Raw genomic sequence first — 56,511 nt, 5'->3', positions numbered from 1 at the left:
CAGCTTGTCCTCCAGTTCGAACACCACCGAATCCGCCGCCTGCTGCGGCGTCATACCCTGTGCCATGCGGCGGACAATTTCGTAGCTGGTGCAGCCTTTCATCAGATCTTCACCGACGCCCGTTGCGGTGGCCGCGCCGGTTTCACTGTCGCAGTAAAAGCCGGAACCAATAATGGGCGAATCCCCGAGTCGACCGCGCTTTTTCATGAACAGGCCGCTGGTGGAGGTGGCGACGCTCATCGAGCCCTGCTTATCGAGGCCGATAATGCCGACGGTGTCATGTCCGTCGTAAGGGCTTAAGCCCTTATCCAGCGTTTCGCGGCAGCGCTTGCGGTAGTGCTGCATGGCGCGGTCAGTGAGCATGGTTTTGTCGGCAAAGCCCTGGCTCAGCGCCCATTCCCGCGCGCCCTGGCCGACCAGCAGGCTGTTGTAGCGCTGACGGCTTAACGCATGCGCCACCCGCACCGGGTTGGCGATATCCACCAGGTTGCCCACGGCACCAAACGCCAGCGTGTCGCCGTCCATGTAGGCGGCGTCCAGCTCCACCTCGCCATTTTCGGTGGGCAGCCCGCCGTAGCCGACGGATTTATAAAACGGAAAGTCTTCAACGGCGGCGACGGCATCCACCACCGCAGCGGAGACCGGTTTACCCGCAGCCAGCGCGGACGCAGACTCCGTGACGCCTTCAAGCGCCATTCTCCAGGTCGCGATAATTCCCCACATGCTTTACTCCTGTTTTGCAAGGGTGGTGTCGGTTTGCGTAACGGTGGCCATTTCCGCCGCGCGGTACTGTTTGTCCACGATACGCATGAAAGGCAGATACAGCATCGCGCCAATCAGCAGGTTGATAAGCTGCATCACGCTGCCGCTCAGGTGCCCGGTGACGATAAAACCGCTGATGACCGGCGGCAGCGTCCAGGGAATAAACACCCCGGTGGTGACGGCAACCGCGCCAATCTTCATCGCCGCATACTGCACGGTGACCAGCACCAGCGGCACCAGGTTGAACGGGATGAGCATGATCGGGTTCATGATCACCGGCAGGCCAAACAGGATCGGTTCGTTGATGTTAAACACCGACGCCCCGGCGCCGAGTCGCGCCACTTCACGCATGTTTTTGCTGCGGGCGAAAATCAGCATCGCAATCACCAGCGACAGCGTGGCCCCCGCGCCGCCCATCCAGATCATGTCAAAAAACTGTTCGGTGATAATGTGAGGCGGCGTCGTGCCTGCCTGAATCGCGGCGATGTTGTCGGTCTGGTTCTCCATCCACAGCGGGCGAATGATGCCGTTGATCATCGAGCCGGAGTTAATGCCGACTGACCACAGAATGGTGATGCTGAACACCGTCATCAGCGCGCCAAAGTAAGAGGTGCCGTAGTGGCGCACCGGCGTGGCAACCACTTCGTAAATAAACTGGTGGATGGTGTTGTAGTGGGTGTTTTCAAACACGATGCGGATACCCAGCACCAGAATCATCACCAGCAGGGCCGGGATCAGCGCGGCGAACGACTCCTGCACCGCCGGAGGCACGCCGTCCGGCATTTTGATCACCAGTTTTTTGCGCTTGAGCCAGCAGAACAGCTCCGTCCACAGCAGGGAACCAATCATCGCCACGAACAGCCCTTTGCTGCCAATCCACTCCACCGGAATGACGGTAATTCCGCCGTTTTCCGCCACTTTGATAAAGGGCGTCAGGATGAGAAAGGCGACCAGCGCCAGGATGCCGCTGGAGATGCGATCCTCACCGTAGTGTTCCGCCAGGCGGAAGGCGACCAGGAAGCTGATGAACAGCGACATGGTGGAGAACACCGCGTTGAACGGGATTTCAATAATGGCGCTCCAGCTCTCACCAAAGGCCTGAGACATAAACTGCTGATAGGCTTGATTAGGGAACGACGAGATCACCAGCAGAATAGAGCCGACGATGATAAACGGCATGAATGACACGTAGGCGCCGCGAATGGCCCCGAGATGACGCTGCTGGGCCGTTTTGGCCGCCAGCGGCATCAGTTTTGCTTCAAGAAATCCCAGAACATTGTTCATTGTGAACTCCGTACAAGATTGAGGGGTGTTGTTTGTGTTATGTCTGGGGATTATCAGTGAAGCGCGGTGAGCGAAAGGTGAAATCGGTCACAAAGCAATCGCTGGTGTAGTATAAATCTCATAAGATTGGTTCTGAGGATCCTGCGATGGAAATTAAACTGCATGCTAATGCCACCACGACGCCGCGCATCCGTCGCTATCTTCAGCAGTCAGATAAAAGCGACAGGGAGCTGGCCACGGAGCTGGGTATTTCGGTCACTACCGTCAGGCGCTGGCGCAACCGCGAGCAGGTTTCGGATAACCACACGACGCCAAAAGTGATACACAAAGCATTGAGACAGGAGCAGGTTGCGCTGGTCAATGCCCTGCGGGATATCACGGGCGCCCCGCTGGACGAACTGCTGCAGATGGTCAATAGCGGACTCGGAATTGCCGTCTCCCGCGCGACCCTGAACCGCTACCTTAAACCGGCTTCGGTAAAGCAGAAGGGCGCGACGTTGCAGGGGAAAAAGGCGCTGAAGGCAGGCATCGTGCCGCAAAAACTGCTGTTACATCATCAGCCTCTGTCTCTGCATATGGACGATGGCGGGGAACAGCATCTGCTCTGGGCGCGTGAACCCGTGAGCGGCTGGTGCTACGCCCGGCTGTACGCGGGCATTTCTCCGCAGCTGCTGGCCCACTGGGTGAACGACGCGCTGGAAGCCTGTCCGGCGGATATTCAATCTGTTGAGACTTTTGGTTTAGAGGTGAAGCTAAAGGAGCGCAATACCACCGTAACTGCGCATCCACGGCAATGCCGTGCCGTTCAGGTTGCTCTGCCGCTATGTGAAATCATCCCACGTCTGAACAGTGAGTCGGCAGGCGAGCTGTTGATTAAGCTGTGCGAATTTTACAACCGGGGAAAAACGCAGAAAAAGCTGGGAGAGAGTACGCCGCAGGCCTTTCTGGAAGCGCTGCGGCATCAGGACTAGAGGATCTCGAGCACGTCTTCCGGCGGGCGTCCAATGCGCGCCTGGCCGTTCGCCACCACAATCGGGCGCTCAATCAGCTTTGGATTTTCAACCATCGCCTGGATCAGCTCGGCCTCGGTGAGGCGGCTGTCATCCAGGTTAAGCGACTTATACAGATCTTCTTTCTGGCGCATCAGCTCTCTTGCACTGCCCATTCCCAGCATGTGCAGCAGCTGGCGGAGGGTTTGCGCGTCAGGTGGGGTGTCGAGGTACAGCACCACTTCCGGCTCCACGCCGTTAGACTTTAGCAGGCTCAGGGTATCGCGGCTCTTGGAGCAGCGAGGGTTGTGATAGATTTTTACGGCGTCTGTCATGACGTGAATTCTCCTTTATTACATCTTCTCGTACGGCTTAAAGCGCTGCTGCAGGCCGCGAAGCTGATCGATACGCGCGTCGTAACGGGCCTGCTGGAGGCTGCCTAGCTTGACCTGCGAGCTGGCGCTGCTGAGCGCGGAAATCGCCTGATCGAGGCGGCCCACCAGGGCAAAACCTTCGGCACGCGCCGCCAGCTCCTGATCGCGGTTGCCGAGCTGGGCTTCCGCCTGAGCGAGCAGATCCCAGCCGTTTTGATCGTCTTTATTGTTAAAGGTATAGCGGTTCAGAATGGTTGCCGCTTCGCCAGGCTGACCGGCCTGTAAGTAAGCGTTCGCCAGGTTAAGCTGCAGCACCGGGTTGGTTCGGACGTCTTTCGCCCCTTTCAGACGGTTAATCGCATCGGCCGTTTTCTTCTGGCCCAGATCGATATCCGTCGACAGATCGAGGTACCACGGGTTGTTCGGGTCGGCCGCCAGAAGCGGCTGCAGCGCTTTACGCGCCTCGTCGTATTTGCTGGCTTCCATCGCCTGGAGCGCCTGACCATACTGCGCGGCGTTTTTCTCACGCACGTTGCCCTTCGCCAGGGTATCCAGCAGATCGCTGGTGAGCTGGTTACGCCCGGAGTTGTACATCCCCAGGGTTCTCACCTTCGCCATGTAGAAATCCTGTGATGACTGGACCACGACCGGACGCATCTGATTGGCACGGTTACGCGCGTCCGACAAACGGCTTTCAGGTAATGGGTGCGTCAGCAGGATTTCCGGCGGACGGGAAGAGTAACGCGCCTGATCGAGCAGTTTTTCGAGGAAGCTCGGCATGGCCTGCGGGTCAAAGCCCGAACGCTGCAGCACCTGAATCCCGATGCGATCCGCTTCCTGTTCGTTTTGCTGGGTAAAGCTGATCATTCCCTGACGCGTTCCCGCCAGCGTACCGGTCAGGGCTGCCATCCCGGCCTGCGGGCTGGCCATCGCCAGCAGAATAGATCCCAGCGCGCCCACCCAGGTGAGGGGGGCGTTACGTTTCTGGTCTTCCATGGCGCGCGCCAGGTGACGCTGGGTGACGTGCGAAATTTCGTGCGCCATTACCGAGGCCAGCTGGCTTTCGTTGTCGGAATAACGGAATAACGCCGAATGCAGCACCACGTTACCGCCAAAGAAGGCGAAGGCGTTGATTTCGTCATTATTGATTAAATAGAAATGGAAGGGCGTTTTTACCGAGTCGGCGTGTGAAACCAGACGCATCCCCAGCCCGTTAATGTACTGTACCAGCAAAGGGTCGTTAATCAGCGGGGCACTGCCGCGCAGCTGGCGAACATAGTAATCCCCCATTTGCATCTCTTGCCCAATAGAGAGCGTGCTTCCTGCTGTGGTGCCCATGTCCGGCAATGAATCGGACGAGTCAGCAAAAGCGGGCAACACCTGACCGACCGTCACCGCGGCAATCAGTGTTGCAACCAGTGTTTTTCTCAACTGCCTGAACATAACCACTGTCCTGTATGTTGGATGTGCTAATTTGACCGATGAACCGGCATAACGTTCATCTCTGCTGCTCTGCGAGTGTAGCCGTGTTACAGCATGAAGAAAATCCCATTCATCAGGCTTTTGCGGATTGCGATCGGGATACAAAAAGCGAAAGTCTTTTTTGTGACAGTTAGATACAATTCACCGTCTCACTCCCGCCATTCGATTCAGGGAAGGGTTGTATGCTCGAAATGTTAATGCAGTGGTACCGGCGTCGGTTCAGCGACCCGGAAGCCATTGCTTTGTTGGTTATTCTGGTAGCCGGGTTCGGTATTCTGTTCTTCTTCAGCGGCCTGCTCGCGCCCCTGCTGGTGGCGATCGTGCTGGCGTACCTGCTGGAGTGGCCAACGGTTCGCCTGGAACACATCGGCTGTTCCCGTCGCTGGGCGACCAGCATCGTACTGGTGCTGTTTGTCGGCATCCTGCTGCTAATGGCCTTTGTGGTGATGCCGGTTGCCTGGCAGCAGGGAATTAACCTGATCCGCGACATGCCCGGCATGCTGAACAAGCTCTCTGATTTCGCCGCCACGCTGCCGCGCCGTTACCCGGCCCTGATGGATGCGGGAATTATCGACGCGATGGCCGAAAATATGCGCGCCCGCATCATGACGATGGGCGATTCGGTGGTGAAGTACTCTCTGGCCTCGCTGGTCGGGCTGCTGACGCTGGCAGTTTACCTTGTGCTCGTGCCTTTGATGGTCTTCTTCCTGGTGAAAGATAAAGATCAGATGCTCAACGCCGTGCGCCGTATTCTGCCGCGCAACCGCGGGCTGGCAGGGCAGGTCTGGGAAGAGATGAACCAGCAGATCACCAACTATATTCGCGGCAAGGTGCTGGAGATGATTGTCGTGGGGGTCGCCACCTGGATTGGCTTCCTGATTTTCGGCCTGAACTACTCGCTGCTGCTGGCGGTGCTGGTGGGGCTGTCGGTCCTGATTCCGTACATCGGCGCGTTTGTGGTGACCATTCCGGTTGTTGGGGTCGCGCTGTTCCAGTTTGGGCTGGGGACAGAGTTCTGGAGCTGCTTTGCAGTGTACCTGATTATTCAGGGGCTGGACGGTAACCTGCTGGTGCCGGTGCTGTTCTCCGAAGCGGTGAACCTGCATCCGCTGGTGATTATCTTATCCGTGGTGATTTTCGGCGGGCTGTGGGGATTCTGGGGCGTGTTCTTTGCGATTCCGCTGGCGACGCTGATTAAAGCCGTGGTCCACGCGTGGCCGGATGTACCTGCGGTGGAAGAGAAGTAGTTTTTGTGCAGGCTGATGCCCTCACCCCGGACCGTACACCCACGGGGAGAGGGGAAAACACTAAAAACGGCAACCAGGTTGCCGTTTTGCATTTATCTTGTAGGTCGGGTAAGGCGAAGCCGCCACCCGACACTCACTTTCAGGCGCTTGCTTTCAGCCAGTTCAACACCACGTCGTGGTGGTTGCTGGTTTTGAAGTCGTCAAACACATGCTCAACTTTACCGTCAGCGTCAATCAGGAAGCTGATGCGGTGAATGCCGTCGTAGGTTTTACCCATAAACGTCTTCTCGCCCCAGACGCCGAACTGCTCGCATACCTGATGATCTTCATCAGAAAGCAGCGTGAAGTTCAGCAGCTCTTTTTCAGCAAATCGTGACAGCTTTTCTGGTTTATCCGTGCTGATACCCAGCACTTCCACGCCGACTTTTTTCAACTCGTCCATGTTGTCGCGTAAGCCGCAGGCCTGTACGGTGCAGCCGGGGGTCATGGCTTTCGGGTAGAAATAGACCAGAACACGCTGTCCCTGGAAGTCGGTCAAATTTACTTGCTCGCCGTCTTGATCCGGTAAGCTAAATTTCGGTGCGATGTCACCGGCTTTCAGTGGGTTCATTACTCAACTCCATCCTGTTCGTGCTGCGAATAATTGACGACGCTTATACTGCCCTGCGCGTTTAATTCTGTACAGAGGGCTTTGAACGCTTGCTCGATATTTGACGCATCCTGCGAGGCAGGGCTGTGCGCGGTAATTTGAATAAACAGCACCGGAAGACCCTGGTCATCGCTTGTCTGCGTGCGGGAAACCAGTTCGGCAATATTCATCTGGTGTCTGTCAAAAAGCGCGGTGAAACGCTCAATCAGATGCGGTGAATCAGGCACTTCAACCTGCACCCAGACGGTAGAAGGCAGTGCCGGACGCGGACGCGCGGTGGTGCGCTTCATGACAATCAGCAAATCCAGTTCGGCCCCTTTAAGCGGCAGGGTCGATTCAATCAACGTAATGGCGTTCCATGTCCCGGAAAGCAACATAATAAATGTGAACTCTTCGCCAAGCATCGCCAGACGGCTGTCTTCGATATTACAGCCGCAGCTGCTTACGTGACGGGTGATGGTGTTCACGATACCCGGCCTGTCGGCACCCAGCGCAGTGATAACCAGGTAATGTTGTGATGAGGTTGTCAAACCTGTTCTTCCTTTGCATGGTTAAGTCTTCCTAAGGAAAGCATAAAAAAAACATGCATACAACCGCCTGAGAGCCTCAGGTCGCTTGCTTTTATTACAGTTCCAAACGTAACATTGAGGCTCTTGTTCGCACAGAGGATGGCTCATGTTCACGGGAAGTATTGTCGCGCTTGTTACACCGATGGATGAAAAAGGTAATGTCTGCCGGTCAAGCATGAAGAAGCTCATTGATTACCATGTCGCCAGCGGAACCTCGGCGATCGTTTCGGTAGGGACTACCGGTGAATCCGCAACGCTGAGCCACGACGAGCACGGCGATGTGGTGATGCTGACCCTGGAACTGGCGGACGGACGTATTCCGGTCATCGCGGGGACAGGGGCTAATGCAACCGCAGAAGCTATCAGCCTGACCAAGCGTTTTAACGACAGCGGCATCGTTGGCTGTCTGACGGTGACCCCTTATTACAACCGTCCTACTCAGGAAGGTTTGTTCCAGCACTTCAAAGCCATCGCTGAACATACTGACTTGCCACAAATTCTGTATAATGTGCCGTCCCGTACCGGTTGCGATATGCTGCCGGAAACCGTTGGTCGTCTCTCGGAAGTAAAAAATATTATCGGTATTAAAGAGGCGACAGGGAACTTAAGCCGCGTTCATCAGATCAAAGAGCTGGTTTCAGACGACTTTATCCTGTTGAGCGGTGATGATGCGACCGCGCTGGACTTTATGCAGCTCGGTGGTCATGGCGTGATCTCCGTAACGGCAAACGTTGCGGCGCGCGATATGGCAGAAATGTGCAAACTGGCCGCAGCCGGTCACTTTGATGAAGCGCGCGTCATTAATCAGCGTCTGATGCCGCTGCACAATAAATTATTTGTCGAACCCAATCCGATCCCAGTGAAATGGGCATGTAAGGAGTTGGGACTTGTAGCATCCGACACGCTGCGTCTGCCAATGACACCGATTACCGACCACGGTCGTGATATCGTCAGGGCGGCGCTGAAGCATGCCGGTTTGCTGTAGAGTTTAGGGAGATTTGATGGCTTATTCAGTACAGAAGTCGCGCCTGGCGAAGGTTGCGAGTGTTTCGCTTGTTATGCTGCTCGCTGCCTGTAGTTCAGATTCGCGCTACAAGCGCCAGGTGAGCGGTGATGAATCCTATCTGGATGCGACCCCGCTTGCTGAACTTCACGCACCGGCTGGCATGATCCTGCCGATTCAGAACGGCGATTATAATATTCCCGTGACCAACGGCAGCGGCCTGGTCGGTAAAGCGCTTGATATTCGTCCGCCAGCACAGCCTCTGGCGCTGGTCAGCGGGGCGCGTACCCAGTTCACCGGTGATACGGCGTCTCTGATGGTTGAGAGCGCGCGCGGTAGCACGCTGTGGCCGCAGGTTGTCAGCGTCATTCAGTCGAAGAACTACACCATCGATAAACGCGATGACGCCAGCCAGACGTTAACCACCGACTGGGTCGAATGGAACCGTCTGGATGAAGACCAGCAGTACCGCGGTCGCTATCAAGTCTCCGTAAAACCACAGGGTTACCAGCAGGCGGTTAACGTTAAGCTGTTGAACCTGGAGCAGGCGGGTAAACCGGTTGCGGATGCCGCGTCCCTGCAGCGTTACAGCACCGAAATGCTGAACGTGATTGCCGCGGGTCTGGATAAGACCGCTACCGATGCCGCCAACGCTGCGCAGAGCCGCAACGGCGCGACCTTCGATGTACAAAGCGGTGCGGATGATACCGGCCTGCCAATGCTGGTGGTGCGTGCACCGTTTAATCAGACCTGGCAGCGTCTGCCAGCGACGCTGGAAAAAGTGGGCATGAAAGTGACCGACAGCACGCGTTCGACCGGCAGCATGACGGCAACGTATAAGCCGCTCTCCGACAGCGCATGGCAGGAACTGGGCGCGAAAGATCCTCAGCTTGCCTCCGGTGACTACAAGATTCAGGTAGGCGACCTCGATAACCGCAGCAGTCTGCAGTTTATCGATCCAAAAGGTCACACGCTGACCCAGTCGCAGAACGATGCGCTGGTCGCTGTCTTCCAGGCAGCATTCAGCAAATAAATACGAGGGCTGGTGAATCCAGCCCTTTTTATTTTAGTGCTACGCAAACGTGTGCGTGGCATAATATCCCCAGTTTTGAACACAAATCATCACACCAGGAGTAATGAAGATGCAGAAGCAAGCTGAGTTGTATCGTGGCAAAGCGAAGACCGTATACAGCACGGAAAACCCGGATCTGTTGGTGCTCGAGTTCCGCAATGATACGTCAGCAGGGGATGGCGCACGCATTGAGCAGTTCGATCGTAAAGGCATGGTGAACAACAAGTTCAACCACTTCATTATGACCAAACTGGCCGAAGCGGGTATCCCGACCCAGATGGAAGCGTTGCTGTCCGATACGGAATGTCTGGTGAAAAAACTGGATATGGTTCCGGTTGAGTGCGTTATTCGTAACCGCGCGGCGGGCTCCCTGGTGAAGCGTCTCGGCATTGAAGAAGGTATCGAACTGAATCCACCGCTGTTCGACCTGTTCCTGAAAAACGATGCCATGCACGACCCGATGGTCAACGAATCCTACTGCGAAACTTTCGGCTGGGTGAACCAGGAGAACCTGGCGCGCATGAAAGAGCTGACCTACAAAGCCAACGACGTGCTGAAAAAGCTGTTTGATGACGCGGGCCTGATCCTCGTCGACTTCAAGCTGGAGTTCGGTCTGTTCAAAGGCGAAGTGGTGCTGGGCGATGAATTCTCACCGGACGGTAGCCGCCTGTGGGATAAAGAAACCCTGGATAAAATGGACAAAGACCGTTTCCGTCAGAGCCTGGGTGGCCTGATTGAAGCGTACGAAGCGGTTGCTCACCGTTTAGGCGTTAAGCTCGACTAACTCCCTCACTTGCCAAAGGATGTTCCCATCCTTTGGCGTCTTACCTTTGTTTCCTATGGTAATCTTGCCGTTAACCGCCTACGATCATAGCTATTATAAATGGAATAGTTCGAGGTGGTTATGCGCTGGCAAGGGCGTCGTGAAAGTGACAATGTAGAAGACAGACGCAGTGATGGCGGCGGCGGTCCTTCAATGGGTGGGCCAGGCTTCCGGTTACCCAGCGGCAAGGGCGGTATCATCCTGCTGATTGTGGTTTTAGTCGCGGGTTACTACGGCGTTGACCTCACCGGGTTGATGACCGGTCAGCCGCTGCAGCAGCAGGAGCATTCTCAGCGCTCCATCAGCCCGAATGAAGATGAAGCGGCCAAATTTACCTCCGTTATTCTCGCCACAACAGAAGACACATGGGGTCAGCTGTTCGAGAAGATGGGGCGTACCTACCAGCAGCCGAAGCTGGTGATGTACCGTGGGGCAACCCGCACCGGATGCGGTACCGGGCAATCCGTGATGGGGCCGTTCTACTGCCCGGCAGACGGCACCGTCTATATCGATCTCTCTTTTTACGATGACATGAAACGCAAGCTTGGCGCTGACGGTGATTTTGCCCAGGGCTACGTGATCGCGCATGAAGTCGGCCATCACGTGCAAAAGCTGCTGGGGATTGAGCCAAAAGTGCGCCAGCTTCAGCAAAATGCGTCTCAGGCTGAAGTGAACCGCCTTTCCGTTAAAATGGAGCTGCAGGCAGACTGCTTTGCGGGCGTCTGGGGCCACAGCATGCAGCAGCAGGGCGTGCTGGAATCCGGCGATCTTGAGGAGGCGTTAAATGCCGCTCAGGCTATCGGTGACGACCGTCTTCAGCAGCAGAGCCAGGGGCGCGTCGTGCCGGACAGCTTCACTCACGGTACCTCACAGCAGCGCTATAGCTGGTTTAAACGCGGCTTCGACAGCGGCGATCCGGCGCAGTGTAATACCTTCGGCAAAGCGATGTAATGCTGGAGTTTGAACAGCTGACAGGCGAGCTTGAGCGCACCGGCCATCGTCGGCTGGTGGTGCTCAGCGGCGAGGCGCAGTGGACGTTAACCCAGGCGGCTGCCCTGCGTGACGCCTTGCCCGGAGACTGGGTAAGGATTGACGAACATCCTTCAAAAGCCATCAGCGGCCTGCTGGGACGCGAGTTCCGGCATGCCGTTTTTGACGCCAGCGCCGGGTTTGATGTCGCCGCGTTCGCCGCCCTGAGCGGAACGCTGAGCGCCGGAAGCCTCCTGGTGCTGCGGGTTCCGCCGCTCGACGCGTGGGCCGAGTTGCCAGACAGCGATTCACTGCGCTGGAGCGACGGCGCCGAAGCGATAGCCACGCCGCATTTTGTACACCATTTTTGCCGGACGATTGCCGCCGATCCCGACGCGATTGTCTGGCTTCAGGGCCGTGCGTTATCTCTTCCGCCTTTCCCCGACGCGCCTGACTGGCAGCCTGCCAGCGGCGCACCGCAGCGCGAGCAGGCTGAGATCCTGGATGTGCTGCAGGGGATGGCGGAGGGCATCGTGGCCGTCACCGCCGCGCGCGGGCGCGGAAAATCAGCCCTGGCGGGCATGCTGCTGAACCGCATTGCGGGCAGCGCCGTGGTCACCGCGCCGTCGAAGGGGGCGACGGATATCATCGCCCGCTTTGCCGGAGAGCGTTTTCATTTTATGGCCCCGGACGCGCTGCTTGCCTCTTCACACCGGGCTGACTGGCTGATTGTCGATGAAGCCGCTGCGATCCCCGGGCCTCTGCTGGAAAAGTTAGCTGTCCGTTTCCCTCGCGTGCTGTTGACCACCACTGTGCAGGGATATGAAGGGACGGGCAGGGGATTCTTGCTAAAATTCTGCGGCCGGTTTGCCGGGCTGCAGCGCTACAGCTTATCTACACCGGTACGCTGGGCGGCGGGCTGCCCGCTTGAGCGGGTTGTCGCCAGCGCGCTGCTGTTTGACGATACGCTGATCGACCGCCGCCCGGAGGGAGAGGTGCGTCTAACGTCTCTGACGCCAACGGCATGGGAACGCCGCCCGGCGCTTGCAGCGAGCGTATACGAGCTCCTCTGCGCGGCACATTATCGCACCTCGCCGCTTGATTTACGCCGCATGATGGACGCGCCCGGGCAGCGGTTTGCCGTTGCCGAAACGAATTCGGTTATCGCCGGGGCGCTCTGGCTGGTGGAGGAGGGCGGGCTCTCCCCTGAACTTAGCCGCGCCGTGTGGGCAGGGTACCGGCGTCCGCGCGGTAACCTGGTGGCGCAGTCTCTGGCGGCGCACGGCGGCTCTCCGCTGGCGGCGACGCTCAGAGGACGACGGGTGACCCGCATTGCCGTACATCCTCATCGTCAGCGGGAAGGGATTGGCCAGGCGCTAGTTCGCAGCGCCAGCGGCGAAGATTATCTGTCGGTGAGCTTTGGCTATACCGATGAGCTTTGGCGTTTCTGGCAGCAGTGCGGGTTTGTGCTGGTGCGGATGGGCAGCCATCGTGAAGCCAGCAGCGGCTGCTACACGGCGATGGCGTTGCTGCCGCAGAGTGAGGCAGGGCGCCAGCTGTGCGAGCAGGCGCAGCGGCGTCTGAAGCGCGATGCGCGGGTGTTATCGGCCTGGAACGGTGAAAAGATCCCCGTGGAGGACGGCTGGGAAGCTACCCTTAATAATGACGACTGGCTGGAGCTGGCGGGGTTTGCTTTTGCGCATCGGGCGTTTACAACCTCGGTTGCCGCACTGACGCGGCTGTTGTTAACCGTGGACATGCCGCTTCCGGCCCTGCGTGGGAAAATGGACGGAAAAACGGATGACGTCGGGCGAAAAGCGTTGCTGGCAACGTTGCGGAGTGAAACCGCGCAAGCGATTGAAAGCCTTGACTATCCGCGCAGCCAGCAGCTGAAAGAAGATATTTTGCAATGGCAATTTTTTCAATGACTTCTTCAGTAAAGTGGCATGGTCATTCACGTCGTGAGGCGTAGAATCCAGGTCATCTATTAAGGAGACGACCATGAAACACGACCATTTTGTTGTTCAAAGCCCTGACAAACCGGCTAAACAGTTACTGCTTCTGTTTCATGGCGTTGGCGATAATGCCGTCAATATGGGTCAGATTGGCAGCTGGTTTGCGCCCGTTTTTCCGGAAGCATTGATTGTCAGCATCGGCGGCGTAGAGCCATGTGGTCCGAACGGACGCCAGTGGTTCTCTGTTCAGGGCGTGACGGAAGAGAACCGTCAGGCTCGCATAGACGCCATCATGCCCACCTTTATCGATATTGTCCGCTACTGGCAGCAGCAGAGCGGCGTGGGTGCCGACGCGACCGCGCTGATTGGCTTCTCGCAGGGGTCAATCATGTCGCTGGAAAGCGTAAAAGCGCAGCCGGGTCTGGCGTCACGCGTCATCGCGTTTAACGGCCGCTTTGCGACGTTACCGACCAGCGCGACCACGCAGACCACGATCCACCTGATCCACGGTGATGAAGACCGGGTGATTGAGCTCTCGCATGCGGTTGCCGCCCAGGAAGCGCTGATTCGCGAAGGTGGGGATGTGACGCTGGATATCGTTGACGATCTGGGCCACGCGATTGACGACCGTAGCATGCAGTTCGCGCTCGATCGTTTACGCTATACCGTACCGAAGCACTACTTTGATGAAGCGCTCAGCGGCGGTAAGCCGGATGATAGTGATATTGTAGAGTTTATGTGATTAGTTCCCCTCTCCCCTAAGGGGAGAGGGAACATGGCCACCCTCTCCCCTCTGGGGAGAGGGGCTGGGGGTGAGGGGATTACTTCTTCTGGTCCTTGTTCGGCCAGTCGTCGTCATCGTCCCACTTGTCGTTAAAATCACGGTGCGGGGGAAGATCCGGTTTGTTGGCGAGAAATTTTTTATGGTCAACGCGCTTAAGATCTTTAATCACGTTAAGCAATACGCCAACCAGAAAAACTAACACCAGAATCCACCAGTACTTTGAAAGCCAATCCATTCGCTATTCCTCTCAGAGCGTTCGTCAGGCGACGAGTTGCTCCATAATACGTTGATACATACGGGCCAGCAGTTGCAAATCTGCCGCATTGACACACTCATTGATTTTATGAATGGTTGCGTTCACTGGACCCAGTTCGACAACCTGGGCGCCCATACGGGCGATAAAGCGTCCGTCTGAGGTGCCACCCGTTGTCAGCAGCTGTGGCTTAATTTCATTATAGTGCTCGATGGCGTTCACCACCGCATCCACCAGTTTACCGCGCTGCGTCAGGAACGGCTGGCCGGAAAGCCACCACTCCACGGTGTAGCGCAGCTGATATTTTTCCAGCAGGGCGACGACGCGCGCCTTGATCATCTCATCGGTCAGTTCGGTGCTGAAGCGGAAGTTAAACTGGACGAAGTAATCACCCGGGATCACGTTATTGCTGCCGGTCCCGGCCTTGACGTTCGCGATCTGCATGCTGGTTGGCGGGAAGAATTCGTTGCCTTTATCCCACTCGATGCCCACCAGTTCGCTCAGCATTGGCGCAGCGCGATGGACCGGGTTATCGGCCAGATGCGGGTAAGCAACGTGCCCCTGAACGCCGTGAATGGTCAGGTTACAGGTCAGCGAGCCGCGGCGCCCGTTTTTAACGACATCACCCACCACTTCGGTACTGGACGGCTCTCCGACCAGGCAGTAGTCGAGACGCTCGTTACGCGCCATCAGCGCTTCAACGACCTTTACGGTGCCGTTATGGGCGCTGGCTTCTTCGTCGGAGGTGATTAAAAACGCCAGACGGTTTTTGTGGTTCGGATGCTGAGCCACAAAGCGCTCTGCCGCCACGACCATCGCCGCCAGGGAGCCTTTCATGTCTGCCGCGCCGCGACCAAACAGCATGCCGTCGCGGATCGTCGGTTCAAACGGCGGGTTAATCCAGCGGTCCGCGTCACCGGCGGGAACGACGTCAGTATGCCCGGCAAAGGCCAGCGTTTCACCCTGGCCGCGCCACGCCCAGAAGTTTTGGGTATCGCCAAAATCCATGCGTTCAACGGTAAAACCGATGGCACGCAGGCGCTCAATCATAAGTGCCTGACAACCTGCGTCGTCCGGGCTAAGGGAAGGACGGCGAATAAGCTGCTGAGTCAGCTCAATGACCGGGCATGACATAAACTACACCTCAACGAAAAAAGTCGGAATAAAGGGTTTCACTGAAACCCAGCAGCATAGGCTGCCCTGGCGCGCAGAGCAATGGGCGTTTGATAATTGCCGGCATGTCGAGCATCAGTTTCGCCGCGCTGTCGGCGTCGTTGATGCTGGCACGCAGAGATTCGTCGAGTTTACGCCAGGTGGTGCCGCGCGTGTTCAGCAGTGCTTCCCACCCCAGTTCGCCGATCGCGCTATGCAGAAATTCTGCATCAAGCCCGTCTGCACGGTAATCGTGAAAGCGATACTCCACGCCGTTTGCTTCCAGCCAGCGGCGGGCTTTTTTGATGGTGTCGCAATTTTTAATGCCGTACATCACAACCATGGTGAATCCTTTTGACCTAATGATGATTAAATGTTCAGTAAATTCGAAGATATATCCTTAAGTGGAATATAACACATTCAGGAATCGTCTGGATTTACACTTCTTCTTAATTCAACTCACATCTGTACGCTGAATATTCTTTCACCCTTTAAGCATAGATGTCCATAAAGTTTAAATTTCGAATAAACTCAGCGGGTAAAATAAAACTCACCCGTCCGTAGGGTTATTTCAAAATATTGCTAGCCGTCACAAAAAATTGAGGCCTCTCCGTTCATATTTATCATAAATCCCCGCAGGACGTGGGGTACAATCACAACAATTGGTTAAATAGTCTTCACAATAATGGTCCGTTTTTGTAGAATGCGCATAATAATAAGAGAGGTTGTTATGATTGAACGTGAACTGGGGAACTGGAAAGATTTTATCGAAGGCATGCTTCGTAAATGACATTCAGTAAGAATTGCAAGAGCACTAAAATAAGTAAAATAACCATAGTGTGAATTAATCACACAATAAAAAGGCGGCCGATAAAGCCGCCTTTTTTTATTTCAATCACTTACTCAGCCCGTTCCTTTAACGGGAAGCGGCGACGCACCAGCACAAAGAACAACGGCACGAAGTAAATGGCCAGAATGGTGGCCGAAATCATGCCGCCCATCACCCCCGTCCCGACGGCATGCTGGCTGCTGGAGCCTGCGCCCGTACTGGTTGCCATCGGCAGTACGCCAAAGACAAACGCCAGCGACGTCATCAGGATCGGGCGTAAGCGCTGACGGCAGGCGTGCAGCGTGGCGGCCATCAGTTCGTGGCCTTTGGCATTCATCTCGTTGGCAAATTCAACGATCAGAATGGCGTTTTTCGCCGATAGCCCAATTACGGTGAGCAGACCCACCTGGAAGTAAACATCGTTCTCCAGGCCGCGCATCCAGGTCGCCAGCAGCGCACCGATAACCCCAAGCGGCACGACCAGCATGACGGAGAACGGGACCGACCAGCTTTCATACAGTGCGGCAAGGCAGAGGAAGACCACCAGCAGAGAGAGCGCGTAAAGCGCGGGAGCCTGTGCCCCGGAAAGACGCTCCTGGTAGGACATGGCCGTCCACTCCAGACCAAAACCGGCGGGCAGCTGTTGAACCAGTTTTTCCATGGTATCCATAGCGGTACCGGTACTGACGCCCGGAGCGGCTTCCCCGACGATTTCAACCGCAGAGTAGCCGTTATAGCGCTCCAGACGCGGCGAGCCGCTCTCCCAGTGCGAGGTGGCAAACGCGGAGAACGGCACCATGCCGCCAGCGTTATTCCTGACAAACCAGCGGTTAATATCATCCGGCAGCATGCGGAACGGCGCGGCGGACTGGACATACACTTTTTTCACGCGGCCGCGATCCATAAAGTCATTCACATAGCTCGAACCCCACGCCGTTTGCAGGGTGTCGTTGATATCGTTGATCGAGACGCCCAGCGCCTGTGCCTTACGCTGATCGATATCCACCTGCAGCTGCGGGCTGTCGTCAAGACCGTTATGGCGAACGCGGGTCAGGCCCGGATCGTTGCCTGCCAGCGCTAGCAGCTTATCGCGTGCCGCCATCAGCGCCGTGTGGCCCGCCCCGGCGTGATCCTGCAGTTCCATATCAAACCCGGCGGAACTGCCCAGGCCGCTTATCGCCGGCGGGCTGCTGGCAAAGACGCGCGCCTCTTTGATGTGCGCAAAGGCTTTCGTCGCGCGTTCAATAATGGCAAATGACGTTCCCGTTCTGGTATCGCGCTCGTCCCAGTCCTTCAGGCGAACGAACATGCGGGCGACGTTCTGTCCGTTTCCGCCCGGGCCAGAGCCCACGGTGGAGAAGACCGACACAACGTTATCTTTCTCTTTGGTGAAGAAGTACTGCTCCACTTGCTGGACCACCTTCAGCGTCTGCTGCTGCGTTGCGCCGCTCGGGAGCTGCACCGAGGTGGTGAACATTCCCCGGTCTTCCATCGGCAGGAACGAGGTGGGAAGATGCATAAACAGCCAGACCATGCCGCCCAGCAGCACAACGTAAATCATCATCCAGCGCAGGCTGCGATGGAGCACGCCTCCGACGGCAGATTCATATCGCGCGGCATTGCGGTTGAACATCCGGTTAAACCAGCCGAAGAAGCCTTTTTGCCCGTGCTGCTCCCCTTTGTGCAGCGGTTTCAGAATGGTGGCGCACAGCGCAGGGGTGAGGATCAGCGCCACCAGCACGGAGAGCACCATCGCCGAGACGATGGTTATTGAGAACTGACGGTAAATCGCCCCGGTTGTGCCGCCAAAGAAGGCCATCGGGATAAAGACGGCCGACAGCACCATCGCAATACCGACTAACGCCCCCTGAATTTGCCCCATGGATTTGCGCGTCGCCTGGCGCGGAGAGAGTCCTTCTTCGCTCATGATGCGCTCGACGTTTTCGACCACCACGATGGCATCATCCACCAGAAGGCCAATCGCCAGCACCATCGCAAACATCGTCAGGGTGTTAATGCTGTACCCGAACGCGTAAAGCACCGCAAAGGTCCCCAGCAGCACCACCGGCACGGCAATGGTTGGGATCAGCGTCGCGCGGAAGTTTTGCAGGAACAGGTACATCACCAGGAACACCAGCGCGATGGCTTCCAGCAGGGTCTTCACCACGTCCTCAATCGACGCTTTAACGAAGGAGGTGGTTTCGTAGGCGACTTTGTACTCTAGCCCGTGTGGGAAATACTGTGAAAGCTCGTCCAGACGGTCCAGCACCAGTTTCGCCGTGGCCATTTCGTTTGCGCCGGAGGCCAGTTTAATCCCCAGGCCGGAGGCCTGATTGCCGTTAAAGCGGCTCAGGTAGTCGTATTTTTCCGCCCCCATTTCCACCGTGGCGACATCGCCCAGACGCACTTCCGACCCATCCTGATTCACGCGCAGGGTGATGTTGCGGAACTGGTCCGGCGTCTGCAGCAGGGATTGCGAATTAATGGTGGCGTTCAGGGCCTGCTTATCGACGGACGGCGTTCCCCCCAGCTGCCCCACCGCAATCTGGGCGTTCTGGGCTTTGATGGCATTCGTTACGTCGGTTGCCGTCATCTGGACGCTGTTCAGCTTGTTGGGATCGAGCCAGATGCGCATAGAGTACTGTGAGCCGTAGGCGTCGATATCCCCGACGCCGTTAATCCGGCTGATGGGATCCTGAATATTACTGGCGACGTAGTCGGCAATGTCCTGCTTATCCATTGAGCCATCTGTCGAGACAAACGCGATGGTCAAAATGTTGGTATCACCGGTTTTACGCACGGTCACGCCCTGATTCTGCACCGTCTGGGGCAGCTTGCGCATGGCCGACTGCAGCTGGTTTTGCACCTGCTGCACCGCTTCATCCGGGTCGGTGCCCGCCTTAAAGCTCAGGGTAACCGTCGCCTGACCCGTGGCGCTACTTTGCGAGGACATGTACATCAGGTTATCCAGACCCGTCATGTTCTGCTCGATAACCTGCGTCACGGTGTTTTCCAGCGTTTGTGCGGAAGCACCGGGGTAGTTTGCCGTTACGCGCACGTTAGGCGGTGCCAGATCGGGGTATTGCTCAACAGGAAGTGAAGTAATCGCCAGGACACCTGTCAGACACAACAGGATGGCAAGCACCCAGGCAAAAATGGGGCGATCGATGAAAAAATTCGCCATGAAAGTGTGACCTCGTTTTGCTGCACGTCATTATTGTTTATTGCCCGCATAACTTTAGCGGTAAGGCCCAGGTCAAACGTGGAGAAATAAAGGAGATAATGTAAATTATCATGCGCTTTTTCCTGCGCGTCCTCCTTTACCGTTATTTACCCGTTAACGGCGCGGGCGCCGGGAACGTCACGCTGACCAGCGTGCCGCCGTTTTGCGGCTGCGAGAAGTGCAGCATCCCGCCTAGCCGTTGCGCGCGTTCGCGCATAATGTTCAGCTCGTAGTGTCCCGGCGGCTCGCTGGCTTCGCCAATCCCGATGCCGTTGTCACGAATGCTGACGCTGTGCGTACCGTCCACGGCGGTCACGCAGCTGACGGTGATCTCGCTGGCCTGCGCGTGCTTAATGGCGTTCAGCACGGCCTCACGCACGATCTGCAGCAGATGCACCTGCTTTTGCGCGTCCAGCGCCAGCGAGGAGAGACGGCAGTCGAGATGCAGCTTCGCCTGCGTCTGGCTCTGCAGGACGTCGAGGGACTCCTGCAGCGCTGCGGGTAAGTTCGCGTGGTTCAGCGTCAGGCGGAAGGTGGTGAGCAGCTCGCGCAGCTGCTGCCAGGCATTGTTCAGCTCGCGGGAGAAGTCGGTGATGATGGTCTGCGCCGGGATATTTTCCTCGGGTACGGCGCGTTTGAGCAGCGCAAGCTGAATGCGCAGATAAGACAGGACCTGCGCCAGCGAATCGTGCAGCTCGCGGGCGATGGTGGCGCGCTCTTCCATCAGCAGCAGCTGCTGGTAATGTTTTTGCGCCTGGTTAAAGTACAGCCCGCGCCCGAGCATGGTCGCCACGCTTCTCATCAGCGGAAGGGGAACGCTGTCCGTCTCGCTTTGCCAGCGCAGCTCGCCATAAAGGGTGTCCTGCATCAGTACCGGCAGGTGCTGCAGAGGAATGCCATGTGACTCCGCCCCTTCAGACAGCCGCCAGTCGTCGCTGGTGCGCAGTTCCAGATAATTCATCTGCGTATAGTCATGGACAATCTGCAGGATATGCCGAAAGCAGTGGCTGTCTATCTGGCCGGTATTCAGCGCCTGAGAGCATTTGAACAGCATGTCGAGCTGCTGGTGGGCTTCATGCAAATGCCGCGTCTTTTCCGCGACCGAGGCTTCGAGCGAACGGTAGAGCGTAGCCAGCTCGGCGGACATGTGGTTGAAGGCGCGGGAAAGCTGGCCCAGCTCGTTCGGCAGGGCGGTATCCGGCGCCGGGGTTGCAAATTCCCCGCGCTCAACCCGTTCGCTGGCCGCCACCAGATTGTTAAGCGGCAACACCACCTGGCGACGGATGCGTCGCAGCGTAAACAGCGTCAGCAGCAGGATCCCGAGAGCGCCCGCCAGCGAGAGCAGGGTCACCGTCTGGATTTTATGTTCGGTGTAGTGCTGAAGGGCGAGCACAAAGGCATCAATGCGTCCGACAAAATCCTCAATGTGGGTTTGATACCACGCGCTGTCGCCGCGGGCGATGCGCGCATCCATTTCCAGCCACGCCACGTGCAGCTGCTGGTAGCGCGCTTTTACATCGTCCGGGACGTACCAGCGGTTCAGCTTCTGCAGGGCAGGCGCGTTCAGCGTCCGTTGCCAGCTGTCGCGATGCGCGGCAAGGGAAGGGCTGTTGCGCTGCATCTCGTAGCCCAGACGATAGCTCTGCATGCGCAGCGAACCCGCGATATTAATAGCTTCGGCGTCACGCTGGCTGCTGGCAAGCGTCAGCAGCGCGACGGTGCTGGTCAGCACGGATAAGGCAATTATCGAAAAGAAAGCCCAGGCAAGGCTTCCGGAAACGGGGCGTTTGACGGTCACAGAACGGCTCTCTGAATAAAATTGATCTGCTACAGGTTCACTGTAAATAATTCGGCATTCCGGGCATTTGAACATTGCCCGATCGCGCCGTGATGCGTAAATACCATATTCATACAAAGAATAAGGTTATTGAACCAAAAACAGGTGTGGTTATGAATCGTTTTATTATGGCTAACAGCCAGCAGTGCATCGGGTGTCGCGCCTGCGAAGTGGCCTGCGTGATGGCGCACAACGATGAGCAGCACGTACTGAGCGAGCGCCATTTTCACCCCCGCATTACGGTCCTGAGGTCCGGCGAGAAGAGTAGCCCCGTCACCTGCCATCACTGTGAAAATGCGCCCTGCGCGCAAAGCTGTCCGAACGGCGCCATCAGCAAATGCGATGACAGCGTACAGGTGAATCAACAAAAATGCATTGGCTGTAAGGCCTGCGCGGTGGCCTGCCCGTTTGGCACGATGGAGATTATCGTCACCCCGCTCGACAACGGCGGCGTGAAGGCCTCGGCGAATAAATGCGATCTCTGTCTGACGCGGCCACGCGGCCCGGCCTGTATTGAAAATTGCCCGGCAGATGTCCTCTCACTGGCGACGCCTGCTGTCCTTGATACTCTGGCAAAATCGCGCCGCCAGCGCACGGCCTGCCTGGAAGCGCAGCCCTGGCATGCGGAGGCCGTCAGAGAAGACGCTTCGCGCACCAAACTGCATCAGATGCAAACAACCCCGCCGCGCGGCGAGCCTGATAAACTGGCTGCTGCAGAACGCGTGGGCAATTTTAACGAAATTTACCTGCCGTTCCGGGACGGGCAGGCCGCCCGCGAGGCGTCGCGCTGCCTGAAATGCGGAGAGCACAGCATTTGCGAATGGACCTGCCCGCTGCATAACCACATCCCGCAGTGGATCGAGCGCCTCAACGCGGGGGACATCACCGGCGCGGTCGAGCTTTCTCATCAGACCAACTGTTTACCTGAAATTACCGGCCGCGTCTGTCCGCAGGACCGATTATGCGAGGGTGCCTGCACAATACGTGAAAGGGCGGGATCCGTGACCATCGGTAACATCGAGCGCTATATCTCCGATCGGGCGCTGGCGATGGGCTGGCGGCCGGATATGTCCGCCGTTACGCCGTCAGGTAAACGTGTTGCGATCGTCGGCGCCGGGCCCGCCGGGCTGGCGTGCGCCGACGTGCTGGTGCGCAGCGGCGCGAGCGTGACGGTCTATGACCGGCATCCGGAAATTGGCGGATTGCTGACCTTTGGCATCCCGGCATTCAAGCTGGACAAATCGCTGCTCGCGCGGCGCAGAGAGATATTTACCGCGATGGGGATCCGCTTCGAGCTGAACTGCGAGGTGGGCCAGGACGTGTCGATGTCGCAATTAAAGCACGAGTACGACGCCCTGTTTATTGGCGTGGGAACCTACCGCTCGATGAAAGCGGGTATCCCGCACGAGGACGCGCCTGGGGTCTATGACGCGCTGCCTTTCCTGGTGGGCAACACGCGACACGTTATGGGGCTGGAGGCGACGGCCAGCGAACCGTTCATCGACACCCATGGCTTAAACGTGGTGGTGCTTGGCGGGGGCGATACCGCGATGGACTGCGTCCGCACCGCGTTACGCCACGGCTCGGCGAAGGTAACCTGCGCCTATCGTCGGGATGAGGCCAACATGCCGGGCTCGAAGAAAGAGGTGAAGAACGCCCGAGAAGAGGGCGCGGCGTTTGAATTTAACGTCCAGCCGGTTGAGCTGACGCTGGATCCGAACGGTAAGGTCAACGGTATCCGGATGCTGCGTACCGAGCTCGGTGAACCGGACGCGCAGGGACGGCGTCGGCCCGTTCCGGTAGCGGGCAGCGAGTTCGTGATGGAGGCGGATGCGGTCATCATGGCGTTTGGTTTTAACCCGCACGCGATGCCGTGGCTGCAGGCGCAGGGTGTCGAAACGGATGACCGGGGGCGGATCGTTGCCTCCGTCGAGAGCCGCTACCGTTATCAGACGACTAACCCACAGATCTTCGCCGGGGGCGATGCGGTACGCGGTGCGGATCTGGTGGTGACCGCCATGGCGGAAGGGCGTCATGCGGCGCAGGGGATACTCGACTGGCTTGGAGTTAACGCCCCAAAACATCATTAAACCGGCGGGCGACAAAGCGGGATTCACGGCGTAGTATAGGACGACTCATTGTGTTGTGGAGCCCGTATGACCCTGAAAATTGACGTTATCAAAGACAAAATTCTCTCTGAAAACTACTTTGTCCTGCGTAACATCACCTATGACCTTACGCGTAACAACGGTGAGGTGATCCGCCACAAGCGCGAGGTCTACGACCGCGGCAACGGGGCAACCATTCTGCTCTATAACCGTGAAAAGCAGAGCGTGGTGCTGATCCGTCAGTTCAGGGTGGCGACATGGGTTAATGGCAACCCTGACGGACGTCTGATTGAAACCTGCGCGGGCCTGCTCGATGATGATGAGCCGGAAGTTTGTATCCGCAAAGAGGCCGTGGAAGAAACCGGCTTCGAAGTGGGCGAGGTCAAAAAGGTCTTCGAGCTGTTTATGTCGCCGGGCGGCGTAACGGAAATTGTGCATTTCTTCATCGCGGAATACAGCGACGCGCAGCGCACTCACCGCGGCGGTGGCGTGGACGATGAAGATATCGAAGTGCTGGAGCTTCCTTTTACCCGGGCGCTGGAGATGATGCGTTCAGGCGAAATCAGGGATGGTAAAGCGGTGATATTACTGCAGTATTTACAGACAACCGGGCTGATGAACGCTGCTTTCGAACGGATATAGCCTGTTTTTCGGGTATATCTGATAAATCCGATTGAGCAACCCCGGCGGGAACACGAAGATACTGCCCAGTTAAGCGTTTTCGTTCCGGGATTGTGTCATTCATGCGCTACAGCGTCTTTTTGTTTTACCTGTTTTGTGTGCTCCTCGCGCCGCAGGTGCGGGCTGCACCTGCCCAGCAAGCCTTCTCCGACTGGCAGGTAACCTGCAATAACCAGAATTTTTGCCTCGCACGCAACACGGGTGAACACCGTGGTCTGGTCATGACGCTCACCCGTAGCGCCGGGGCGAAAACGGACGCCACGCTGCGTATCGATCTCGGCGGTCTTGATGCGCCCTCGGTCAAAGAGCCAGAGATTGCTCCCCGGCTGCTGCTGGATAACGTTCCCCTGAAGCTGGACAAACAGCGTTGGCAGCTCACGCCCTGGCATCTGAAAACGGACGATGCGGCCACCATCACCGCCTTTCTGAAAAACATCCAGGAAGGGAAGGCCCTGACCCTGCGCGACGGTAAGCAGGTTATTTCACTGAGCGGTCTGAAAGCCGCGCTGCTGTTCATTGATGCGCAGCAAAAGCGCGTCGGCAGCGAAACCGCGTGGATCAAGAAAGGTGACGATCCGCCGTTAAGCGTTCCGCCTGCACCCGCCTTAAAAAAGGTGGCGGTCGTCAACCCGACCCCGACGCCGCTCTCCCACGCCGAACTGAACGACCTGCTGGACTATGGCACCGGGCGGATGAACGCCAGCCAGTGCTCGCTGGATCCTAACCGCCGGGAAGTGCGCGTCACCGCGTTAACTGATGACAAAGCGCTGCTGATCGTCAGCTGCGAGGCGGGGGCCTATAACACGGTCGATCTGGCGTGGCTGGTATCGCGTAAAAAACCGTTCACCGCACGCAGCGTCAGGCTGCGTCTGCCGTTTACGCCGTCAGGCGATGGGAGCGAAATGGAGTTGATGAACGCCAGCTTCGATGAAAAGACGCGCGAGCTGACAACGCTCGCGCTGGGGCGCGGTTTGGGCGATTGCGGGATCCAGACGCGCTGGCGTTTTGACGGCCAGCGCTTCCGCCTTGTGCGCTACGCCGAGGAGCCCAGCTGCGACAGCTGGAACGGGCCAGATGCCTGGCCCACGCTGTGGATCACGCGGTAGTTTTATGCCGGGTGGCGCTGTCGCTTACCCGGCCTATGGTTTGGCGGTTTTGTAGGCCGGGTAAGGCGTAGCCCCACCCGGCAACGCAGACCGCACTAGATCACGCTCAGCGCCTTCTCCACCACGTTCTCAACGGTAAAGCCGAAGTACGGGAACAGCTTATCGGCAGGGGCGGACTCACCGTAGCCCCGCATGCCGACAATCGCCCCTTTGAGCCCGACATACTTGTACCAGTAGTCGGCAATACCGGCTTCCACCGCCACGCGAGCCGCGACGCTGGACGGCAGGACCGATTCCCGATACGCCTCGTCCTGAGCGTCAAAGATATCCGTTGAGGGCAGGGAGACCACGCGCACCGCGTGACCTTCGGCAGTCAGTTTCTCTGCCGCTTTCACCGTGATTTCCACCTCGGACCCGGTCGCAATCAGGATCACGTCCGGCTTGCCGCCGCTGTCCTTCAGGATGTAGCCGCCGCGGGCGATGTTCTTCACCTGCTCCGGGGTTCGCTCAATCTGCGCCAGGTTCTGGCGTGACAGAATCAGTGCCGTTGGGCCATTGTGGCGTTCCACCGCCAGCTTCCAGCCCACCGCCGCTTCGACCTGATCGCACGGACGCCAGGTGCTGAAGTTGGGCGTCAGGCGCAGGCTCGCCAGCTGTTCAACCGCCTGGTGCGTAGGCCCGTCTTCCCCGAGTCCGATGGAGTCATGGGTGTAAACCATAATCTGCCGCGCCTTCATCAGCGCCGCCATGCGCGCCGCGTTGCGGGCGTACTCGACGAACATCAGGAAGGTGGCGGTATAAGGCACAAACCCGCCGTGATGGGCGATGCCGTTGGCAATGGCGGTCATGCCGAACTCGCGCACGCCGTAGTGGATGTAGTTCCCGGCAATGTCCTCTTTGAGCGATTTTGAGCCCGACCAGATGGTCAGGTTGCTGGGCGCCAGATCCGCCGAGCCGCCGAGCAGTTCGGGCAGGAGAGGGCCGATTGCGTTCAGGGTATTTTGCGACGCCTTGCGGGTGGCGATTTTCGCCGGGTTGGACTGCAGGTTTTCAATCAGCGCCTGGGTTTTATCATCCCAATCCTCCGGCAGGCCGCCGCTCATGCGGCGGGAAAACTCGGCGGCGAGATCCGGGTGCGCTTTTTTATAGGCGGCAAACTTCTCGTTCCAGGACTGCTGGGCCTTTTCACCCGCCTCACGGGCATCCCAGGCTCTGTAGATCTCTTTCGGGATCTCAAACGGCGGATGTTTCCACCCCAGCTTCTGCCGGGTCAGCGCGACTTCCTCCTCGCCCAGCGCCGCGCCGTGCGCCTCTTCTTTGCCCGCCTTGTTCGGCGAGCCGAAGCCGATGACCGTGCGGCAGATAATCAGGGACGGTTTATCCTTCACGCTCTGTGCTTCCTGAATCGCTTTTTTCACCGCTTCAGGGTCGTGGCCGTCGATCTCGTGTACCACGTGCCAGTGATAGGCTTCGAAGCGTTTTGCCGTGTCGTCGGTAAACCAGCCTTCGGTCTCCCCGTCGATGGAGATGCCGTTGTGATCGTAGAAGCCAATAAGCTTGCCGAGCCCCAGCGTGCCCGCCAGGGAGCAGACCTCATGGGAAATCCCCTCCATCAGGCAGCCGTCACCCATAAACACGTAGGTATAGTGGTCGACAATTTCATGGTCCGGCTGGTTAAACTGCGCCGCCAGCGTGCGTTCGGCGATTGCCAGCCCGACCGCATTGGCCAGCCCCTGACCGAGTGGCCCGGTCGTCGTTTCCACGCCCGGCGTATAGCCAATCTCCGGGTGCCCCGGCGTTTTGGAGTGCAGCTGGCGGAAGTTTTTCAGCTCTTCAAGCGGCAGATCGTAGCCGGAAAGGTGCAGCAGGCTGTAGAGCAGCATTGAGGCGTGACCGTTGGAGAGAATAAAGCGGTCGCGATCGTACCAGGTCGGGTCATTGGGGTTGTGCTTCAGAAAGTCGTTCCACAGCACTTCGGCAATATCAGCCATGCCCATCGGCGCGCCGGGGTGGCCGGAATTGGCTTTTTGCACGGCATCCATGCTGAGGGCGCGAATGGCATTGGCTAGCTCTTTACGGGACATAGTTCACTCCGTGGCAAGGTTAAAGTTTGGCGGCGAGAAGATCTTCAAGTTTGCGCTGGTCGACGGCGAACTGGCGGATGCCGTCCGCCAGTTTATCCACGGCCATGGCGTCCTGATTGTGCTCCCAGCGGAACTCCGCTTCGGTCATGGCTTTCGGTTTTGGCAGAACGGTGGAGGTCGGCACCAGCTTGCGGATCACCGTTTCTTCTTTGTCCTGTAGCTCCTGGAGAAGGTTAGGGGAGATGGTCAGACGGTCGCAGCCTGCCAGAGCGAGGATCTGCTCGGTACGGCGGAAGCTGGCCCCCATCACGATGGTTTCGTAGCGGTGCTGTTTGTAGTAGTCGTAGATATTACGGACCGATTTCACGCCCGGATCCTCATCCACCACGTACGGATCCATCGGCTGTTTCGCCTGATACCAGTCGTAGATGCGCCCGACAAACGGCGAGACGAGGAACACGCCCGCTTCAGCGCAGGCGCGCGCCTGGGCAAACGAGAACAGCAGGGTCAGGTTGCAGTGGATGCCCTCTTTTTCCAGCACCTCAGCCGCGCGGATGCCTTCCCAGGTGGACGCCAGCTTGATCAGAATGCGTGATTTATCAATCCCCTGCTCCTCGTACAGTTCCACCAGGCGACGCGCCTTATTAATGCTCTTTTCTTTATCGAACGAGAGGCGGGCGTCGACTTCGGTCGAGACGCGGCCCGGGATGCTTTTAAGAATTTCCGCACCAAAATTAACCGCCAGCTTGTCGCTGGCTTCGGCGACCTGCTGCTCCTGCGTTTTCCCGCGCTGTTTACCGTAGGCAATGGCGTCATCAATCAGATGGCTAAAATGGGCAAGCCCTGCAGCTTTGAGCAGTAGCGAAGGGTTAGTGGTCGCGTCCTCCGGCTGATAGTGGCGAATCGACTCGATATCGCCGCTGTCTGCAACCACGGTGGTGAATTTTTTGATGCCGTCTAGCTGGTTCATAAATGATTACTCCTTGGAAATAAAAGAGTTAGATGAGTGCGTTAGTTCACACTTCTGGAAAAATCATGATGGACTTAACAAAAAAGCATAGCAGACGGGGGAGGCATTGCTTTTGAGACGGGTAACATGGCTGTTATAAATTGATAACAATTTTTAATGTGTGATGGTGAGAGTTTGGCTGCCTTCAAAGTTTAGGAGGCGGCCTGAGGCGATACTAGGCGGCACACCAGGGTGTGCATCAGGATCGCTTACGTCACCCTTTTGACCGATACGTGAAAGGAAAAATAAGATGGATGAGCAGTTGAAACAGAGTGCCCTCGATTTTCACGAGTTTCCTGTCCCGGGGAAAATCCAGGTCTCCCCAACCAAGCCGCTGGCAACCCAGCGCGATCTGGCGCTGGCCTATTCGCCGGGCGTGGCTGCACCGTGTCTGGAAATCGAAAAAGACCCGCTGGCGGCCTACAAATATACCGCGCGCGGCAACCTTGTCGCCGTGATCTCTAACGGCACGGCGGTGCTGGGGCTGGGCAACATCGGCGCGCTGGCCGGTAAGCCGGTGATGGAAGGGAAGGGGGTACTGTTCAAGAAATTCGCCGGTATCGACGTGTTCGATATCGAGGTGGACGAACTCGATCCTGACAAATTCATCAACGTGGTGGCTGCGCTGGAGCCGACCTTCGGCGGGATTAACCTGGAAGACATCAAAGCGCCGGAATGTTTCTATATCGAGCAGAAGCTGCGCGAGCGTATGAACATTCCCGTGTTCCACGATGACCAGCACGGGACCGCGATTATCAGCACCGCCGCGATTCTGAACGGCCTGCGCGTGGTTGAGAAAAATCTCTCCGACGTGCGCATGGTGGTTTCTGGCGCAGGCGCCGCGGCCATCGCCTGTATGAACCTGCTGGTAGCGCTGGGTATGCAGAAACACAACATTGTGGTCTGCGACTCCAAGGGCGTCATCTATAAAGACCGCGAGCCGAACATGGCGGAAACCAAAGCGGCGTACGCGGTCGACGACGACGGTAAACGCACCCTGGACGACGTGATTGACGGCGCGGATATCTTCCTCGGCTGCTCCGGTCCGAAAGTGTTGACCCAGGAGATGGTGAAGAAGATGGCGCGTGCGCCAATGATCCTGGCCCTGGCGAACCCTGAGCCGGAAATCCTGCCGCCGCTGGCGAAAGCGGTGCGTGAAGACGCCATTATCTGTACCGGCCGTTCGGACTACCCGAACCAGGTCAACAACGTGCTCTGCTTCCCGTTCATCTTCCGCGGCGCGCTGGACGTCGGCGCAACGGCGATCAACGAAGAGATGAAGCTTGCCGCCGTTCACGCCATCGCGGAGCTGGCCCACGCCGAGCAGAGCGAGGTGGTTGCCTCAGCGTACGGCGATCAGGACCTGAGCTTCGGCCCGGACTACATCATTCCGAAACCGTTCGACCCGCGCCTGATTGTCAAAATTGCGCCAGCCGTTGCCAAAGCGGCGATGGACTCCGGCGTGGCGACGCGTCCGATCCACGATTTCGACGCTTACGTCGATAAGCTCACCGAGTTCGTCTACAAAACTAACCTGTTCATGAAGCCGATCTTCTCCCAGGCGCGCGCCGACGCGAAGCGCGTGGTGCTGGCGGAAGGGGAAGAGGCGCGCGTGCTGCACGCCACCCAGGAGCTGATCACCTTAGGCCTGGCGAAACCGATCCTGATTGGTCGTCCGAGCGTGATTGAGATGCGTATCCAGAAGCTGGGCCTGCAGATCAAGCCGGGCGTCGACTTCGAGATCGTTAACAACGAATCCGATCCGCGCTTCAAAGAGTACTGGAGCGAATACTACGCGATCATGAAGCGTCGCGGGATCACCCAGGAACAGGCGCAGAAAGCCGTCATCAGCAATACGACGGTGATCGGCGCGATCATGGTGCATCGCGGCGAGGCGGATGCGCTGATCTGCGGCACCATCGGCGATTACCACGAGCACTTTAGCGTGGTGCAGGAGATCTTCGGCTATCGCGACGGCGTCCATACCGCCGGGGCGATGAACGCGCTGCTGCTGCCAAGCGGCAACACCTTTATTGCGGATACTTACGTTAACGACGATCCGACCCCGGACGAGCTGGCGGAAATCACCGTGATGGCCGCCGAGACCGTCCGTCGCTTTGGCATCGAGCCGAAGGTGGCGCTGCTGTCGCACTCTAACTTTGGTTCGTCTAAATCCGCGGCGGCCTGCAAAATGCGCCAGACGCTGGAGCTGGTGCGCGAGCGTGCGCCGGAGCTGATGATTGACGGGGAGATGCACGGCGACGCCGCGCTGGTGGAGAGCATCCGTAACGAACGTATGCCGGACAGCCCGCTGAAGGGATCGGCCAACATACTGATTATGCCGAACGTGGAAGCGGCGCGTATCAGCTACAACCTGCTGCGCGTCTCCAGCTCTGAAGGGGTGACCGTAGGACCGGTACTGATGGGCGTGGCGAAACCGGTGCATGTGTTAACGCCGATTGCCTCCGTGCGCCGTATCGTGAATATGGTGGCGCTGGCGGTGGTTGAGGCGCAGACGCAGCCTCTGTAATTTTTACCCTCACCCTAACCCTCTCCCAAAGGGTGAGGGGATTTATACTCCCTCTCCCTTTGGGAGAGGGCCGGGGTGAGGGGAGAGTTACACCCAGTCCCGAACCTGAATAAACTCACGCAAGGCATCCTCCGGGCTGCCTTCTTTTGGTTCGTAGCAGTATTCCCAGCGCACCAGCGGCGGCATCGACATCAGAATCGACTCCGTGCGCCCGCCGGTCTGCAGGCCGAACAGCGTCCCGCGATCCCATACCAGGTTGAACTCCACGTAGCGCCCGCGGCGGTAAAGCTGGAACTCGCGCTCGCGCACGCCGTAGTCAGTGTTTTTACGGCGTTCGACGATGGGCATATAGGCGTCGGTATAGCCTTCGCCTACTGCGCGCATAAAGCTGAACGCGGTATCAAAATCAGGCGCGTTGAGATCGTCAAAGAACAGCCCGCCGATGCCGCGCTGCTCGTCGCGGTGCTTCAGGTAAAAGTAGTCGTCGCACCACTTTTTAAATTTCGGGTAGACCTCTTCGCCAAACGGCAGGCAAAGATCCCGCGCGGTGGTGTGCCAGTGCACGGCATCCTCTTCGAAGCCGTAGTAGGGCGTTAAATCGAAACCGCCGCCGAACCACCAGACCGGGTCGGCGCCCGGTTTTTCCGCAATGAAAAAACGCACGTTGGCGTGGCTGGTGGGCACAAACGGGTTATGCGGATGCACCACCAGCGAAACGCCCATCGCCTCGAAGCTGCGGCCCGCGAGTTCAGGACGATGCGCCGTCGCAGACGCGGGCATGGCGTCGCCGTGAACGTGGGAAAAATTCACGCCCGCCTGTTCGAAGATGCCGCCGTTTCGCAGCACGCGGCTGCGCCCGCCGCCCCCGGCCTCGCGCTGCCAGTTATCTTCCTGAAATTCACCGCCGTCTGCGGCGGCCAGTTTCTGGCAGATCTCATCCTGCAGCTGCAGCAGGAAGGTTTTGACCAGTTGAGCATCGGGTTTCATCAACGTTTCCTGGAGTGCGCTTTTTGGTTATCGAACCAGTTGAAGTAGCTGATAATGCCGGAGGCGATGGCGTTAGCGATCTTCTGACGAAACGCCGTGGTGCCGAGGAGCCGCTCTTCTTCCGGGTTGGTAATGAAGGAGGTTTCCACCAGCACGGACGGGATGGACGGTGACTTCAGCACCACGAACGCCGCCTGCTCGGTGCCTTTGCTGTGCAGACGATGCACCGGCTTAATCTTCTTCAGAATATGCGAGCCGAGCGTCAGGCTGTTTTTGATCGTATCCGTCTGCACGAGGTCGAACAGCACCTGCTGTAGCAGGTGGTCTTTATCAGTGGCTTTCTTCCCGGCGACTTCATCCGCCCGGTTTTCGCGGTCGGAGAGGTATTTTGCCATGGCGCTACTGGCGCCACGGTTGGAAAGCGCAAACACCGAGGCGCCGGCCGCAGAAGGGTTGGTAAAGCCGTCGGCGTGGATCGACATAAACAGATCCGCACCGTGCTGGTGGGCGATCTCCACGCGGTCGTACAGCGGAATAAAGGTGTCGCCAGAGCGCGTCAGACGGGCGTCAATGCCGTTGCTGCGTAAAATTGCGCGCACGTTTTTTGCAATTGCCAGCACGACGTGTTTTTCTTTCGACCCGTTTTTGCCGATGGCGCCGGTATCAATACCGCCGTGGCCCGGGTCGAGCATCACCAGACGCTTCGCGCCCGGCTTTTTGGTTTTCGGTTTGCTGTGTCCGTTACTGGTTTTGAGCGTGCTCTCGTCTTTTGCCTGAGCCTGCTTTGCGATGCCCGTTAACGTTAAGGCCGCCAGCCCCGCTTTGAGAACCTGACGACGCGATGTGAGTGCTTTTAATGGTTTGAATGTGCTCATGCGGCCTGAATACTAAAAAATGGGGTCCTGGTGTTATATCGTATCGTGTTTCCCGTTACGACAGTCCATATTGAGAATTGTTTTACTTTTCATTTCAATACGTGACAAAGTGACATTATGCCAAATTTTGGCGAGATTTTCCCCGGTTATTGGCGAAAGGCGAGCTTCGCGCCATAATCACTGTTTTTAAACCCGAAAAGGCGGTTAATACCATGGAGATACGCGTTTTTCGCCAGGAAGATTTCGAAGAGGTGATCACCCTTTGGGAGCGCTGCGATCTGCTGCGTCCGTGGAACGATCCGGAAATGGATATCGAACGTAAGGTGAATCACGACGTCAGTCTGTTCCTGGTCGCGGAAGTCAACGGTGAGGTTGTGGGGACGGTCATGGGCGGTTACGACGGCCACCGCGGCTCGGCCTATTATCTGGGCGTCCACCCGGAATACCGTGGCCGCGGCATTGCCAATGCGCTGCTGAACCGGCTCGAGAAGAAGCTGATCGCCCGCGGCTGCCCGAAAATCCAGATCATGGTGCGGGAAGATAACGACGTGGTGCTGGGCATGTATGAGCGTCTGGGCTACGAGCATTCCGACGTGCTGAGTTTAGGAAAGCGTCTGATCGAAGATGAAGAGTACTGAGATCCATCCGGCAGACTATGACGCGCAGGGCCGCGTCAGGCTGCCTTTTCTATTCTGGTGCGTTCTGCTGCTCCAGGCCCGGACCTGGGTGCTGTTTGTGATGGCCGCCGCGTCGCGCGGGCAGGGCGATACGCTGCTGAATCTCTTTTATCCCGATCATGATGCCTTCTGGCTCGGCTTGCTGCCGGGCGTACCGGCGGTGATCGCTTTTTTATGCAGCGGACGACGGCAGGCGATCCCCCGCTTTTGGCGCGCGCTTCGCTGGCTGCTGATCCTCGCCCAGGTTGCGCTGCTATTCTGGCAGCCGGTACTCTGGTGGTACGGTGAACCGCTGACGGGCACCGGCGTTGCGCTGGTGGTTGCCGATATTGTTGCGCTGCTGTGGCTGCTGACCAACCCGCGTCTTCGCGCCTGTTTTGCGCATCAGGATGATTAATCCGGCACTTTTTGCCGATGCCGCACTCCAACAAGCGTTGATTTAACAAGAAAGGACGTTTCAATGAAATCGCTGCGTTTACTTTTATGCGCTCTCCCGCTGGCGTTGACCGGCTGTTCGACGCTCTCCTCCATTAACTGGTCCGCCGCGTATCCGTGGAACTGGTTTGGCTCTTCAACGGAAGTGACCGAGCAGGGCGTGGGGAAAATTACCGCCGCGACGGCGCTGGATCAGAATGCTATTCAGGATGCGCTCAGCAGCGATTACCGCCTGCGCAGCGGCATGAAAACGGAGAATGGCAATATTGTTCGCTATTACGAAGCGCTGAAGGGCGACAAGCTGGCGCTGGTGATCAACGGCGATAAAGGCACCGTAAACCGAATTGCCGTGATGGATGAAGATATTCCGACGGCGAGCGGTGTAAAAGTGGGTACGCCGTTTAGCGATCTTTATAAGCAGGCCTTTGGCAACTGCACCAGCGTGCCGTCTGACGACAAGGTCGCGGTGGAATGTAAGGCTGAAGGCAGCCAGCACATCAGCTATGTCTTCACCGGAACCTGGAGCGGTCCGGAAGGTCTGATGCCGTCTGACGACACGCTCAAGAGCTGGAAAGTGAGCAAAATACTCTGGAAGCAGTAATTTGCGCCTGAACAAACCGCCTCGCTGAAATCCGGGTATAATACCCGCCATCAATGCCACGCTGACGTGGCATCTTTATTTCAGGAGGAGCGATGTCTCAGGTTCAGAGTGGCATTTTGCCAGAACATTGCCGCGCGGCGATTTGGATTGAAGCCAATGTTAAAGGGGACGTGGATGCCCTGCGTGCGGCCAGTAAAGCGTTTGTTGATAAGCTGGCCACCTTCCAGGCCAAATTCCCGGAAGCCCACCTCGGCGCCGTTGTTGCCTTTGGCAATAACGTCTGGCGTCAGCTGAGCGGTGGCGAAGGGGCGGAAGAGCTGAAAGATTTCATCCCTTACGGCAAAGGTCTGGCTCCGGCAACCCAGTACGACGTGCTGATCCACATTCTCTCCCTGCGTCACGACGTGAACTTTTCCGTTGCCCTGGCGGCGGTAGCGGCCTTTGGCGACAGCATTGAGGTGCAGGAAGAGGTTCACGGCTTCCGCTGGGTGGAAGAGCGCGATCTGAGCGGCTTCGTCGACGGGACGGAAAACCCGGCGGGTGAAGAGACGCGTCGTGAAGTCGCGGTAATCAAAGACGGCGTGGACGCGGGCGGCAGCTACGTGTTCGTTCAGCGCTGGGAGCACAACCTCAAGCAGCTTAACCGCATGAGCGTGCACGATCAGGAGATGATGATTGGCCGCACTAAAGAAGCCAACGAAGAGATCGACGGCGACGACCGTCCTGTAACCTCTCACCTGTCCCGCGTTGACCTCAAAGAAGACGGCAAAGGGCTGAAGATTGTACGCCAGAGCCTGCCGTACGGTACCGCAAGCGGCACGCACGGCCTCTACTTCTGCGCCTACTGCGCGCGCCTGCATAACATTGAGCAGCAGCTGCTGAGCATGTTCGGCGATACCGACGGCAAGCGCGACGCCATGCTGCGCTTCACCAAACCGGTGACCGGCGGCTACTACTTTGCGCCGTCCGTTGATCGTCTGCTGGCGCTGTAAAAGCTTTTCTCCCTCTCCCTGTGGGAGAGGGCCGGGGTGAGGGCATCAGGCTTCACCCTTATTCCCTTTTCTGCTTCTAAATCACCAAACGGTATATAAAACCGTTACTCCTTTCATCCCCGTTATAAATATTATGACTATAAGATAGTCATCACATTTATAAGGGTGCGCAATGGCCGTTACTGTACTGAAAAAAGGAACTCTGGCGCTGGCAGGTTTACTGCTGGTGGCACAGGCGCAGGCGACTGAACTGTTAAACAGTTCGTATGACGTCTCCCGCGAGCTGTTTGCCGCCCTTAATCCACCGTTCGAACAGCAGTGGGCAAAAGACAATAACGGCGACAAGCTGACCATCAAGCAGTCCCACGCCGGGTCGTCCAAGCAGGCGCTGGCGATTTTGCAGGGCCTGAAAGCGGATGTGGTGACCTACAACCAGGTGACTGACGTGCAGATCCTGCACGACAAAGGCAAGCTGATCCCGGCCGACTGGCAGAGCCGTCTGCCGAACAACAGCTCCCCGTTCTATTCCACCATGGGCTTCCTGGTGCGTAAGGGCAACCCAAAGAATATCCACGACTGGAGCGACCTGGTGCGTTCCGACGTGAAGCTGATTTTCCCGAACCCAAAAACCTCCGGTAACGCGCGTTATACCTATTTAGCCGCGTGGGGCGCGGCGGACAAGGCTGACGGTAACGATAAAGCCAAAACCGAGCAGTTCATGACCCAGTTCCTGAAAAACGTCGAAGTGTTTGATACCGGCGGCCGCGGGGCGACAACGACCTTCGCGGAGCGCGGTCTCGGCGACGTGCTGATCAGCTTTGAATCGGAAGTAAATAACATCCGCAAACAGTATGAAGCGCAGGGCTTTGAGGTCGTTATCCCGAAAACCAACATCCTGGCCGAGTTCCCGGTGGCGTGGGTGGATAAAAACGTGCAGGCAAACGGTACCGAGAAAGCGGCAAAAGCCTATCTCAACTACCTGTACAGCCCGCAGGCGCAGACCATCATTACCGATTACTACTACCGCGTGAACAACCCGGACGTGATGAACAAACTGAAAGACAAATTCCCGCAGACCGATTTGTTCCGCGTGGAAGATCATTTCGGCTCCTGGCCTGATGTGATGAAAACGCATTTTGCCAGCGGCGGTGAGTTAGACAAATTGCTGGCGGCGGGGCATAAGTGATGTTTGCAGTTTCGACAAAACGCGTGCTGCCGGGCTTTACCTTAAGTCTCGGGACCAGCCTGCTGTTCGTCTGCCTGATCCTGCTGTTGCCGCTCAGCGCGCTGGTGATGCAGCTTGCTCAGATGAGCTGGGCGCAGTACTGGGACGTGGTCACCAACCCGCAGGTGGTGGCGGCCTACAAGGTGACGCTGCTGTCGGCGTTTGTCGCCTCCATTTTTAACGGCGTGTTTGGCCTGCTGATGGCGTGGATCTTAACCCGCTATCGCTTCCCGGGCCGCACGCTGCTTGACGCCCTGATGGATCTGCCGTTTGCGCTGCCGACGGCGGTGGCGGGCTTAACCCTCGCGTCGCTCTTCTCCGTGAACGGTCTGTACGGCGAGTGGCTGGCGAAATTTGACATCAAAGTGACCTATACCTGGCTCGGTATCGCGGTGGCGATGGCCTTTACCAGCATCCCGTTTGTGGTCCGTACCGTGCAGCCGGTGCTGGAAGAGTTGGGTCCGGAATACGAAGAAGCGGCGGAAACGCTGGGCGCCACGCGCTGGCAGAGCTTTCGCAAGGTGGTTCTACCGGAGCTCTCTCCGGCGCTGATGGCGGGCGTCGCGCTGTCGTTTACCCGCAGCCTCGGTGAGTTCGGCGCGGTGATTTTTATCGCTGGCAACATCGCCTGGAAAACTGAAGTCACCTCGCTGATGATTTTCATCCGTTTGCAGGAGTTTGATTATCCGGCGGCGAGCGCGATTGCCTCGGTGATCCTGGCGGCCTCGCTGCTGCTGCTGTACTCGATTAACACTCTGCAAAGTCGCTTTGGTCGACGTGTGGTAGGTCACTGATGGCGGAAGTTACGCAATTGAAGCGATACGATGCACCCCGCATCAACTGGGGTAAATGGTTTCTGATTGGGGCTGGCGTGCTGGTTTCCGCCCTCATTCTCGTCGTGCCGACGGTTTATATCTTCGTTCAGGCGTTCAGCAAGGGCCTGATGCCCGCGCTGGAAAACCTGGCGAACCCGGATATGCTGCATGCCATCTGGCTGACCGTGCTGATTGCGCTGATCACCGTGCCGGTGAACCTCGTGTTCGGGACCCTGTTGGCCTGGCTGGTGACCCGCTTCAACTTCCCGGGACGTCAGCTGCTGCTGACCCTGCTGGACATTCCTTTCGCCGTATCGCCGGTGGTGGCGGGTCTGGTGTATCTGCTCTTTTACGGCTCCAACGGCCCGTTGGGCGGCTGGCTGGATGAGCATAACCTGCAGATCATGTTTGCCTGGCCGGGCATGGTGCTGGTCACCATCTTCGTGACCTGTCCGTTTGTGGTGCGTGAGCTGGTCCCGGTGATGTTAAGCCAGGGCAGCAACGAAGACGAAGCGGCGGTGCTGCTGGGCGCGTCGGGCTGGCAGATGTTCCGTCGCGTGACGCTGCCGAATATCCGCTGGGCGCTGCTTTACGGCGTGGTGCTGACCAACGCCCGCGCGATTGGCGAGTTCGGTGCCGTGTCCGTCGTCTCCGGCTCCATCCGGGGTGAAACCCTGTCGCTGCCGCTCCAGATTGAGCTGCTGCAGCAGGACTACAACACCATCGGCTCGTTTACTGCCGCAGCGTTGCTGACGCTGATGGCCATTTTGACCCTGTTTTTGAAGAGTGTGGTGCAGTGGCGTTTAGAAAATCAGGAAAAACGTCAGCATCAGGAGGGAAATCATGAGCATTGAGATTGCCAATATTAAGAAGTCTTTTGGTCGCACCCAGGTGCTGAATGATATCTCGCTGGATATCCCTTCCGGACAAATGGTGGCGCTGCTGGGGCCGTCTGGCTCGGGTAAAACCACGCTGCTGCGTATTATCGCCGGGCTTGAGCATCAGACCAGCGGGCACATCCGCTTTCACGGCACCGACGTGAGCCGCCTGCACGCCCGCGATCGTAAAGTAGGTTTTGTGTTCCAGCATTACGCGCTGTTCCGCCACATGACCGTGTTCGACAACATCGCGTTTGGCCTGACCGTGCTGCCGCGTCGCGAGCGCCCGGATGCGGCAACCATTAAGGCGAAAGTAACCAAACTGCTGGAGATGGTGCAGCTGGCTCATCTGGCTGACCGTTTCCCGGCCCAGCTGTCCGGCGGGCAGAAACAGCGCGTGGCGCTGGCGCGCGCGCTGGCCGTTGAGCCGCAAATTCTGCTGCTGGATGAACCCTTTGGCGCGCTGGATGCGCAGGTGCGTAAAGAGCTGCGCCGCTGGCTGCGCCAGCTGCATGAAGAGCTGAAATTCACCAGCGTCTTCGTGACCCACGATCAGGAAGAGGCGATGGAAGTTGCGGATCGCGTGGTGGTCATGAGCCAGGGCAACATTGAGCAGGTTGACGAGCCAGAGCAGCTCTGGCGCGAGCCGGCGACCCGCTTCGTGCTGGAGTTTATGGGCGAGGTAAACCGTCTGCAGGGCACTATTCGCGGCGGTCAGTTCCACGTCGGCGCGCACCGCTGGCCGCTGGGCTATACCTCCGCGCATCAAGGGCCGGTGGATCTGTTCCTGCGTCCGTGGGAAGTGGACGTGAGCCGCCGAACCAGCCTGGATTCACCGCTGCCGGTGCAGGTGCTGGAAGCTAGCCCTAAAGGTCACTACACCCTATTGGTGGTACAGCCGCTGGGCTGGTATACCGAGCCGCTGACCGTGGTCATGCGCGACGACGTGCCGCCGTACCGGGGCGAGCGCCTGTTTGTCGGGCTGCAGCACGCCCGTATTTATCACGGGAAGGAGCGCATCGAGACGCGCGAGGATATTGCTCTGGCGGAGTCAGCCTGATAGGTTATTAGGATGTTTATCGCCCGGTGGCGCTGCGCTTACCGGGCCTACAGTTATCACTGCGTCTTGTAGGCCGGGATCGCTGCGCGCGCCCCGGCTTTTTTATTGAGTAAAAATCGTGAATACACTCGAACACACCATCGGCAACACTCCTCTGGTCAAGCTTCAGCGCATGGGGCCGGACAACGGCAGCGAAATCTGGGTCAAACTCGAAGGCAACAACCCGGCGGGGTCGGTGAAAGACCGCGCGGCGCTGTCGATGATTGTCCAGGCCGAAAAACGCGGAGAAATTAAGCCAGGCGACGTGCTGATTGAGGCCACCAGCGGCAACACCGGTATTGCCCTGGCGATGATCGCCGCGCTGAAAGGCTACCGCATGAAGCTGCTGATGCCGGACAACATGAGTCAGGAGCGCCGCGCCGCGATGCGTGCCTACGGGGCCGAGCTGATTCTGGTGACCAAAGAGCAGGGAATGGAAGGCGCGCGCGACCTGGCGTTAGAAATGGCCGAGCGCGGCGAAGGTAAACTACTGGATCAGTTCAACAACCCGGACAACCCTTACGCGCACTACACCACCACCGGCCCGGAAATCTGGCAGCAAACCGACGGGCGTATCACCCATTTTGTCTCCAGCATGGGTACCACCGGCACCATTACCGGGGTATCGCGTTTTCTGCGCGAGCAGGAAAAAGCCGTCACCATCGTTGGCCTCCAGCCGGAAGAGGGGAGCAGCATTCCGGGCATTCGCCGCTGGCCTGCGGAGTATATGCCCGGTATCTTTAATGCGCAGCTTGTGGACCAGGTGCTGGATCTTCACCAGCGCGAGGCGGAAAATACCATGCGTGAGCTGGCCGTGCGCGAAGGTATCTTCTGCGGCGTCAGCTCGGGCGGCGCGGTAGCGGGTGCGATTCGGGTGGCGCAGGCAAACCCGGGGGCGGTGGTAGTGGCGATTATTTGCGATCGCGGCGATCGCTATCTGTCTACCGGCGTCTTTGGTGAAGAGAGTTATTCGCAGGGGGCGGGGATTTAAGCGTCATGGAGATGATTCTATTCCGGGATAACACCCGGGCGCAGCAAACCGACATTGTCGCAGTGCAGTCGCAGGTGGTTTACGGCAGCGTGGGGAACAGCATTGCGGTACCGAATATTCGTACCCACAGGCTGAACGTCACCGCCGTGCCGACGGTACTGTTTAGCAACACGCCGCACTACGACACGTTTTATGGTGGAGTGATCCCCGACGAGTGGTTCAGCGGCTACCTTAAGGCGCTGGAAGAGCGCGAGATCCTGCGCGAGCTTAAAGCGGTCACCACCGGCTATATGGGCAGCGCCAGCCAGATCGTTCTGCTGGCGCAGTGGCTGAAGGCGGTCAAAGCGCAGCATCCGGACCTGCTGGTGCTGGTCGACCCGGTTATCGGCGATATCGACAGCGGAATGTACGTGAAGCCTGAGATCCCGCAGGCGTATCGGGAGCACCTGCTGCCGCTGGCGCAGGGGATCACGCCAAACGTCTATGAGCTGGAAGTGTTAAGCGGCAAACCGTGCCGTACGCCGGAAAGCGCCATCGCGGCGGCGCAGGGACTGCTCTCCGACAGCCTGAAATGGGTGGCGATCACCAGCGCGCCGGTGGCCGATGACCCGGAAAACATCCACGTGGTGCTGGTGACGAATGAAAGCGTGACCGTCAGCGCGCACCCGCGCGTTGAAACCGATCTGAAAGGAACGGGCGACCTGTTCTGTTCAGAGCTGGTGAGCGGAATTGTAGAGGGGAAAACCGTTGCCGATGCCATTCGCATGGCCGGCGATCGGGTGACTGACGTGATGCTTTATACCCAGTCGAAAGGCTACGACGAGCTTATCCTCCCCGCATAAACAAAAATGGCGCCCGAAGGCGCCATTTTTCTGTGCGGCAAGAATTACTTCTTGATGCGAATAACCGGGGTTTCACCCACGGTGACGCTGCCAGACAGTTTGATCAGTTCTTTGATTTCGTCCATGTTGGAGATAACAACCGGCGTCAGGGTAGACTTGGCTTTTTCTTCCAGCAGTGGCAGATCGAATTCAATTACCGGGTCGCCAACTTTAACACGCTGGCCTTCTTCCGCGATACGTTTGAAGCCTTCGCCTTTCAGTTCAACGGTGTCGATACCGAAGTGAACGAACAGTTCGATACCGCTATCAGATTCGATAGAGAACGCATGGTTGGTTTCAAAAATTTTACCGATGGTGCCGTCAACTGGAGCAACCATTTTGTTGCCAGTTGGTTTGATAGCAATGCCATCACCAACGATTTTCTCAGCAAACACTACATCCGGCACGTCTTCGATGTTGACGATCTCGCCGGAGAGCGGAGCAACAATCTCAATAGTTCCGGAGTCTTTCTTATCATCAGAAACCAGAGATTTCAGTTTATCGAACAAACCCATGATCTTCTCCTAAGCAGTAATTTGGGCCGCATCTCGTGGATTAGCAGATTGTTTTTTCTTCAATGAACTTGTTAACCAGCGTCATTAACTCGTCCGTTGTCGGTTGAGCAAGAGCCTGCTCTGCTAACACCTTCGCATCTTCGAAGTTCGTGTTACGGATAATCTTCTTAATGCGCGGGATGGAAATGGCGCTCATAGAGAATTCGTCCAGACCCATACCCAGCAACAGAAGTGTAGCACGTTCGTCGCCTGCAAGCTCACCACACATGCCAGTCCATTTACCTTCTGCATGAGAAGCATCAATAACTTGCTTGATCAAGTTCAGTACGGACGGTGACATTGGCTGGTAGAGATGTGAAATCATATCATTACCACGGTCAACTGCCAGGGTGTACTGCGTTAAATCATTGGTGCCGATACTAAAGAAATCAACTTCTTTGGCTAAATGACGCGCAATGGTCGCCGCCGCAGGTGTTTCCACCATCACGCCGATCTCGATTGACTCGTCAAACGCTTTACCTTCGTCGCGCAGTTCCTGTTTGTAGATTTCGATCTCTTTCTTCAGTGCACGCACTTCTTCAACAGAGATGATCATCGGGAACATGATGCGCAGTTTACCGAAAGCAGAGGCACGCAGGATCGCGCGAACCTGGTCACGCAGGATCTCTTTACGATCCATCGCGATACGGATTGCACGCCAGCCCAGGAACGGGTTCTCTTCTTTCGGGAAGTTCATGTACGGCAGCTCTTTGTCGCCGCCGATGTCCATGGTACGGACGATAACCGCCTGAGAGCCACACGCTTCAGCCACGGCTTTATAAGCAGCAAACTGCTCTTCTTCCGTTGGCAGCGCGTCGCGGTCCATGAACAGGAATTCTGTACGATAGAGACCTACGCCTTCCGCACCGTTGCGCTCAGCGCCATCAACGTCACGGACGGTACCGATGTTTGCGCACACTTCTACCTGATGGCCGTCCAGGGTGATGGCTGGCAGGTCTTTCAGCTTAGCGAGTTCCGCTTTTTCAGTCGCAACCTGCTCCTGAACCGCGCGCAGTTTATCGATCTCTTCATTAGTTGGGTTGACGTAAACCAGATTGTTTACGGCATCCAGAATCAGATAGTCGCCGTTTTTCACCTGAGAGGTGACGCTACCGGTACCCACGATGGCAGGCAGTTCCAGAGAGCGCGCCATGATAGAGGTGTGGGAAGTACGGCCACCCGCGTCGGTGATGAAACCGAGGACCTTTTTCAGGTTCAGCTGTGCGGTTTCAGACGGAGTGAGGTCAGCGGCAACCAGGATAACTTCATCCTGAATCGCGCTCAGGTCGATGATGGCCAGACCCAGGATGTTGCGCAGCAGGCGCTTACCGATGTCACGTACGTCAGCCGCACGCTCTTTCAGGTATTCATCATCCAGTTCTTCCAGGGCAGTTGCCTGACCTTCGATAACTTCATGCGCAGCCGCGTCGGCCGTCATGCCTTTATCTTTAATCAGGGCTATGATTTCCTGCTCCAGCTCCTCATCTTCGAGCAGCATGATGTGCCCTTCGAAGATGGCTTCTTTTTCTTCACCGAAAGTTTCGCCAGCTTTAGTTTTGATTGCTTCCAGTTGCGCAGATGCCTTGGCACGACCGCTCAGAAAACGTTCAACTTCCTGATCAACCTTGTCGGCAGAAATTTTTTTCCGGTCGATGACGATCTCGTCTTCTTTCAGCAGCAGTGCTTTGCCGAAAGCGATACCCGGGGATGCTAAAATGCCTGAAATCATAACCCTACCTTACTTGTGACTGATATTTAAAAGAACCCGGAAACTTACTCGAGCTCAGCCATCAGTTTTACCAGATGCTCAACTGCTTTCTGCTCGTCTTCACCTTCTGCAGAGATGGTGACAACGGTGCCCTGAGTCAGGCCCAGAGTCTGCAGTTTGAACAGGCTTTTTGCGCTCGCGCTTTTGCCGTTGGAAGTCACAGTGATTTCAGAAGTGAAGCCTTTTGCTTCTTTAACAAACTGAGCAGCAGGGCGGGTGTGCAGACCGTTCGGAGCGGTAATGGTAACTTCTTGCTGGAACATTGTATTTCCCCAACTTATAGGTTTAGTGTTGTGGAACTAAAGTCTAGCCTGGCGACTGAACTTTAGCCTGTATTGTTAGCGCTGACGTTTCGATCGTCATTAAACATTATGCAGCGAAAGCAAGACTTGAACCAAATCATAAAATCGATTCAGCAAGGCTATTTCATTCACCGATTAATTTCACGCATCAAAATAATTGCTGGTTTAAATACCAGACCCAACGGGGTGAAGCAATGCCAGGAGGGGCAAAAGTTTGAAGCAGGCCACAAAAAAGCACCTGAAAAGGTGCTTTTTTACGCGTTATTAACATGCTGGCACTACTGTTGCAGCTCTTTTTCGGTAAACAGATCGGCAAACAGTGCGGTGCTCAAGTAACGCTCGCCCGAAGAAGGAAGGATAACCACAATATTCTTGTTGGTAAAGGCTTCGTCTTCCTGAAGCTTGAGTGCTGCCGCAACGGCTGCACCGGAAGAGATACCCGCCAGAATGCCTTCTTCATCCATCAGGCGACGCGCGGTAGAAATGGCTTCTTCGTTAGTGATGGTCACCACTTTATCGATCAGCTTCAGATCCAGGTTGCCCGGAATGAAGCCTGCGCCAATACCCTGAATTTTATGCGGGCCTGGTTTAAGCTCTTCACCCGCCAGTGCCTGGGTGATGACCGGTGAGTCGGTTGGCTCAACGGCAACGGTGATCAGGTCTTTTTTACCCTTTGTGCCTTTAATATAGCGTGACACGCCGGTCAGCGTACCGCCGGTACCCACGCCGGAGATAAAGACGTCAACCTGGCCGTCGGTATCTTCCCAGATTTCCGGACCGGTGGTCTTCTCGTGAATTTCCGGGTTAGCCGGGTTGCTGAACTGCTGCAGCAGCAGATATTTCGCCGGATCGCTGGCCACAATCTCTTCGGCTTTCTGAATGGCACCTTTCATGCCCTTCGCGCCTTCGGTCAGCACCAGGTTCGCGCCCAGCGCTTTGAGCAGCTTACGACGCTCGATGCTCATGGTTTCTGGCATGGTCAGCGTCAGCTTGTAGCCACGCGCGGCAGCCACATAGGCCAGAGCAATACCGGTGTTACCGCTGGTCGGTTCCACCAGCTCAACGCCAGGCTTCAGTACGCCACGTTTTTCAGCATCCCAAATCATGTTTGCACCGATACGGCATTTTACGCTGAAGCTCGGGTTACGTGATTCGACCTTCGCCAGAATGCGTCCATTACCGATACGGTTCAGTCGAACCAGGGGCGTATGACCGATAGTCAGCGAGTTGTCTTCATAAATCTTACTCATGGCCTGTCCTTAACTGTATGAAATTGGGATACCGACCCAGCATACCTGTTGAGCAGGTAGGGGGAAGTAAGGAATTCGCATATCTATATACTGCAAGGAAATAATGGGGATCAGTATGGAATAAGGGGCGGCATAAGCCACCCCTGCTTTACACATTTTTGCATTATTTCCATAACGCGTGCTTAGCACGGTAGCAGTCGACCCACATCGCCGTCGCGCCGCAGACGGCGACGGGCATGATGAAAAGATTCAGGAAGGGGATCATGGTGAACAGACTGGTCAGCGCGCCAAACTGCATGTTGGCGACCTTCTGGCTGCGCAGGGCAGTGCGCATCTCTTTAAACGGCACCTTGTGGTTATCGAACGGATAGTCGCAGTACTGGATGGCCAGCATCCAGGCGCTGAACAGGAACCACAGCACCGGCGCCACCGTCTGGCCAATGCCTGGCACAAAGTAGAGGATAAGCAGCACAATCGCGCGGGGCAGGTACCAGGCAAACTTCTGCCACTCGCGCTTCATGATGCGTGGCAGGTCTTTCATGATCCCCAGCACGCCCGTGTCCGGCGGCGTCGCGCCGGTAAGCCGCGCTTCAAGCTGTTCCGCCAGCAGACCGTTAAACGGTGCGGCTATCCAGTTGGCAATCGTCGAAAAGAAGTAGCCAAACACCAGCAGCACGGAGATTACCGCCACCGGCCAGAGCAGGTAGTTAAGCCACTGCAGCCAGTCCGGCACGTAACTCATCAGCGACGGGATCCAGCTCTCCAGCTTTGTGAATAGCCACCAGAACGCGCCGCCCATCAGGATAATGTTGATCAATAGCGGCAGGATCACGAAGCGTCGAATCCCCGGCAGGGAGACCAGTTTCCAGCCCTGAGAAAAATACCAGACGCCGCTGCGCGGGGGAGAAGATGATGTTGAAACCATAGCCAGGCTGTACTCCTTTTTACACAACCAGTGGAATTGCCCGCCTATATTATCCACTTACGGAGCAATGACCAGTTCGGAAATGTTCGAAAAACCAGCAAAAAGCACGATTTCCTTCATCTTTATGCTGTGAATGCTCTGCACACACTTGCACTTGACGTAAACGGCAAATACTCTTAGTGAGTAAATGTTTGCCGTGGTGGCAAGGTGTTAGAACAACAGAGAATATAATGATGCAGGATTTGCGTCTGATATTAATCATTGTTGGCGCGATCGCCATAATCGCTTTACTGGTACATGGTTTCTGGACCAGCCGTAAAGAGCGTTCCTCGATGTTTCGCGATCGCCCACTGAAGCGCATGAAGTCCAGTCGTGACGACGATGACAGTGAAGATGACATCGACGGCAGCGATGACGACGGCGTGGGTGAAGTTCGTGTTCATCGGGTCAATACTGCGCCCGGCGCAGGCCATGGGGAGCATGAAGCGCCTCGTCCTTCGCAGCACCAGTATCAACCGCCGTATGCTTCTGCACAGCCGCGCCAGCCAGCGCCGCAGCCTGTGGAAGAGCCGGTGCGCCAGCCGCCGCAACAGCCTGTCTATCAGCAGCCTGCTGCGCCACAGCCGGTTCAACAGCAGCCGGTGCAGCAGCCCGTGCAGCAACAGCCTGCTCAGCCGCTACAACAACCGCAGCAGCCTGTTCACGTACAGCCTGCGCCTCAGCCTGCTCCAGCCCCGCACGTTGAGCCTGAGCCCGTTGTAGAGCCAGAGCCGGTTGTTGAAAAACCACAGCGTAAAGAAGCGGTGATCATCATGAACGTGGCCGCGCATCACGGCAGCCATCTCAACGGTGACGTGCTGCTCAACAGTATTCAACAGGCAGGATTCAAGTTTGGCGATATGAACATTTTCCATCGCCATCTGAGCCCTGACGGTAGCGGTCCGGCGCTGTTCAGCCTGGCCAACATGGTTAACCCTGGCACCTTTGATCCGGAGATGACCGGTGATTTCGTGACCCCGGGCGTGACTATCTTTATGCAGGTGCCGTCCTACGGTGACGAACTGCAAAACTTTAAGCTGATGCTGCAGTCCGCTCAGCACATCGCTGACGAAGTTGGCGGCGTGGTGCTCGACGATCAGCGTCGAATGATGACTCCGCAGAAGCTGCGCGAGTATCAGGACCGCATCCGCGAAGTTAAGGAAGCTAACGCGTAATCGTCGCGTTTACTTCAACTCCTCCTCAACCCCCGCATGTCGGGGGTTTTTTCTCATTGATGGTGCGATATGGACTCAATCGAACAACAACTCACTGAACTGCGAACCACGCTTCGCCATCATGAATACCTCTATCATGTTATGGACGCGCCGGAAGTACCGGATGCGGAATATGACCGCCTGATGCGCGAGCTGCGCGAATTAGAGGCGCAGCATCCGGAGCTTATCACGCCGGATTCCCCCACCCAGCGCGTCGGCGCTGAGCCGCTGGGCGCTTTCAGCCAGGTGCGCCATGAGGTGCCGATGCTGTCGCTGGATAACGTCTTCGATGAAGAGAGCTTCCTCGCGTTTAACAAGCGCGTGCAGGATCGCCTGAAAAGCAGCGACTCCCTCACCTGGTGCTGCGAGCTCAAGCTGGATGGCCTGGCGGTCAGTCTTCTCTATGAAAACGGCGTGCTGGTGCGCGCCGCGACGCGTGGCGACGGTACGACGGGCGAAGACATCACCACCAACGTGCGTACCATCCGCGCGATCCCGCTGAAGCTGCAGGGTGACAACATTCCCGCGCGTCTGGAAGTGCGCGGCGAGGTGTTCCTGCCCCAGGCGGGCTTCGAGAAAATTAACGACGAGGCGCGTCGCACCGGCGGGAAGGTGTTTGCTAACCCGCGTAATGCGGCGGCAGGCTCTCTGCGCCAGCTTGACCCGCGTATCACAGCGAAGCGACCGCTTACTTTCTTCTGCTACGGTGTGGGTATTCTTGAGGGCGGCGAGCTGCCGGATACGCACCTCGGGCGTCTGCTGCAGTTTAAAGCGTGGGGCCTGCCGGTGAGCAACCGCGTTCAGCTCTGCGACTCGCCGGAAGCGGTACTGGCGTTCTACCACAAGGTGGAAGAGGACCGCCCGACGCTCGGGTTTGATATTGATGGCGTCGTCATCAAGGTGAATTCACTGGCGCTGCAGGAGCAGCTGGGCTTTGTGGCGCGCGCGCCGCGCTGGGCGGTGGCGTTTAAGTTCCCTGCTCAGGAGCAGATGACCTTCGTTCGCGACGTAGAGTTCCAGGTCGGCCGTACGGGTGCCATTACCCCGGTCGCCCGTCTGGAGCCCGTGCAGGTTGCGGGCGTGCTGGTAAGTAATGCCACGCTGCATAACGCCGATGAAATCGAACGTCTGGGCCTGCGCATTGGTGACAAAGTGGTGATTCGCCGCGCGGGCGACGTGATCCCGCAGGTGGTTAACGTCGTGGAGTCAGAGCGTCCTGCCGATACGCGCGAGATCGTCTTCCCGAGCCACTGCCCGGTGTGCGGCTCCGACGTGGAGCGTGTGGAAGGTGAAGCGGTGGCGCGCTGTACGGGTGGCTTAATCTGTGGTGCTCAGCGTAAAGAATCTCTGAAGCACTTCGTCTCCCGACGGGCGATGGACGTCGACGGCATGGGCGATAAAATTATCGATCAGCTGGTTGAGAAAGAGTATGTCCACACGCCAGCGGATCTGTTCAAACTGACCGCTGGTAAACTGACCGGCCTGGATCGCATGGGGCCAAAGTCAGCCCAGAATGTGGTGAACGCGCTTGAAGCCGCCAAAGAGACGACCTTTGCCCGCTTCCTGTACGCGCTGGGCATTCGTGAAGTGGGTGAAGCGACGGCCGCGGGCCTGGCGGCCTACTTTGGCACGCTGGAGGCGCTGGAAAAGGCAAGCATCGACGAGCTGCAGAAAGTCCCGGACGTCGGCATCGTCGTCGCCACGCACGTCTTTAACTTCTTTGCCGAAGAGAGCAACCGTGAAGTCATCGGCAAGCTGCTGGAGGAGGGCATCAAGTGGCCCGCGCCGGTAGTGGTTAACGCCGAAGAGATCGACAGCCCGTTCGCCGGTAAAACGGTAGTCCTGACCGGCAGCCTGAGCCAGCTTTCACGCGACGATGCGAAAGCGCGCCTGGTGGCGCTGGGGGCCAAAGTGGCGGGCAGCGTGTCGAAGAAAACCGACCTGGTGATCGCCGGGGAAGCGGCGGGCTCGAAGCTGGCGAAAGCCCAGGAGCTCGGTATTGCGGTTATCGACGAAGCGGAAATGATGCGTCTGTTAGGAGAGTAACGTGGAGAAAGAACAGCTCGTTGAGATCGCCAATACGGAGATGCCGTTCGGTAAATACAAGGGCCGCAGGCTGATTGATTTGCCGGAGGAGTATCTGCTGTGGTTTGCCCGCAAGGATGAATTCCCGGCAGGGCGGCTGGGCGAGCTGATGGCTATCACGTTACTGATCAAAACCGAGGGGCTGACCCAGCTGGTTCAGCCCCTGAAACGTCCTTAAGCCTTCGCGGCGCGGGTCTCTTCCTGCGCCAGCTTCTCGGTCTGGCGCTTGTAGCGACGCGCCAGCACCGCGCAGACCATCAGCTGGATCTGATGGAAAATCATCAGCGGCAGCACCATCATCCCAATCACCGAGGTCGGGAACAGAATGTTGGCCATCGGGATACCGTTCGCCAGGCTCTTTTTCGAACCGCAGAACACAATCGTAATTTCATCCGCTTTGTTGAAGCCGCACCTGCGTGCCACAAAGACGTTTACCGCAATCACAATCGCCAGCAGGACGATGCTGACCACCACGATAAACAGCAGCGAGCCTGCGCCCACCTTGTGCCAGATCCCGTTCACGACCGCTTCACTGAAGGCGGAATAGACCACCAGCAGAATCGAGGTCTGGTCGGTTTTTGAGATCCATTTTTTATGCTTCGCCACAAACGCGCCGGTCCACGGTCGGGAAAGATGCCCCAGGACAAACGGCAGCAGCAGCTGCAGACAAATTTTGCCGACCTGCTCCAGGTTACCTTCCGCGCCGTGCATGTTCATCAGCAGGCCCACCAGCAGCGGAGAGACAAAAATCCCTAACAGGCTGGATGCCGATGCCGAGCAAACCGCGGCCGCAACGTTTCCTCCCGCGAGAGAGGTAAAGGCAATGGCGGACTGCACGGTAGCCGGCAGAATACAGAGATACAGGAAACCGGTGTAGAGCGCCGGGTCGACGTTAACCGGCGCCCACCAGGCAAACAGCACCCCGAGGATTGGGAACAGAATGAAGGTGCTGCACATCACCCAGAGGTGAAGACGCCAGTGGCTACCGCCGGCAATAATGGCTTCGCGTGAGAGTTTTGCACCGTGCATAAAGAACAGCAACGCGATGGCGGCCGTCGTCAGCCCTTCAAAAAACGGGACGAAGCCCCCGCGGGCGGGGAAGAACGAGGCCAGTAAAACGGTAACAACCAGGGTGAGCGTAAACGGATCAACAATACGAAATAGTTTCATAATGACTCCTGAAAACAGATGTCGCTATTGTGCTTTTTTCTATTTGAGAAATAAAATTGATTTATTGCATCCATTCATGAATGAAACAGATGAATTATTCCTTACGTCAGCTTCGTATTTTCGTCACCGTCGCTCACGCCCGCAGCTTTAGCCGGGCAGGGGAGACGATCGGCCTGAGCCAGTCGGCGGTCAGCCACAGCGTAAAAGAACTGGAGAATCAGACCGGGGTGAAGCTGCTTGACCGCACCACGCGCGAAGTGGTGCTGACCGAAGCGGGGCAGCAGCTCGCCCTGCGTCTTGAACGATTGCTGGATGAGCTGAACAGCACGCTCAGAGACGTTGGGAGGCTGGGGCAGCAGCTTTCGGGGACCGTGCGCGTCGCGGCCAGTCAGACGATATCAGCGCACCTTATCCCGCAGTGTATTGCCGAGGGAAATCATCGCTACCCGGACATTGATTTTGTCCTGCATGACAGGCCGCAGCAGTGGGTACTGGAAAGCATCCGCCAGGGAGATGTGGATTTTGGTATCGTTATCGATCCCGGCCAGGCGAGCGATCTGGCGTGTGAAAGCGTACTTTCCGAGCCCTTTTTGCTGCTCTGCCGTGACGACGACCCGCTGGCCACGTTGCCGGAAGTCAGCTGGCAGTCCCTGACGGGCGCGAACCTGGTTTTACAGGATTATGCCTCGGGCAGCCGTCCGCTGATTGATTCCGCGCTGGTGAATCAGGGGGTAAAGGCAACTATCGTGCAGGAGATTGGTCACCCGGCGACGCTGTTTCCGATGGTGGAAGCCGGCATCGGCATCAGCGTGTTGCCCGCCCTGGCGCTTCCCCTGCCGCAGGGAAGCCGGCTGGCCGTCAGGCGATTAACGCCTGTTGTCGAGCGAAAGCTGATGCTGGTGCGGCGAAAAAATCGCTCACTCTCGGGGGCGGCGCAGGCTATCTGGGAAGTGGTGCGTATCCAGGCACAACGATTAACCGAAGCCCGCATACGCGACCCACTGTTTAACGCATCAGAAGATTAGATGTAGATATCAATCTGATTATTGTCTGACGGACTGTTCACCCCTTCCACTTTGCCCAGCTTTTGATCCTGCTTCTTCTGGGCCTCTTCGGCCTGCTGGCGCTGCAGCGCGGCGAGCTGCGCCTGCAGCACCTTGATCTGGGTCTGAATAAGTTCCTGCTGCTTCTTCTTCTCATCGGTGCTGACGGGACTGTTTGCCAGTTCTTTTAACTGCTGAGTCAGCTTTTTGATCTTGTCGAGAATGCGGGTGATTTGCGCAGAGATATCGTTACTGCTCGAAGTTCCACTCGCGCCGCTGGTTTGAATCTGTTGGGTTGAAGCCTGAATGGTCGTCATACTTTTTCCTCGCGTTATAAAACAGAGGTATCGGCACTAACGGGATTAGCTTGAGCAAAACTGCCATATCTGGCAGGGAGTTACATCGATAAACAATCAGTATTGATGATGCGGTAAAGTTACTGGAAGGCGGAAGTAGACAAACTGCAGATAGCAAAAAAGCGCCTTTAGGGCGCTTTTTTACATTGGTGGGTCGTGCAGGATTCGAACCTGCGACCAATTGATTAAAAGTCAACTGCTCTACCAACTGAGCTAACGACCCGAAATGGTGGGCGATGACGGGCTCGAACCGCCGACCCCCTCCGTGTAAAGGAGATGCTCTACCAACTGAGCTAATCGCCCATTTCGGAACTGCTGCGATAAGGTGAGAATGGTGGGCGATGACGGGCTCGAACCGCCGACCCCCTCCGTGTAAAGGAGATGCTCTACCAACTGAGCTAATCGCCCAATCTCAATTCTTATCTACACTGCGAGTCTACCGAAGTAGATGGTGGGTGATGACGGGCTCGAACCGCCGACCCCCTCCGTGTAAAGGAGATGCTCTACCAACTGAGCTAATCACCCCCGCTGTGTGGAGTCGCATTATAGGGAGAGTTGAAAATGAGTCAACGCATTTTCTAAAGTTTTTATTCGTTCGTCGTAAAATTAAACAAAACGATCGCGAAACGGGCTGTGGCGCATGATTTCTAAACAAAAATCGCAAACTCGGTCACGATAAAGGGATCAACATTGAGGAATCCCCCCACAGTGATAGAATATTGCCCATCGTTTTTTTCCCCAGGATTTGCCGATTGCCGGCATCTTTATAACGTAAGGCCATTTCATGAAAATCAAAACTCGCTTCGCGCCGAGCCCGACAGGCTATCTGCACGTCGGTGGTGCACGTACCGCTCTCTATTCCTGGCTTTTCGCCCGCCACAACAAAGGTGAGTTCGTGCTGCGTATTGAAGACACCGATCTTGAGCGCTCCACGCCGGAAGCAATTGAAGCCATTATGGATGGGATGAACTGGCTGAACCTGGAATGGGACGAAGGTCCTTACTTCCAGACCAAACGCTTTGACCGCTATAACGCCGTCATTGATGAGATGCTGGTCGCGGGCACGGCGTATAAATGCTACTGCTCTAAAGAGCGTCTGGATGAACTGCGTGAAGCGCAGATGGCGAACGGTGAAAAGCCGCGTTATGACGGCCGCTGCCGCCACGACCACAGCGAGCATGCTGCCGATGAGCCTTGCGTGGTGCGTTTTGCTAACCCGCAGGATGGCTCGGTGATCTTTGACGACCAGATCCGTGGCCCAATTGAATTCAGCAACCAGGAGCTGGACGATCTGATCATCCGTCGTACCGACGGTTCTCCAACCTACAACTTCTGCGTTGTGGTTGACGACTGGGATATGGAAATTACCCATGTTGTCCGTGGTGAAGACCATATCAACAACACGCCGCGCCAGATCAACATCCTGAAAGCGCTGAACGCCCCTGTGCCAGTCTATGCGCACGTCTCCATGATCAACGGTGATGACGGGAAAAAACTGTCTAAACGTCACGGTGCGGTAAGCGTTATGCAGTATCGCGACGACGGCTATCTGCCGGAAGCGCTGCTGAACTATCTGGTGCGTCTGGGCTGGGCCCACGGTGACCAGGAGATCTTCAGCCGCGAAGAGATGATCGAACTGTTCTCTCTGAGCTCTGTAAGCAAATCAGCGAGTGCATTTAATACCGACAAGCTCCTGTGGCTGAACCATCACTACATCAATACCATGCAGCCAGAATATGTGGCGACGTATCTGCAATGGCACATTGAGCAGGCAAATATTGATACCCGTACTGGCCCTGAGCTGGCGGACCTGGTGAAACTGCTCGGCGAGCGCTGCAAAACGCTGAAAGAGATTGCCGAAAGCTGCCGCTACTTCTATGAAGAGTTTGAAGAGTTCGACGCGGACGCCGCGAAGAAGCACCTTCGCCCGGTTGCGCGTCAGCCGCTGGAAGTGGTGCGCGACAAGCTGGCGGCCCTTACCGAGTGGACCGCTGAAAATGTGCATCACGCTATTCAGGCGACGGCAGACGAGCTGGAAGTCGGTATGGGTAAAGTTGGTATGCCGCTGCGCGTTGCGGTGACCGGTGCGGGTCAGTCTCCGGCGCTGGATGTGACGGTTCATGCCATCGGCAAGTCACGCAGCGTGGCGCGCATTAACAAGGCGCTGGACTTTATTGCTGAACGCGAAAATCAGCAGTAATTACGCCTCAGATAAAAAAACGGCAGGGTAACCTGCCGTTTTTTTATGCCTCTTATTCCGTGAGACCGAGCCGCGTTAGAAAACCGTGTATGCCTTCGCGTTTCAATAAGGCGTCCAGACGCTTCTGCTCCGGCTGAGTCATACTCTCCAGCGTCTCAATAATGCCCGGAGACAGGTTTGAAGAGGGTTCACTGTAGGAAGCGGTGACCTCAGCGAGATGGTAAACCGCCTGACGGTTACGGATCGCCGGGAGGCTCATAATATGTTCCTTCACGCGCGCATCAATATGAATGAGCCGCGCGCGACCACCCTTCACGCCGTTGAGGCCTTCGGTTTTCCATCCCTGCTGGCGTATCCAGCGATTAACCGTTTGTCTGGCAACGCCCAAACTCTCCGCCAGCTCTTCCGTGGTCATTTTGCTGCGTAATTTTTTCATATCAGTTCTGATCGCGAATCCCTAAACGTTGCAACAAGCCGGTAATCCCTTCCCGCATTAACAGCGATGTCATCTGCTTCTGCTCTTCCGGCGTCATTTCATTGGCCAGCGTCAGGAGCAGGGTGTGAAGCGAACTATCATGACTGACGCCTTCCGGCAGTTCGGACGTTTCACTTGCCCGACGTGCGCTGCGGATAAAGTCACGGACTTTTTCGTTCACATGTACCAGGCGCGCTTTCCCGCCCTGGACGCCTGGTTTTGGTGATGTAATCCAACCCTCTTTGCGTACCCATTTATTGATGGTCTGGCGGCTATAGCCAGTGAGGAGGGCTAACTCTTCTGGCGTCATTCGTTCCTTGATCATGCAATTTCCTGAATATCAGTGGGGTTAATTAACGGCTCATTTTATAGCACCGTTTTACGTGAAAACGTGACAGGCTTAACTCCTGACTGCGAGCAGGCTCGCAAAGTGATTCATTTGCATGATTTTTCAGCGATTGAATGGCTGGGATTGATTTTGCCGTTGACACCCCGCAGCGGAATTCATATTATGCCGCCCGTCAACATGACAGCTTTACGATGGGGCTATAGCTCAGCTGGGAGAGCGCTTGCATGGCATGCAAGAGGTCAGCGGTTCGATCCCGCTTAGCTCCACCAAACTCTGAACCCAACAGAGTGCGGTCAGTAAAGTAACATGTGGGGCTATAGCTCAGCTGGGAGAGCGCTTGCATGGCATGCAAGAGGTCAGCGGTTCGATCCCGCTTAGCTCCACCAAAATTGTAAACCCTCGTCAAAAGACGAGGGTTTTTTTTTATGTGTTTGTAACACCCGCCACCCTATTTTGTTATCAAAAAGAAGGTATTTCTGTACCTCACCTCAATCGGCATCACTAAACCAGTCTAAAAATAGACTTGAACTTGATTCGCGCAATTAATAAACATATTATCCATTCGGTCAATAATTCTCTCGGAAAATAACGCCCTGGTTAATGAATAGAAAAACTTACAATAATGTAAAGATATTTATGATTGCCCTGGCTCTGTGCCTGATTGCGGTACCTGTCTCCCGTTATCTCTCTCCCCGCGCAATTGTTAATGGTCACGACGTTTATTTAGCATGGTTACCTTTAAGCGTAATGCTGGCGGTAATTCTGCTATTTGGACGCAGGGCTATTCTTCCTATTTTGTTAGGTTTTACTGTCACTAATTTATTCTATGTAAATTTAGCACCGCTACAATATTCAGTATTGCTGTTCTGTCAGACCTTTGCGTTGTTCGCGGCGTGCGGCCTTCTGCGTATCATGCTGGGTAAGCGTTGGCGTTACTGCATCCCTAACAAACACATCGGATTACGGATATTCTGGCTCGGTTTTATGGTGCCAATAGGGATTAAGCTGTCGATGTATTTGGCTGGCTATTTGTTTGATTTTCCGGTGACAATTTCGACCTTTTTCGGCGAAGGGACGGTTATTTATAACGTTGTGGATATACAAAGCCTGATATGTGCGGCATTGATTTTTACCATGATGTTCTATTACCCGTTAAGAATGATAATTAATCCTCGTTATGCAATAAATTTCTGGCGACGAAGCGTGAAGCCCGTGTTTTTTCACAAGAATTCATTATATATTTTTGTCTGGCTGATGCTTTTAGGTTTCATTCTCGTCATTTTATGTGGTCCTTTTGAATCTCCCGTCATTGCGGGCTATTTGATGCCGCTGATTTTTATTCTTTTTACCTTAGCGATAAGCCGACTGACCTATGCGTTGATTTCTCTGCTGTGGGCTGTATCTGCGCTCCTGCTGTTGACCTACAACTACAACTTCCTGAACGGGGTGGAATCGGGCCATTCGCTCTCGTTTATTCTGTCCGTGCTTATCTCTTTCGCGATCTGCCTGCTTTACATGTCGCGCATTTACCAGCGCAGCGAGTGGCTTAAG

Annotated in this window: 53 protein-coding genes and 6 tRNA genes (2 of these 59 only partly in view); 31 read left to right on the top strand and 28 right to left on the bottom strand. The window is 56.7% G+C overall.

The window, feature by feature from the left end; all coding sequences use genetic code 11:
- Positions 1-723, bottom strand: partial view of a N(4)-(beta-N-acetylglucosaminyl)-L-asparaginase gene (locus P346_RS12260; RefSeq protein ID WP_032659369.1) — the 5' portion only. 234 nt of this gene lie to the left of the window's left edge; only the first 723 of its 957 coding nucleotides appear in the window; its start codon is at positions 721-723; the stop codon falls past the left edge of the window.
- A 3-nt stretch (positions 724-726) separates the two neighbouring features.
- A complete protein-coding gene (celB, locus tag P346_RS12265; protein ID WP_032659368.1) occupies positions 727-2,046 on the bottom strand; it encodes a PTS cellobiose transporter subunit IIC in 1,320 nt (439 codons plus the stop codon).
- Positions 2,047-2,192: 146 nt separating this feature from the next.
- Here celB and P346_RS12270 point away from each other — a divergent pair, with 146 nt between their 5' ends.
- The gene (locus P346_RS12270; RefSeq protein ID WP_032659366.1) at positions 2,193-3,017 is read left to right on the top strand and encodes a helix-turn-helix domain-containing protein; all 825 of its coding nucleotides are present in this window, start codon (positions 2,193-2,195) and stop codon (positions 3,015-3,017) included.
- Here P346_RS12270 and arsC read toward each other — a convergent pair.
- Together arsC and bepA are read right to left on the bottom strand one after the other, a co-directional pair.
- The gene (arsC, locus tag P346_RS12275) at positions 3,014-3,370 is read right to left on the bottom strand and encodes an arsenate reductase (glutaredoxin) (protein WP_023308762.1); all 357 of its coding nucleotides are present in this window, start codon (positions 3,368-3,370) and stop codon (positions 3,014-3,016) included. The two genes, P346_RS12270 and arsC, sit on opposite strands and share 4 nt — an antisense overlap.
- 18 nt (positions 3,371-3,388) lie before the next feature.
- Positions 3,389-4,852, bottom strand: a complete 1,464-nt coding sequence (bepA, locus tag P346_RS12280; RefSeq protein WP_032659363.1) for a beta-barrel assembly-enhancing protease — start codon at positions 4,850-4,852, stop codon at positions 3,389-3,391.
- Positions 4,853-5,073: 221 nt separating this feature from the next.
- Between bepA and P346_RS12285 the strand changes: the two genes are divergently transcribed.
- Positions 5,074-6,138 carry an AI-2E family transporter gene (locus P346_RS12285; RefSeq protein ID WP_023308760.1) on the top strand — a complete coding sequence of 355 codons (1,065 nt, stop codon included), beginning with the start codon at positions 5,074-5,076 and terminating at the stop codon, positions 6,136-6,138.
- A gap of 139 nt (positions 6,139-6,277) precedes the next feature.
- Here the strand turns inward: P346_RS12285 and bcp are convergent, their stop codons facing one another.
- The gene (gene bcp, locus P346_RS12290; protein WP_032659360.1) at positions 6,278-6,748 is read right to left on the bottom strand and encodes a thioredoxin-dependent thiol peroxidase; all 471 of its coding nucleotides are present in this window, start codon (positions 6,746-6,748) and stop codon (positions 6,278-6,280) included.
- The gene (locus P346_RS12295; RefSeq protein ID WP_032659358.1) at positions 6,748-7,317 is read right to left on the bottom strand and encodes a glycine cleavage system transcriptional repressor; all 570 of its coding nucleotides are present in this window, start codon (positions 7,315-7,317) and stop codon (positions 6,748-6,750) included. Before P346_RS12295 ends, bcp begins: the two co-directional genes overlap by 1 nt.
- A gap of 145 nt (positions 7,318-7,462) precedes the next feature.
- Here P346_RS12295 and dapA point away from each other — a divergent pair, with 145 nt between their 5' ends.
- The 6 genes from dapA (at position 7,463) to ypfH (ending at position 13,920) form a co-directional block, all read left to right on the top strand.
- Positions 7,463-8,341, top strand: a complete 879-nt coding sequence (gene dapA / locus P346_RS12300; RefSeq protein WP_032659355.1) for a 4-hydroxy-tetrahydrodipicolinate synthase — start codon at positions 7,463-7,465, stop codon at positions 8,339-8,341.
- A gap of 16 nt (positions 8,342-8,357) precedes the next feature.
- The gene (gene bamC, locus P346_RS12305) at positions 8,358-9,392 is read left to right on the top strand and encodes an outer membrane protein assembly factor BamC (protein ID WP_032659353.1); all 1,035 of its coding nucleotides are present in this window, start codon (positions 8,358-8,360) and stop codon (positions 9,390-9,392) included.
- A gap of 109 nt (positions 9,393-9,501) precedes the next feature.
- On the top strand, positions 9,502-10,215 hold the full coding sequence (gene purC / locus P346_RS12310; RefSeq protein ID WP_032659350.1) for a phosphoribosylaminoimidazolesuccinocarboxamide synthase: 714 nt from the start codon (positions 9,502-9,504) through the stop codon (positions 10,213-10,215).
- Between the two features lie 120 nt (positions 10,216-10,335).
- A complete protein-coding gene (ypfJ, locus tag P346_RS12315) occupies positions 10,336-11,205 on the top strand; it encodes a KPN_02809 family neutral zinc metallopeptidase (RefSeq protein WP_032659348.1) in 870 nt (289 codons plus the stop codon).
- On the top strand, positions 11,205-13,151 hold the full coding sequence (locus P346_RS12320; RefSeq protein ID WP_032659345.1) for a tRNA(Met) cytidine acetyltransferase TmcA: 1,947 nt from the start codon (positions 11,205-11,207) through the stop codon (positions 13,149-13,151). The genes ypfJ and P346_RS12320 overlap by 1 nt, the downstream gene beginning before the upstream one ends.
- A gap of 73 nt (positions 13,152-13,224) precedes the next feature.
- Positions 13,225-13,920 (top strand): esterase, encoded by a 696-nt coding sequence (gene ypfH, locus P346_RS12325; protein ID WP_032659343.1) that lies wholly within the window; start codon positions 13,225-13,227, stop codon positions 13,918-13,920.
- Positions 13,921-13,999: 79 nt separating this feature from the next.
- On the opposite strand, the gene P346_RS12330 is transcribed toward ypfH, so the two are convergent.
- Genes P346_RS12330 through P346_RS12340 form a run of 3 tightly spaced genes read right to left on the bottom strand, consistent with a single transcriptional unit; the run spans position 14,000 to position 15,710 of the window.
- Complete coding sequence (locus P346_RS12330) at positions 14,000-14,197, bottom strand: hypothetical protein (RefSeq protein WP_023308751.1); 198 nt, start codon at positions 14,195-14,197, stop codon at positions 14,000-14,002.
- 24 nt (positions 14,198-14,221) lie between these two features.
- The gene (dapE, locus tag P346_RS12335; protein WP_029739974.1) at positions 14,222-15,349 is read right to left on the bottom strand and encodes a succinyl-diaminopimelate desuccinylase; all 1,128 of its coding nucleotides are present in this window, start codon (positions 15,347-15,349) and stop codon (positions 14,222-14,224) included.
- Positions 15,350-15,359: 10 nt separating this feature from the next.
- On the bottom strand, positions 15,360-15,710 hold the full coding sequence (locus P346_RS12340) for an ArsC family reductase (protein WP_032659340.1): 351 nt from the start codon (positions 15,708-15,710) through the stop codon (positions 15,360-15,362).
- A gap of 387 nt (positions 15,711-16,097) precedes the next feature.
- Between P346_RS12340 and ypfM the strand changes: the two genes are divergently transcribed.
- Positions 16,098-16,157: a protein YpfM gene (gene ypfM, locus P346_RS23210; protein ID WP_015572204.1), complete on the top strand. Its 60-nt coding sequence runs from the start codon at positions 16,098-16,100 to the stop codon at positions 16,155-16,157.
- Between the two features lie 109 nt (positions 16,158-16,266).
- Here ypfM and acrD read toward each other — a convergent pair whose 3' ends face one another.
- Positions 16,267-19,380 carry a multidrug efflux RND transporter permease AcrD gene (acrD, locus tag P346_RS12345; protein ID WP_032659337.1) on the bottom strand — a complete coding sequence of 1,038 codons (3,114 nt, stop codon included), beginning with the start codon at positions 19,378-19,380 and terminating at the stop codon, positions 16,267-16,269.
- A 142-nt stretch (positions 19,381-19,522) separates the two neighbouring features.
- Positions 19,523-21,217, bottom strand: a complete 1,695-nt coding sequence (narQ, locus tag P346_RS12350; RefSeq protein WP_032659335.1) for a nitrate/nitrite two-component system sensor histidine kinase NarQ — start codon at positions 21,215-21,217, stop codon at positions 19,523-19,525.
- 152 nt (positions 21,218-21,369) lie between these two features.
- Here narQ and aegA point away from each other — a divergent pair, with 152 nt between their 5' ends.
- The 3 genes from aegA to P346_RS12365 all read left to right on the top strand — a co-directional run bounded on the left by aegA (position 21,370) and on the right by P346_RS12365 (position 25,151).
- A complete protein-coding gene (gene aegA / locus P346_RS12355) occupies positions 21,370-23,346 on the top strand; it encodes a formate-dependent uric acid utilization protein AegA (protein ID WP_032659332.1) in 1,977 nt (658 codons plus the stop codon).
- A 66-nt stretch (positions 23,347-23,412) separates the two neighbouring features.
- Positions 23,413-24,006, top strand: coding sequence for a GDP-mannose pyrophosphatase NudK (gene nudK / locus P346_RS12360; protein ID WP_032659331.1), 594 nt, complete (start codon positions 23,413-23,415; stop codon positions 24,004-24,006).
- Between the two features lie 101 nt (positions 24,007-24,107).
- A complete protein-coding gene (locus P346_RS12365) occupies positions 24,108-25,151 on the top strand; it encodes a DUF1176 domain-containing protein (protein ID WP_032659328.1) in 1,044 nt (347 codons plus the stop codon).
- A 95-nt stretch (positions 25,152-25,246) separates the two neighbouring features.
- Here P346_RS12365 and tkt read toward each other — a convergent pair whose 3' ends face one another.
- Positions 25,247-27,235, bottom strand: a complete 1,989-nt coding sequence (gene tkt, locus P346_RS12370) for a transketolase (protein WP_032659325.1) — start codon at positions 27,233-27,235, stop codon at positions 25,247-25,249.
- A 19-nt stretch (positions 27,236-27,254) separates the two neighbouring features.
- Positions 27,255-28,205, bottom strand: coding sequence for a transaldolase (gene tal / locus P346_RS12375; RefSeq protein ID WP_032659323.1), 951 nt, complete (start codon positions 28,203-28,205; stop codon positions 27,255-27,257).
- A gap of 289 nt (positions 28,206-28,494) precedes the next feature.
- Here tal and maeB point away from each other — a divergent pair, with 289 nt between their 5' ends.
- Complete coding sequence (maeB, locus tag P346_RS12380; protein ID WP_023308741.1) at positions 28,495-30,774, top strand: NADP-dependent oxaloacetate-decarboxylating malate dehydrogenase; 2,280 nt, start codon at positions 28,495-28,497, stop codon at positions 30,772-30,774.
- An 87-nt stretch (positions 30,775-30,861) separates the two neighbouring features.
- On the opposite strand, the gene hemF is transcribed toward maeB, so the two are convergent.
- Both hemF and amiA read right to left on the bottom strand, forming a co-directional pair.
- Positions 30,862-31,761: an oxygen-dependent coproporphyrinogen oxidase gene (gene hemF / locus P346_RS12385; RefSeq protein WP_032659320.1), complete on the bottom strand. Its 900-nt coding sequence runs from the start codon at positions 31,759-31,761 to the stop codon at positions 30,862-30,864.
- Positions 31,761-32,636: an N-acetylmuramoyl-L-alanine amidase AmiA gene (amiA, locus tag P346_RS12390; protein WP_023308739.1), complete on the bottom strand. Its 876-nt coding sequence runs from the start codon at positions 32,634-32,636 to the stop codon at positions 31,761-31,763. Before amiA ends, hemF begins: the two co-directional genes overlap by 1 nt.
- A gap of 212 nt (positions 32,637-32,848) precedes the next feature.
- Between amiA and P346_RS12395 the strand changes: the two genes are divergently transcribed.
- The 10 genes from P346_RS12395 (at position 32,849) to pdxK (ending at position 41,191) form a co-directional block, all read left to right on the top strand.
- Positions 32,849-33,274, top strand: a complete 426-nt coding sequence (locus P346_RS12395; protein WP_023308738.1) for a GNAT family acetyltransferase — start codon at positions 32,849-32,851, stop codon at positions 33,272-33,274.
- Complete coding sequence (locus P346_RS12400; RefSeq protein ID WP_032659317.1) at positions 33,261-33,710, top strand: DUF2919 domain-containing protein; 450 nt, start codon at positions 33,261-33,263, stop codon at positions 33,708-33,710. Before P346_RS12395 ends, P346_RS12400 begins: the two co-directional genes overlap by 14 nt.
- Before the next feature lie 63 nt (positions 33,711-33,773).
- The gene (locus tag P346_RS12405) at positions 33,774-34,349 is read left to right on the top strand and encodes an RpoE-regulated lipoprotein (protein WP_032659315.1); all 576 of its coding nucleotides are present in this window, start codon (positions 33,774-33,776) and stop codon (positions 34,347-34,349) included.
- Between the two features lie 92 nt (positions 34,350-34,441).
- Entirely contained in the window at positions 34,442-35,341 is a 900-nt protein-coding gene (locus P346_RS12410; protein WP_032659314.1) for a Dyp-type peroxidase, read from the top strand.
- Between the two features lie 172 nt (positions 35,342-35,513).
- Positions 35,514-36,527: a sulfate ABC transporter substrate-binding protein gene (locus P346_RS12415; protein ID WP_023308734.1), complete on the top strand. Its 1,014-nt coding sequence runs from the start codon at positions 35,514-35,516 to the stop codon at positions 36,525-36,527.
- Positions 36,527-37,360, top strand: a complete 834-nt coding sequence (cysT, locus tag P346_RS12420; protein WP_004123378.1) for a sulfate/thiosulfate ABC transporter permease CysT — start codon at positions 36,527-36,529, stop codon at positions 37,358-37,360. The genes P346_RS12415 and cysT overlap by 1 nt, the downstream gene beginning before the upstream one ends.
- Positions 37,360-38,235, top strand: coding sequence for a sulfate/thiosulfate ABC transporter permease CysW (gene cysW / locus P346_RS12425; RefSeq protein WP_023308733.1), 876 nt, complete (start codon positions 37,360-37,362; stop codon positions 38,233-38,235). Before cysT ends, cysW begins: the two co-directional genes overlap by 1 nt.
- Positions 38,225-39,319 carry a sulfate/thiosulfate ABC transporter ATP-binding protein CysA gene (cysA, locus tag P346_RS12430; RefSeq protein ID WP_032659311.1) on the top strand — a complete coding sequence of 365 codons (1,095 nt, stop codon included), beginning with the start codon at positions 38,225-38,227 and terminating at the stop codon, positions 39,317-39,319. The genes cysW and cysA overlap by 11 nt, the downstream gene beginning before the upstream one ends.
- A 118-nt stretch (positions 39,320-39,437) precedes the next feature.
- Complete coding sequence (cysM, locus tag P346_RS12435) at positions 39,438-40,349, top strand: cysteine synthase CysM (RefSeq protein WP_032643539.1); 912 nt, start codon at positions 39,438-39,440, stop codon at positions 40,347-40,349.
- 5 nt (positions 40,350-40,354) lie between these two features.
- Positions 40,355-41,191 (top strand): pyridoxine/pyridoxal/pyridoxamine kinase, encoded by an 837-nt coding sequence (pdxK, locus tag P346_RS12440; protein WP_032659309.1) that lies wholly within the window; start codon positions 40,355-40,357, stop codon positions 41,189-41,191.
- Positions 41,192-41,235: 44 nt separating this feature from the next.
- Here pdxK and crr read toward each other — a convergent pair whose 3' ends face one another.
- From crr to cysZ, 5 genes are all read right to left on the bottom strand, one after another.
- Complete coding sequence (gene crr, locus P346_RS12445) at positions 41,236-41,745, bottom strand: PTS glucose transporter subunit IIA (RefSeq protein ID WP_003861316.1); 510 nt, start codon at positions 41,743-41,745, stop codon at positions 41,236-41,238.
- Between the two features lie 40 nt (positions 41,746-41,785).
- A complete protein-coding gene (gene ptsI / locus P346_RS12450; RefSeq protein WP_023332954.1) occupies positions 41,786-43,513 on the bottom strand; it encodes a phosphoenolpyruvate-protein phosphotransferase PtsI in 1,728 nt (575 codons plus the stop codon).
- Between the two features lie 44 nt (positions 43,514-43,557).
- On the bottom strand, positions 43,558-43,815 hold the full coding sequence (ptsH, locus tag P346_RS12455; RefSeq protein ID WP_000487600.1) for a phosphocarrier protein Hpr: 258 nt from the start codon (positions 43,813-43,815) through the stop codon (positions 43,558-43,560).
- A gap of 317 nt (positions 43,816-44,132) precedes the next feature.
- On the bottom strand, positions 44,133-45,104 hold the full coding sequence (cysK, locus tag P346_RS12460) for a cysteine synthase A (RefSeq protein ID WP_014884739.1): 972 nt from the start codon (positions 45,102-45,104) through the stop codon (positions 44,133-44,135).
- 163 nt (positions 45,105-45,267) lie between these two features.
- Positions 45,268-46,029 (bottom strand): sulfate transporter CysZ, encoded by a 762-nt coding sequence (gene cysZ, locus P346_RS12465; RefSeq protein ID WP_023308728.1) that lies wholly within the window; start codon positions 46,027-46,029, stop codon positions 45,268-45,270.
- Between the two features lie 230 nt (positions 46,030-46,259).
- On the opposite strand from cysZ, the gene zipA reads away from it, so the two are divergent.
- The 3 genes from zipA (at position 46,260) to P346_RS12480 (ending at position 49,545) form a co-directional block, all read left to right on the top strand.
- Positions 46,260-47,243, top strand: coding sequence for a cell division protein ZipA (gene zipA, locus P346_RS12470; protein ID WP_032659306.1), 984 nt, complete (start codon positions 46,260-46,262; stop codon positions 47,241-47,243).
- 69 nt (positions 47,244-47,312) lie between these two features.
- On the top strand, positions 47,313-49,328 hold the full coding sequence (gene ligA, locus P346_RS12475; RefSeq protein WP_032659303.1) for an NAD-dependent DNA ligase LigA: 2,016 nt from the start codon (positions 47,313-47,315) through the stop codon (positions 49,326-49,328).
- A gap of 1 nt (position 49,329) precedes the next feature.
- Positions 49,330-49,545 carry a DUF3820 family protein gene (locus P346_RS12480; RefSeq protein WP_003861328.1) on the top strand — a complete coding sequence of 72 codons (216 nt, stop codon included), beginning with the start codon at positions 49,330-49,332 and terminating at the stop codon, positions 49,543-49,545.
- Here P346_RS12480 and P346_RS12485 read toward each other — a convergent pair.
- Positions 49,542-50,537, bottom strand: coding sequence for a bile acid:sodium symporter family protein (locus tag P346_RS12485; RefSeq protein WP_032659301.1), 996 nt, complete (start codon positions 50,535-50,537; stop codon positions 49,542-49,544). The two genes, P346_RS12480 and P346_RS12485, sit on opposite strands and share 4 nt — an antisense overlap.
- A gap of 89 nt (positions 50,538-50,626) precedes the next feature.
- Here P346_RS12485 and P346_RS12490 point away from each other — a divergent pair, with 89 nt between their 5' ends.
- A complete protein-coding gene (locus P346_RS12490) occupies positions 50,627-51,562 on the top strand; it encodes a LysR family transcriptional regulator (RefSeq protein WP_032659590.1) in 936 nt (311 codons plus the stop codon).
- Here P346_RS12490 and P346_RS12495 read toward each other — a convergent pair.
- The 5 genes from P346_RS12495 to P346_RS12515 all read right to left on the bottom strand — a co-directional run bounded on the left by P346_RS12495 (position 51,559) and on the right by P346_RS12515 (position 52,461).
- The gene (locus tag P346_RS12495; protein ID WP_032659298.1) at positions 51,559-51,897 is read right to left on the bottom strand and encodes a FlxA-like family protein; all 339 of its coding nucleotides are present in this window, start codon (positions 51,895-51,897) and stop codon (positions 51,559-51,561) included. The two genes, P346_RS12490 and P346_RS12495, sit on opposite strands and share 4 nt — an antisense overlap.
- A 186-nt stretch (positions 51,898-52,083) precedes the next feature.
- Positions 52,084-52,159: transfer RNA gene (locus tag P346_RS12500), tRNA-Lys, on the bottom strand.
- 4 nt (positions 52,160-52,163) lie between these two features.
- Positions 52,164-52,239 (bottom strand) — tRNA-Val (locus tag P346_RS12505).
- Positions 52,240-52,268: 29 nt separating this feature from the next.
- Positions 52,269-52,344 (bottom strand) — tRNA-Val (locus P346_RS12510).
- 41 nt (positions 52,345-52,385) lie between these two features.
- Positions 52,386-52,461: transfer RNA gene (locus P346_RS12515), tRNA-Val, on the bottom strand.
- A gap of 259 nt (positions 52,462-52,720) precedes the next feature.
- On the opposite strand from P346_RS12515, the gene gltX reads away from it, so the two are divergent.
- Positions 52,721-54,136: a glutamate--tRNA ligase gene (gene gltX, locus P346_RS12520; RefSeq protein ID WP_032659296.1), complete on the top strand. Its 1,416-nt coding sequence runs from the start codon at positions 52,721-52,723 to the stop codon at positions 54,134-54,136.
- Positions 54,137-54,188: 52 nt separating this feature from the next.
- Here gltX and P346_RS12525 read toward each other — a convergent pair whose 3' ends face one another.
- Both P346_RS12525 and P346_RS12530 read right to left on the bottom strand, forming a co-directional pair.
- Positions 54,189-54,572, bottom strand: a complete 384-nt coding sequence (locus P346_RS12525; protein ID WP_032659294.1) for a YfeC-like transcriptional regulator — start codon at positions 54,570-54,572, stop codon at positions 54,189-54,191.
- A gap of 1 nt (position 54,573) precedes the next feature.
- Positions 54,574-54,936, bottom strand: a complete 363-nt coding sequence (locus P346_RS12530) for a YfeC-like transcriptional regulator (RefSeq protein ID WP_029742102.1) — start codon at positions 54,934-54,936, stop codon at positions 54,574-54,576.
- Between the two features lie 217 nt (positions 54,937-55,153).
- Here P346_RS12530 and P346_RS12535 point away from each other — a divergent pair.
- From P346_RS12535 to P346_RS12545, 3 genes are all read left to right on the top strand, one after another.
- Positions 55,154-55,229, top strand: a tRNA-Ala gene (locus P346_RS12535).
- Between the two features lie 41 nt (positions 55,230-55,270).
- Positions 55,271-55,346, top strand: a tRNA-Ala gene (locus P346_RS12540).
- Positions 55,347-55,560: 214 nt separating this feature from the next.
- Positions 55,561-56,511 carry the beginning of a sensor domain-containing phosphodiesterase gene (locus tag P346_RS12545; protein WP_032659293.1) on the top strand. Its footprint extends 1,242 nt past the window's final position, so the window shows 951 of its 2,193 coding nt (coding positions 1-951); the start codon lies at positions 55,561-55,563; its stop codon lies beyond the right edge, outside the window.

The sequence above is a fragment of the Enterobacter sp. DC1 genome, from assembly GCF_000568075.1.
GTDB lineage: Bacteria > Pseudomonadota > Gammaproteobacteria > Enterobacterales > Enterobacteriaceae > Enterobacter > Enterobacter asburiae.
This window is presented reverse-complemented; position numbering and strand designations above follow the sequence as displayed.

Coding starts and splice junctions, on each gene's coding strand:
- P346_RS12365 (WP_032659328.1), top strand. CDS start 24,108: ATGCGCTACAGCGTCTTTTTGTTTTACCTGTTTTGTGTGCTCCTCGCG.
- P346_RS12320 (WP_032659345.1), top strand. CDS start 11,205: ATGCTGGAGTTTGAACAGCTGACAGGCGAGCTTGAGCGCACCGGCCAT.
- ptsI (WP_023332954.1), bottom strand. CDS start 43,513: ATGATTTCAGGCATTTTAGCATCCCCGGGTATCGCTTTCGGCAAAGCA.
- amiA (WP_023308739.1), bottom strand. CDS start 32,636: ATGAGCACATTCAAACCATTAAAAGCACTCACATCGCGTCGTCAGGTT.
- purC (WP_032659350.1), top strand. CDS start 9,502: ATGCAGAAGCAAGCTGAGTTGTATCGTGGCAAAGCGAAGACCGTATAC.
- P346_RS12485 (WP_032659301.1), bottom strand. CDS start 50,537: ATGAAACTATTTCGTATTGTTGATCCGTTTACGCTCACCCTGGTTGTT.
- maeB (WP_023308741.1), top strand. CDS start 28,495: ATGGATGAGCAGTTGAAACAGAGTGCCCTCGATTTTCACGAGTTTCCT.
- bcp (WP_032659360.1), bottom strand. CDS start 6,748: ATGAACCCACTGAAAGCCGGTGACATCGCACCGAAATTTAGCTTACCG.
- zipA (WP_032659306.1), top strand. CDS start 46,260: ATGATGCAGGATTTGCGTCTGATATTAATCATTGTTGGCGCGATCGCC.
- aegA (WP_032659332.1), top strand. CDS start 21,370: ATGAATCGTTTTATTATGGCTAACAGCCAGCAGTGCATCGGGTGTCGC.
- acrD (WP_032659337.1), bottom strand. CDS start 19,380: ATGGCGAATTTTTTCATCGATCGCCCCATTTTTGCCTGGGTGCTTGCC.
- P346_RS12285 (WP_023308760.1), top strand. CDS start 5,074: ATGCTCGAAATGTTAATGCAGTGGTACCGGCGTCGGTTCAGCGACCCG.
- P346_RS12405 (WP_032659315.1), top strand. CDS start 33,774: ATGAAATCGCTGCGTTTACTTTTATGCGCTCTCCCGCTGGCGTTGACC.
- cysZ (WP_023308728.1), bottom strand. CDS start 46,029: ATGGTTTCAACATCATCTTCTCCCCCGCGCAGCGGCGTCTGGTATTTT.
- bepA (WP_032659363.1), bottom strand. CDS start 4,852: ATGTTCAGGCAGTTGAGAAAAACACTGGTTGCAACACTGATTGCCGCG.
- pdxK (WP_032659309.1), top strand. CDS start 40,355: ATGGAGATGATTCTATTCCGGGATAACACCCGGGCGCAGCAAACCGAC.
- nudK (WP_032659331.1), top strand. CDS start 23,413: ATGACCCTGAAAATTGACGTTATCAAAGACAAAATTCTCTCTGAAAAC.
- P346_RS12400 (WP_032659317.1), top strand. CDS start 33,261: ATGAAGAGTACTGAGATCCATCCGGCAGACTATGACGCGCAGGGCCGC.
- gltX (WP_032659296.1), top strand. CDS start 52,721: ATGAAAATCAAAACTCGCTTCGCGCCGAGCCCGACAGGCTATCTGCAC.
- cysW (WP_023308733.1), top strand. CDS start 37,360: ATGGCGGAAGTTACGCAATTGAAGCGATACGATGCACCCCGCATCAAC.
- ligA (WP_032659303.1), top strand. CDS start 47,313: ATGGACTCAATCGAACAACAACTCACTGAACTGCGAACCACGCTTCGC.
- celB (WP_032659368.1), bottom strand. CDS start 2,046: ATGAACAATGTTCTGGGATTTCTTGAAGCAAAACTGATGCCGCTGGCG.
- crr (WP_003861316.1), bottom strand. CDS start 41,745: ATGGGTTTGTTCGATAAACTGAAATCTCTGGTTTCTGATGATAAGAAA.
- cysK (WP_014884739.1), bottom strand. CDS start 45,104: ATGAGTAAGATTTATGAAGACAACTCGCTGACTATCGGTCATACGCCC.
- tal (WP_032659323.1), bottom strand. CDS start 28,205: ATGAACCAGCTAGACGGCATCAAAAAATTCACCACCGTGGTTGCAGAC.
- bamC (WP_032659353.1), top strand. CDS start 8,358: ATGGCTTATTCAGTACAGAAGTCGCGCCTGGCGAAGGTTGCGAGTGTT.
- P346_RS12395 (WP_023308738.1), top strand. CDS start 32,849: ATGGAGATACGCGTTTTTCGCCAGGAAGATTTCGAAGAGGTGATCACC.
- hemF (WP_032659320.1), bottom strand. CDS start 31,761: ATGAAACCCGATGCTCAACTGGTCAAAACCTTCCTGCTGCAGCTGCAG.
- ptsH (WP_000487600.1), bottom strand. CDS start 43,815: ATGTTCCAGCAAGAAGTTACCATTACCGCTCCGAACGGTCTGCACACC.
- cysA (WP_032659311.1), top strand. CDS start 38,225: ATGAGCATTGAGATTGCCAATATTAAGAAGTCTTTTGGTCGCACCCAG.
- dapA (WP_032659355.1), top strand. CDS start 7,463: ATGTTCACGGGAAGTATTGTCGCGCTTGTTACACCGATGGATGAAAAA.
- arsC (WP_023308762.1), bottom strand. CDS start 3,370: ATGACAGACGCCGTAAAAATCTATCACAACCCTCGCTGCTCCAAGAGC.
- P346_RS12340 (WP_032659340.1), bottom strand. CDS start 15,710: ATGGTTGTGATGTACGGCATTAAAAATTGCGACACCATCAAAAAAGCC.
- P346_RS12490 (WP_032659590.1), top strand. CDS start 50,627: ATGAATTATTCCTTACGTCAGCTTCGTATTTTCGTCACCGTCGCTCAC.
- P346_RS12525 (WP_032659294.1), bottom strand. CDS start 54,572: ATGAAAAAATTACGCAGCAAAATGACCACGGAAGAGCTGGCGGAGAGT.
- dapE (WP_029739974.1), bottom strand. CDS start 15,349: ATGTCATGCCCGGTCATTGAGCTGACTCAGCAGCTTATTCGCCGTCCT.
- cysT (WP_004123378.1), top strand. CDS start 36,527: ATGTTTGCAGTTTCGACAAAACGCGTGCTGCCGGGCTTTACCTTAAGT.
- ypfH (WP_032659343.1), top strand. CDS start 13,225: ATGAAACACGACCATTTTGTTGTTCAAAGCCCTGACAAACCGGCTAAA.
- P346_RS12530 (WP_029742102.1), bottom strand. CDS start 54,936: ATGATCAAGGAACGAATGACGCCAGAAGAGTTAGCCCTCCTCACTGGC.
- P346_RS12495 (WP_032659298.1), bottom strand. CDS start 51,897: ATGACGACCATTCAGGCTTCAACCCAACAGATTCAAACCAGCGGCGCG.
- ypfJ (WP_032659348.1), top strand. CDS start 10,336: ATGCGCTGGCAAGGGCGTCGTGAAAGTGACAATGTAGAAGACAGACGC.
- tkt (WP_032659325.1), bottom strand. CDS start 27,235: ATGTCCCGTAAAGAGCTAGCCAATGCCATTCGCGCCCTCAGCATGGAT.
- P346_RS12410 (WP_032659314.1), top strand. CDS start 34,442: ATGTCTCAGGTTCAGAGTGGCATTTTGCCAGAACATTGCCGCGCGGCG.
- P346_RS12270 (WP_032659366.1), top strand. CDS start 2,193: ATGGAAATTAAACTGCATGCTAATGCCACCACGACGCCGCGCATCCGT.
- P346_RS12330 (WP_023308751.1), bottom strand. CDS start 14,197: ATGGATTGGCTTTCAAAGTACTGGTGGATTCTGGTGTTAGTTTTTCTG.
- P346_RS12415 (WP_023308734.1), top strand. CDS start 35,514: ATGGCCGTTACTGTACTGAAAAAAGGAACTCTGGCGCTGGCAGGTTTA.